This is a genomic window from Micromonospora sp. NPDC048986 (assembly GCF_040649335.1).
Classification (GTDB): Bacteria; Actinomycetota; Actinomycetes; order Mycobacteriales; family Micromonosporaceae; genus Micromonospora; species Micromonospora alfalfae.
The window spans coordinates 14,734-72,404 of the sequence record NZ_JBEZFJ010000006.1; the positions used below are offsets into that span (position 1 = coordinate 14,734).

The following is a 57,671-nucleotide window of genomic DNA, read 5'->3' on the forward strand; positions in this document are numbered from 1 at the left end:
CGCACCGCACCGCACCGCACCGCACCGCACCGCACCGCACCGCACCGCACCGCACCGCACCGCACCGCACCGCACCGCACCGCACCGCACCGCACCGCACCAGGGAGTGTGCCCCTGCTCCTTTGGAGCTGATGTCGTAAACGAATCAGGGCACGATTGACCCGCGCCGCGCCGCGCCGCGCCGGGCCGCGCCGCGCCGCGCCCAGCCGCGCCGAGCCGAGCCGAGCCGAGCGATTCGTTTACGACATCAACTCGATAGCGTCCCGGCCTCCTATGCCCACCCCTACGCCAGGCCGACCCCGCACGCGTCGATCATGGCGTTGTGGTGGGCGCAATAGACGTTTTCGCGACGTTTGCCCCCCACCACAACTCCTTGATCGACGCGGGCGGGGGTGGGGCGGGGCGGGGGTGGGGCAGGGTGGAGTCCGGCCCTGGGGTTAGGGGGTGCGGACTGCTTCCAGGGCCAGTAGGGCCACGTGTAGGGAGAGGCTGGCCTCTACCGAGTCCAGGTCCACGTCGAGGATGCGGGCGATGCGGGCCAGGCGTTCGTAGAAGGCCGGCCGGGACAGGTGGGCGGCGGCGGCGCCGGCGGACTTGTTGCGCCCCTGCTCCAGGTAGGCGCGCAGGGTGTCGAGCAGCCGTTCCCGGGGGTGCCGGGCGTCGTACTCCAGGAGCGCGCCGAGTTCGCGCTCCACGAACGTCTGTAGGCGGGGCTCGTCGCGCAGCAGGTGCAGCAGCCCGGCCAGACCGACGTGCGGCAGCCGGAAGATCGGCAGGTCACGCCGGTCCCGCCGGGCCGCCTCGGCGATCTGCCGCGCCTCGACCAGCGACCGTCGGGCTTCCCGCAGTGTGCCCACTCCGGAGCCGGCGGCCACGATCACGCCACCCTGGCCAGCTCCCCGGAACGGGTCGACACCGGCCCCCGACCGAGCGGCCTCGACACCGAACGCCGCGCGGGTCGGATCCACGCCGAAGCCCGTGCGGGCCGGATCGACGCCGACTGCCGCACGGGAAGCGTCGGCTGCGGAGCGGGACACGTCGACGCCGGAGGCGGCCCGCGCCGGTTCGACACCGGGTGCCGGTCGGCCGGTGCCGGCGTCGAGGCGTACCTGACGAAGGGCGCTGGCGAACGCGGACAGCGCGCGGTCCTCGGCGGCCGGGTCCGGCAGGGCCAGCAGCGCGCCCACCGAGTTGTCGTCGACGGCGCTGGTCAGCGCGGTCAGTTTCGCCTCCCGCAGGGCCTGGCCGACCGCCTCGGAGAGATCGCGTAGCCGGGCCTGGCTGGCCTCGGGGCCGACCTCCCCGGCGGGGTCGTCGGCGCGGTGCCGGACCATCACGCCGACCAGGTGCCGCCGGTCGAGCACCACGCCGAGCGCCTTTGCCCGCAGCCCCACCTCGTCCACCGGGCGGGAGTGGTCGAGCAGCGCGGTGAGCAGAGTGCGGTGGATCTGCCGCTCCAGGCCCTCGGCGTCGCGGCGGATCAGCCGGCCGAGCGCGAGAGTGGACGCGGCCCGCTCGATCAGGATGGTGAGCCGGGTGGGCGAGCCCGCCGTCGGTTCGACGGCCTGGGCGCCGGGCACGTCGCCGCTGGCCGGCCAGCGCAGCAGCAGCCGACCCCAGTCCTGCCCCCGGGCGCCGACGGTGGTCACCAGCCAGCCGCTGTCCGGGTCGTACGCGGTCCGCCCGGCCGGGCGGATCCGCCGGGAGTGCTGCTCCCAGCCGTCCAGCAGCAGCTCGGCGCTCTCGCCCGCCGGGTCGTACCCGAGCACCTGCCGGGACAGGTTCTCCAGCACCACTGGGCAACCGGACAGCTCGGCGGTCTGTCGGATCACCTCGGCGGCGTCGGCGCCCTCCACCGACAGGTCGTTGAACCGCTGGTGGATCTCCTCGGTGGCGCGCAGTTCGGTGAGCTGCGCGTCGACGATCAGCGCGTGCACCGCCTCGGTGATCCGGACGAACGGGGTGGCCCGGCGCAGCTCCACCAGGGGCAACCCACGCCGCTCGGCGGCGGCGGCCATCACCCGGGGCACCCCGCTGCCGTACCGGCGGCCCAGCTCGACGACGAGCCCGGAGACTCCGACGTCGGCGAGGTCACCGATGAACGCGCGCAACCCGGCGTCGTCAGCGGGCAGACCGATGCCGGTGGTGAGCACCAGTTCGCCACCGCCGAGCAGGGTGGCGATGTCCGGCACCTCGGCGACGTGCACCCAGCGGACGGGTCGGTCCAGCCCTTCGTCGCCGGCGACCACGCGGGGCGCGCCGTGGCGGACCGGGTCCAGGGCGAGGACCTCACGGACGGTAGGGAACACGGCCGACACGCTACCGTCCGTGACGCCGGAACTCGACTTGCCACCGGCGCGAGGGGTCAGTCGACGCCGAACTCCATAGCGGCGCGGTCGAGCGCCTCGTCCTCAGCCGAGGCGACGCCCCGGGAGGCGATGGCTTCCGCGCCGCCCTCGGGCATCGCGCCGATCAACCCGGTCGAGGCGGCCTGCGCCGCGCCGATCATCCGCTGCGGGTTCCCGCCGCCGACCAGGCCGAGGGAGGCGTACTGCTCCAGCTTCGACCGCGAGTCGGCGATGTCCAGGTTGCGCATGGTGAGCTGGCCGATCCGGTCCGACGGGCCGAACGCCGAGTCCTCGGTACGCTCCATCGACAGCTTGTCCGGGTGGTAGCTGAACGACGGGCCGGTGGTGTCCAGGATCGAGTAGTCCTCGCCCCGGCGCAGCCGCAGCGTCACCTCGCCGGTGACCGCCGTGCCGACCCACCGCTGCAACGACTCGCGCAGCATCAGCGCCTGCGGGTCCAGCCAGCGGCCCTCGTACATCAGCCGACCGAGGCGGCGACCCTCGTTGTGGTAGTTCGCCAGGGTGTCCTCGTTGTGGATGGCGTTGACCAGCCGCTCGTACGCGTAGTGCAGCAGCGCCATACCGGGCGCCTCGTAGATCCCCCGGCTCTTGGCCTCGATGATCCGGTTCTCGATCTGGTCGGACATGCCCAGGCCGTGCCGGCCGCCGATGGCGTTGGCCTCCAGCACCAGGTCGACGGCGCTGCCGAACTCCTTGCCGTTGATGGTGACCGGGCGACCCTGGTCGAAGCCGATGGTGACGTCCTCGGTCGGGATCTCCACCGACGGGTCCCAGAACCGGACGCCCATGATCGGGTTGACAGTCTCGATGCCGGTGTCGAGGTGCTCCAGGGTCTTCGCCTCGTGCGTGGCGCCCCAGATGTTGGCGTCGGTCGAGTACGCCTTCTCGGTGCTGTCCCGGTAGGGCAGGCCGCGCTCCAGCAGCCACTCGGACATCTCCTTACGCCCACCCAGCTCGGTGACGAAGGCGGTGTCGAGCCACGGCTTGTAGATGCGCAGCATCGGGTTGGCCAGCAGGCCGTAGCGGTAGAACCGCTCGATGTCGTTGCCCTTGAAGGTCGAGCCGTCGCCCCAGATCTGGACGTCGTCGGCGACCATCGCGCGTACCAGCAGGGTGCCGGTCACGGCGCGGCCCAGCGGGGTGGTGTTGAAGTAGGCCCGTCCGCCGGTGCGGATGTGGAAGGCCCCGCAGGTCAGCGCGGCCAGGCCCTCCTCGACCAGGGCGGCGCGGCAGTCGACCAGGCGGCCAAGCTCGGCGCCGTAGCTGAGCGCACGACCGGGCACCGAGGCGATGTCGGGCTCGTCGTACTGGCCGATGTCGGCGGTGTAGGCGCAGGGAATGGCGCCCTTGTCGCGCATCCACGCGACAGCGACCGAGGTGTCGAGGCCGCCGGAGAAGGCGATGCCGACACGTTCGCCGGTGGGCAGGGAGGTGAGAACCTTGGACACGGGGAAAATTATGCAATAGAACGCATGGCCATGCAAGCTGATGCGGTCTACTCGCCGCCAAACGGCGGGTCGTCGCGTCCCAGCTCCCAGAACGCCACCGCCGCCGCGGCGGCCACGTTCAACGAATCGACGCCGCGCCGCATCGGCAGCACCACCCGCACGTCGCTGGCGGCCTGGGCCGCCGCGGTGAGGCCGGGGCCCTCCGCGCCGAGCAGCAACGCCGCCCGCTCCCGCTGCGCCGGGGTCAACCGCTGGATCGGTACGGCGTCCGGCGCGGGCGTCATGGCGAGCACCGTGAAGCCGGCCTCCCGTACCTGGTCCAGGCCCTCGGGCCAGCTGTCGAGCTTCGCGTACGGCATCGCGAAGACCTCGCCCATGCTGACCCGGACACTGCGCCGGTAGAGCGGGTCGGCGCAGGTCGGCGAGAGCAGCACCGCGTCGACACCGAGCGCGGCGGCCCCCCGGAAGATCGCGCCCAGGTTGGTGTGGTTGTTCACGTCCTCCAGGACGACGACCCGGCGCGCGGTGGCGAGCACCTCGGCCGCCGTCGGCAGCGGCCGGCGGTGGAACGACGCCAGCACCCCCCGGTGTACGTGGAAGCCGGTGGCCCGTTGCAGCACGTCCTGGGTCGCGGCGTACACCGGAGCGTCGCCGGTGTCCAGGTCGGCGAGCTGGTCGACCCGCTTGGCGTCGACCAGGTACGACCGGGCCGGATAGCCCGCGCGCAACGCCCGGCGCAGCACCAGCTCCCCCTCGGCGATGAACAGGCCGTGCGGCGGTTCCCAGCGGGTGCGCAGCTCGACGTCGGTGAGCGCCCGGTAGTCGGCGATCCGGTCGTCGTCAGGGTCGGTGATCTGGTGTACGGGCACCGGACGATTCTGCCGGACGCCGGGCAGCGCGCTCCGACGCCCGCTCGACGATGTGTTTTGTCCGAATAAGAAGGGGAATGACCGGCGTAGCATCGGACGCGACGGGAAGGACCAACCAGGTGAGCGCAGACGACACCACGCCGGACGAAGCGGGCGCTCTGCCCCGGCGTCCGACCGTCGCCGACCACATCGTGTCGCGGCTGTTCAGCTGGGGTGTGCACCGCTACTTCGGCTACCCCGGCGACGGCATCAACGGCATGACCTCCGCCCTGCAACGCACCAACGGGCGGGCCCAGTTCATCCAGGTCCGCCACGAGGAGACCGCCGGGTTCGCCGCCTCCGCGCACGTCAAGTACGGCGGCGGGCCGCTGGGCTGCGCCCTGGTCACCAGCGGGCCGGGCGCGATCCACCTGCTCAACGGCCTGTACGACGCGAAGCTCGACCACCAACCGGTGATCGCCCTGGTCGGGCACACAGCGACCACCGCCGAGGGGGGCGGCTACTACCAGGAGGTGGACCTGCTCGCCCTCTACAAGGACGTGGCAGCGGCGTTCCTGGCCCAGCTCGACAATCCGGCGCAGGTCCGCCACCTGGTCGACAGGGCGTGCCGGACGGCGTTGGCCCGGCGTACCGTCACCGCCCTGGTCCTACCCCTGGACATCCAGGACGAGCCGGCCGTGCCGAACCCGCCGCACGCGCACGGCTACTACCAGACCAGCAACGCGCCGAGCAGCACACCGACAGTGCCACCGGAGGCCGACGTACGCCGGGCGGCCGAGGTCCTGCGCGGCGGGCAGCGGGTGGCCATGCTGGTCGGCCAGGGCGCCCTCGGCGCGCGCGACGAGGTCCGCGAGATCGCTGATCGGCTCGGGGCCGGCGTGGCCACCGCGCTGCTCGGCTTCACCGCCGTCGACCACCGCGAACCGTGGGTGACCGGCGCGATCGGACTGCTCGGCACCCGACCGAGCTGGCAGTTGATGAGCGGCTGCGACAGGCTGCTGATCGTGGGCAGCAACATGCCGTACTCGGAGTTCTACCCGCCGCCCGGGCAGGCCCGCGCGGTGCAGATCGACGTGGACGGCACCCAGCTCGGGCTGCGCTACCCGACCGAGGTGAACCTGACCGGCGACGCCCGCCCCACCCTGCGGGCGCTGCTGAACGAGCTGGGCCCCGGCCCCGCGCCGACCGCCTGGCGGGCGGAGGTCACCGAGGCCACCTCGGCGTGGCGTCGGGTGCAACACGACCTGGCCGAGCAGACCGCCGACCCGGTCAACCCGCAGTTGCTGTTCCACACGCTGAACGAACGGCTGCCCGACGACGTGCTGCTCGCCGTCGACTGCGGCACCACCACCGCCTGGTACGCCCGACACATCCAGGTACGCCCCAGCATGCTGGCCAGCCTCTCCGGCACGCTGCTGTCCATGGGCGGCGCCATGCCGTACGCGCTGAGCGCCAAGTTCGCCCACCCGGACCGGCCGCTGGTCGCGTTGATCGGCGACGGCGCCATGCAGATGAACGGCGTCAACGAGCTGATCACCGTGGCGAAGTACTGGCGCGGCTGGGCCGACCCACGCTTCGTGGTGCTGGTGCTCAACAACCGGGATCTGGCGTTCGTCAGCTGGGAACAGCGCTCCACCGAGGGGACACCGATGTTCCCGGACAGCCAGCAGTTGCCGGACATCGCCTACCACCAGTGGGCGGAGGTGCTCGGGCTGCACGGCGAGTTGATCGACTCACCGGATCAGGTACGCGACGTCTGGGACCGGGCGCTCACGGCCGACCGACCGGTGGTGATCAACGCCCTGGTCGACCCGGCGGAGCTGATGCTGCCACCGCACTTCACAGTCGAGCAGGCCCGTAAGACCGCCGCCGCGGTGCTACGCGGCGACACCGACTGGGCCGGAATCATCCGCCGCGGCATCCCCGCCACAGTGGCCAGCTACCGCCCCCGCCGCCGCCAACCCTGAAACCACGCCCCATCCCGCGCCCGCCCCGCCCCGCCCCGCTCCGCCCCGCTCCGCCCCCGCGATCTTGCACTTCCTGCACCGACAAGAGCCGCAAGAGGGTCCAATTCGGCGACCGAAAGTGCAAGATCGCGGGGGCGGGAGGGGTGAGGTCGGGGTGGGAGGGGCGGGGGTCAGCCTCGGCGATTCAGCCAGCGTTCCAGCGGGGAAAGGCGATCGTCGTCCCGGGCTCGCGGGCCTTGCGGGGCAGCGGGTGCCCGCTCCACCGGGCGGTGCGGGTCGCCGGCCAGCTCGTGGCTCGGTGCGGCGAACGCCTTCTCCGGTTGGCCCTTCACTGCGGTGGCGATGACCCGGGCGACCGCGTCGATCACCTTTGTCTGCACCGCCGAGCCCACCGAGTCGGCCGGGTCGTCCGGGTTGGCGGCGATACCGGCCACCGCGACCTGCGGGGTGAAGCCGACGAACGTCTCGGTGGAGTTCTGCTCCGAGCTACCCGTCTTACCAGCCACCGGTCGGCCGTCGAGGATGTCGTTCACACCGGTGGCGGTGCCACCGTTGCACTGCCCGAACGCCGACTGCTGACCCACCGGGCAGCGCGCCGCGTCGGTCGCGGCACGGGCGACGTCGGCGTCGAGCACCCGCTTGCAGGAGGGCTGCCCCACCGGCACCTTCGTGCCGTCCGGGCCGGTCACCGAGACCACCGGGACCGGCGTGCAGTAGGTGCCGTCGGCGGCCACCGTGGCGTACGCGTTGGCCAGGTCCAGCGGGGTGGTGGCCGCCACGCCCAGGGTGAACGAACCCCAGTTAGCGGCGTTGTTCTTGGCGAAGGCGGCGTCCGAGTCGGCGCGGAACGTGATGCCGAGCCGTTGCGCCATCTTGACCACCTTGTCCTGGCCGACCTGTTCGGCCAGCCAGACGAAGTAGGTGTTCACCGAGCGGCCGAAGCCGTCCCACATCATCCGGTACCCGTCCATCCAGTCCGGGTTGGCGTTCGCCGGGCACCAGTGGCCGTCACAGCTGCCCGGCCCCTCGGCGGCGTACCGGGTGGGCAGTTTGGCGGGCGCGTCGAAACCGGTGGAGAGGGTACGGCCCGACTCCAGCGCGGCGAGCATGGTGAACAGCTTGAACGTGGAACCCGCCTGGTACCCGTCGACGCTGGCTCCGCCGGAGATCAGCGGGTTGACGGTGTTCGGGTAGTTCGCCTGCCCGGCCGGGTTGTCGGCGAGGCTGTAGTGCCTGTTGACTGCCATCGCCAACACCCGCCCGGTGCCCGGCTGGACCGCCGCGATCGGCAGGGCGCGCTTGTTGTCGTAGGAGTAGACCTTGGTGGCCTGCTGCTGCCCGGTGGCCTGGATCTTCGGGTCCAGCGAAGTGACCACCGTGTAGCCGCCCGACCGCAGTGCCTGCTCGCGCTCCGCGACGGTGGCACCGAAGGCCGGCTGGGTCAGCCACCACTGGCGCAGGTAGTCACAGAAGAAACCCCAGTCGTCGTGGCCCTGGGAGACGGCGGTGCAGCCGTTGGGCTGGGCGGTGGGGTGCAGGGCCAGCGGCTCCGCCTTGGCCTGGGCGGCCTGCGCGGCGGTGATCGCGTTGGTGGCGACCATCGAGTCCAGCACGTACGACCGGCGGGCCAGCGCCTCGTCCTTGTCGCCGCTGATCGGGCTGTACGCGTCCGGGGACTGCACCAGACCGGCCAGCAGGGCCGACTCGGCGAGGGTCAGCTGCGCCGGAGGCTTGCCGAAGTACCGCTGGCTGGCCGCCGCGATGCCGTACGCCCCGGAGCCGAAGTAGGCGATGTTCAGGTACCTGTCGAGGATCTCGTCCTTGCCGAGGCTCTTGTCCAGCGCACTCGCGTACCGGATCTCCTGGATCTTGCGGCCCACGGTCGGATCGGTGGCGGCGGCGCGTTCCTCGGCGGTGCGGGTGGGATCGGTCTTGAGCACGTTACGGACGTACTGCATGGTCAGCGTCGAGCCGCCCTGCTCGGTGCCGCCACCCTTGACGTTGGCCACCAACGCCCGGGCCAGGCCGCGCAGGTCCGCGCCACCGTGGTCGTAGAAGCGCCGGTCCTCGGCCGCCACTATCGCCTGCCGCATGACCGGGGCGATCTCCGACAGGGGGACGTCGGTGCGGTTCACGTCGTAGAACGTGGTGATCAGCGTCTTGCCGTCGTTGGCGTAGAGGTACGAACGCTGCGGCGTGGCCGGGGTCTTCAGCGAGGCCGGCAACGCGGCGTACGACCCGAGCGCGGAGCGGGCGGTGAGCCCGAGCAGCAGGTTGCCCGGCAGCGCGGCGACTGCCAGGACGAGCCCGGCCAACACGCCGGCGAGCAGCACTGTGAACAGCCGCGACAGCGGCGAGCGGGGGGCGGCCATGCAACCCAGGATTGCCATGAAAGCCGCCAACCGACCACCCCCACCCCGCGATTGTCAGCAACTTCACGCCCACCCACCAGCCAACTCCCACCCCACCCCTCCGACCCGGCCGGGCGCGGACCCGGCGATTGACCCGCGTTGATCATGAAGTTATTGCCACGACACGCCGCAGCCGAGCGCAATAACTTCATGATCAACGGGCGCGAGGGGGGTGGGGTGGGTGGGGTGTGGGGGGTGGGGGTGGGTTAGGGGTTTGGGGTACTCAGGCTGGCGGTGGCGGCGTCTCTGGCGGTTTCGCGGGGCATCAGGCGGCCGGAGCGGTAGCCGATGCCGATGCCGGCGATCAGCACGAAGATCGCGCCGAAGGTCTGCAACGAGCCGATCAGAGCACCGCCGAGGCCGAGCAGCGGCGCAGCGATGATCAACATGACGCCGTCGCCGAGGCTGAAGGTGCCCGAGCGGGCCACCGCCCACCCGGTGAGGAACCAGCCCGCGCTGTAGAACGTCGCGCCGAGCAGGACCAGCGACCGCGCGGTGGTGCCGAAGACCGGCGTCTGCTCCTCGAACCCGGCGAACGGCAGCATCAGCACGGTGCCGGCGATGCTGACCAGCAGCCCGGCGGCGGCCACCCGGCGGCTGCGGGTCGCGGCCAGCAGCCCGGTGAGGGCCAGCAGCGCGAGCAGGCCGAGCCAGACCGCGGCCACCCAGCCGATCAGGTACACCGCCCGGCCGTTGGCCGGATAGGGGTCGTTGCCCACGCCTCCGTCGCTGGCCATCGCCACCGCGCCGTAGAGGATGGCGTACGCGGGCAGCAGCCAGACCGCCGCCCGCGCGAACCGGCGCACCGACCACGCCCAACTGGCGTTCGTGGCGGGAGCGCCCGGGGTCGGCTCACCGACGAAGGGCAGTACACCGAACCCGCCACCGCTGCGCCGCGAGCCCAGTGGGGCGACCGGGTCATGTGCGCCGGGCACCGGGGCCGAGGACCACATCCGATTCGCCGGATCCTTCATGCGTCACCTCGCTCGTCGTCGAGCGGTGCACCGACGCGCCGGGGCGCCCCGATTGCCTGGTCACCACCCGTCCTAGGACCGATCGTGGCAGGCGTCGGAGCGCCCCATGAGTCTTTCTCGTATTAACCCGTGATCAGCCGCGCTCAGGCTGGTCGGCCGGGTCCTCGACGAGGCTGGTCGGCGACACCGGCTCCGGTGCGGGCAGCCCCTGCCGCCCCTTGCCGCCGGTGGCCTGCGCCTCGGCGACGCGTACCTCGTCGTGGATCTGCTGGGCCGCGTCCGCCGCGGCCTGCGCCGCCTCCGCGGCCTCGCGCTCGACCTGGCTCGCCTGGTCCGCGGCCTCCGGTGCGGGCAGGTCCCCGACCATCTGGCTCAGCCCACCGAGCGCGCCACCCATCCCCTCCAGGGCCTTGGTCAGCTCGGCCGGGACGATCCAGACCTTGTTGGCGCTGCCCTGGGCGATCTGCGGCAGAGCCTGCAAGTACTGGTACGCGAGCACCTTCTGACTCGGGTTGGCCTGGTGGATCGCGTCGAAGACCGTACGGATCGCCTTCGCCTGACCCTCGGCCTGCAGGATCCGGGCCTGGCGGTCACCGTCGGCGCGCAGCACCGCCGACTGCTTGTCACCCTCGGCGGTGAGGATCACCGACTGCTTGTGACCCTCGGCGGTCAGGATCGCCGCGCGGCGGTCCCGCTCGGCGCGCATCTGCTTCTCCATCGAGTCGCGGATGCTGGCCGGCGGCTCGATCGCCTTGATCTCGACCCGGGTCACCTTGATGCCCCAGCGGCCGGTGGTCTCGTCCAGCACACCCGAGAGGTGCCGGTTGATCTCGTCCCGGCTGGTCAGCGCCCGCTCCAGATCGAGCGAACCGATCACGTTACGCAACGTGGTGACGGTCAGCTGCTCGATGGCCTGGAGGAAGCTGGAGATCTCGTAGGTCGCCCGGACCGAGTCGACCACCTTGAAGTAGAGGACAGTGTCGATCGAGACCACCAGGTTGTCCGAGGTGATCACCGGCTGCGGCGGGAAGCTGACCACCTGCTCCCGCATGTCGACCTTGGTACGGACCGCGTCGATGAACGGCACCAGCAGGTTGAGGCCGGGGCTGAGGGTGCGCTTGTACTTGCCGAGCCGTTCCACCACGTCCTGGCGCTGCTGCGGCACGATCCGTACCGCCTTGGCCAGCGTTATCACGGCGATCAACGCCACCGCGATCACCACCACCCCGATTAAGGTCATCCCGTTCACCCTCTCGATTCCGGCAGCTCGCCGGCGGAAGAAACATCGTCCTGCCACACCAGGGCTGTCGCGCCCCGGACCTTTATCACCCGAACCCGTTGACCGGGGTCGTAGACCTGTGTCGTGTCGTACGACCGGGCGCTCCACAACTCACCGTCGATCTTGACGAGACCCTGCTCGGCGTCCACCCGTTCCAGCACCAGCGCCGTGGAGCCCTCGATCGCCTCCACGCCGAACGGTTGCTCGCCACTCTCCAGCGCGGAGCGGCTGTGCCGCCGGATAACCGGTCGGACCACCACCAGGCTCAGCGCCGACACCACGGCGAAGACCAGCGCCTGCACGGCGACCGGCGCGCCCAGGGCGGCAGCACCGGCGGCGGCGAACGCACCGGCCCCGAACATGATCAGAAATAGCGTCGTCGTGAAAATCTCGGCGACGGCCAGCAGCACACCCAAAACGATCCACACCACGGCGTCCACCCCCCGATCGTGACACGCAAATGCACGCGCGGCCTCCTCGCGAAGATCAGTAGGCTCTGCGAGACCCTTTCCGGCCCGTCAGAACACGACGAATCGGCGGCCCGACCCGAGGAGACTCCGTTGACCCTGCTACCCGAGACCGCCCGACAGATCGACACCCGGGTCGCCCAGGCACAGGCCGACGGTCACACCCCGTCACTGGTGCTGGGCGTGGTCCGCGACGGCACGCTGGCGCATGTGGCGGTCGCCGGCGAACACCCCCGCCCGGATGTCGACCTGCAGTACCGGGTGGGCTCGATCAGCAAGACGATGACCGCCACCCTGATCATGCAGTTGCGCGACGCCGGCCAACTGGCAGTGGACGACCGGCTGGAGCAGCACCTGCCGGGCACCGGTGTGGGCACGCTCACAGTGCGCCAACTGCTCGGCCACGCCAGCGGCATCCAACGCGAACCCGAGGGCGACTGGTGGGAGCGGGCGGCGGGCGTCGATCTCAGCACACTGCTCGCCGGGGTCGACGCCGACAAGATCGCTTACCCGCCACACCGCGCGTACCACTACTCCAACCTGGCGTACGGGCTGCTCGGCGGGTTGCTCGAACGGCTCACCGGGAAACAGTGGGCCGACCTGCTCGACGAACGGATCCTCACCCCGCTGGGCCTGCGCCGCACCACCTACGCGGCCACCGAGCCGTACGCCCGTGGCTACGTCGTCCACCCCTGGCACGGCACCTTGCGCGAGGAACCCCGTACCGACACCGGCGCCATGGCCCCCGCCGGCCAACTCTGGTCGACGATCGAGGACCTGGGACGCTGGGCCGCGTTCCTGGCCGACCCCGACCCGGCGGTGCTGGCCGGCGAGACGCTGACCGAGATGTGTGCCCCCGTGGTGATCAGCGATCTCGACTCCTGGACCGGCGGGCACGGCCTGGGGCTGGAGCTCTACCGTGACGGCGAGCGTGTGTACGTCGGGCACGGCGGCTCGATGCCCGGGTACGTGGCCGCCCTCGTGGTGCACCGAGCCAGCCGCACCGCAGTGGTCGGCTTCGCCAACTCGTACGGCTTCCCGATCACCGGGCTCGGCCGCCAGCTACTCACCACGGTGCTGGACGCCGAACCGGCGTTCACGCAGCCGTGGCGACCGGCCACCGCCGCGCCGGGCGCCGAGTTGGCCGAGCTGACCGGCCGCTGGTGGTGGATGGGCACTTCGCTGGACCTGAGCTGGGACGCTGGTGACCTGCTGGCCCACGTACGCGGTGAGCGGGTGAGCCGGTTCATCGCCGAGGGGACGGACCGCTGGCGGGGACGTTCCGGCCCGGAGAACGGCGAGATCCTGTCGGTGCTGCGCGACGACAACGGACTGGCGCGGGCTGTCGACATCGCCACGTTCCTCTTCACCCGCAGCCCGGACGAGGTTCCCTGAACCGCCGCTGCGCGGATTCGGCGGACCAGGCGGTCAGGCCGGCTCGGTGACGAAGTCGATGAGGCGTTCCATGGCGTTGATCAGCGGGGTCTCCACGTCGGCGAAGCTGTTCACCCGGGACAGGATGTGCCGCCACATGTCGGTCGGCTCGGCCACCCCGAGGGCCGCGCAGACGCCCTCCTTCCACGGCCGCCCCGGCGGCACCACAGGCCAGGCCGCGATGCCCAACGCGGCCGGCTTGACCGCCTGCCACACGTCCACGTAGGGATGCCCGGTCACCAGCACGTGCGGCGAGTTCACCCGGGCGACGATCCGGCTCTCCTTGCTGCCCGGCACCAGGTGGTCGACGAGCACGCCGAGGCGTCGGGTCGGGCCGGGACCGAAGTCGCGTACCTCGGCGTCGAGGGCGTCGATGCCGTCCAACGGCTCGACCACCACGCCCTCGATCCGTAGGTCGTCGCCCCAGATCCGCTCGACCAGCGCGGCGTCGTGGATGCCCTCCACCCAGATTCGGCTGGCCTTCGCCACCTGGGCCCGGACGTTGTCCACGGCGACCGAGCCGGACGCGGTCCGCCGACGGGCCGCCGGCACCGCGGCGCGGGTCGGGCGGCGCAGCGTCACCGGACGACCGTCGAGCAGGAACGCCGCCGGCAGCAGCGGGAAGTTGCGCCGCCTACCGTGCCGGTCCTCCAACACCACAGCTCCGGCCTCGAAGCCCACCACCGCTCCGCAGAACCCGGAGTCGGCATCCTCGACCACGAGTTCCGGTTCGGCGTCCACCTCGGGGGTGACCTTGCGCCGTCGCCAGTCGCCCGCCAACACGTCCTCGCCGTATCGCCCCGCCATGTCGATCACGCTAAACCCAGCCCCCACTCACCTCGCCCCCGACACACCGCGCCACGCCCACAGCCGCCCCGCCACCCCATCCCCTCCGCCGATCATGCAGTTGTGGTGCCTCACAGAACACTCGCGATCGGGAGTTGTCCCCCACCACGACCCCATGATCGACCTGAGCCGCGGGTGGGCGGCGGGGTGATGGCGGGGGGTGGGCGCAGGTCAGGCAGGATGGGGCGAACAGGGCAGTTGGGGGCAGGCCGGGCGACCGGAGCGGCAGCCGAGACAGGGCCGGTCGTGACCACGTACCCTTTCGGCATGTCCACCCCCGCAACGGGCGCGGCCACGCTCGCGCCGCGCCGGTCCAGCCGGTTCGTTGCCTGGGTGCGCGCGTGGCGCGCCGGGTTGGTGCCCTACGACGAGGTCGCCGACGCCATCGCCGGCGACGAGGAACACCTCGTTGCGGACGCCCCGGGCACCTGGACCGACGTCCCGCTGGGCGCCGCGCTGCCCACCCTGGCCAAGCTCTCCCCGGACGAGATCCGCCTGGTGCTGCCCGCGCCGGGCGACCCCCGGGGTCTGCCCGGCCCCGGGGACTTCGCCGGTGCGGCGCTGGTCACGGGCGAGGCGGTCGTCGCCGGTGGGCTCGGGCTGATCCCCCAGGTGCGGCTGCACACCTCCGGCTCCGGAGACTGCTTCGAGACGGTGCTCTGGCGGGTCTACCCGCTGCCAGCCAACGCCCACGCCGCGTCACTCTCGTTGCCTGGCGCCGCCGAGGCGGAGGCCGAGTTGGCCGCCGCGCTGGCCGAGACGACCGCCGTGCTGACCCGCCTCGACGTCGCCCAGTGGCGGCCCGAGCTGGCCGGTGCGCTGGCTGCGCTCCGCCGCCCGGACGGCACCACCGACCTCCCACCGGGCTTCGACCCGCGGGCCCGCCGGCTCTTCGCCAGGGCCGCGGTGCTCGACCGGGTGCTGGCGTTGGCCGGGCACGCCGCCCCGGGTGGTGCGATCAACAACTACGAGGCGCAGCAACGGGACGCGGCACTTCGCCCCCTGACCGCTGCCTGCCGGCAGGCGCTGGTGGCCGCCTGCAACGCCCCCCTGCGCCCCTGATCAGCCCGTCCCACGAGCACCGCAACACCGCCGTCCGGACCGCGACGACCAACCGCGACGCGCGCCGGCACCGCCCCACCACACCCATGATCGTGCTCGATCCAGGATGTAGTGGCCTCCCACCGCAGGGTCACCACTAAATCCTGGTTCAAGCACGATCATCAGCGCTAGCGCACCGCGCGGGCGAGGAGGACCGGGGCAGGTCAGATCTCGTCGAGCAGGTCAGCGACCGAGTTGATGATCCGCGACGGGCGGTACGGGTAGCGCTCCGCCTCGGTGCGGCTGCTGATCCCGGTGAGCACCAGGATGGTCTCCAGCCCAGCCTCCAGGCCGCACAGGATGTCGGTGTCCATCCGGTCACCGATCATCGCGGTGCTCTCCGAGTGCGCGTTGATGGTGTTCAGCGCCGAGCGCATCATCATCGGGTTGGGTTTGCCCACGAAGTACGGCTCGACCCCGGTCGCCTTGGAGATCATGGCGGCGACCGAGCCGGCGGCGGGTAGCGCGCCTTCCACGGACGGGCCGGTCACGTCGGGGTTGGTGCAGATGAACCGGGCGCCGTCGTTGATCAGGCGGACGGCCTTGGTGATCGCCTCGAAGCTGTAGGTGCGGGTCTCGCCGAGCACCACGTAGTCGGGGGCGAAGTCGGTCAGCACGTAGCCGACGGCGTGCAGCGCCGTGGTCAGCCCGGCCTCACCGATGACGTACGCGGTGCCACCCGGCCGCTGGTCGGCGAGGAACTGGCCGGTGGCCAGGGCGGAGGACCAGATCGACTCCTCCGGCACGTCCAGCCCCATCCGGCTGAGCCGGGCCGTCAGGTCCCGTGGGGTGTAGATCGAGTTGTTGGTCAGCACCAGGAACGGCTTGCCGGAGGCGCGCATCCGGTTGATGAACTCCGGCGCGCCGGGCACCGGCTGGCCCTCGTGCACCAGCACGCCGTCCATGTCGGTCAGCCAACTCTGCACGGGCTTACGGTCATGCATGATGATCCTCAGAGGTCAGGGGCGACGGGTCGGCACGCAACAGACGGTGGGGCAGGTGTCCCACATGGGCAGCTCGCCCAGGCGGCGGCGTAGCTGCGCGCCGTCCGGGTCGGTCCGCTCGGTGACCAGCTCACGCACCATGGTCACGAAACGCGGGTCGGTGCCCGGCGTGCCGGCCCGGACGAAGTCCAGGCCGAGCTGCTTCGCCGTCTCCAGCGCCTCGGTGTCCAGGTCCCACACGACCTCCAGGTGATCGGAGACGAACCCGATCGGGCTGACCACCACCCCGGTGGTGCCGCCCTGCGCGAGGACGGCCAGGTGGTCGTTGATGTCCGGCTCCAGCCACGGCACCTGCGGTGGGCCGGAGCGGCTCTGCCAGACCAGGTCGTACCCCAGGTCGGGTGCGGCGGCAGCGGCGACGAGCCGGGCGGTCTCGTGCAGCTGGGCCTCGTACCGGCCGCCGTGCGGGCCGGCGTTGGCAGCCATCGAGTTGGGGATGGAGTGGGCGGTGAAGACCAGCCGGGTGGTGTCCCGCTTCGCCGGGTCGAGCTGGTCCAGCGCCGCCCGGACCGCGTCGACGTGCGGCTCGACGAAGCCGGGGTGGTCCCAGAACTGACGCAGCTTCTCGATCACCGGGGCGTCCGGGCCGACGGCGGCACGGGCGGCGGCGATGTCCTCCTGGTACTGCCGGCAGGACGAGTAGCCGCCGTAGGCGCTGGTGACGAAGGCCAACGCCCGGGTGACCCCGTCGTCGCGCATCTGGGTCACCGTGTCGGCGAGCATCGGGTCCCAGTTGCGGTTGCCCCAGTAGATGGGCAGGTCGAGACCGTGCGCGGCGAAGTCGGCGCGGACGGCGGACAGCAGGTCCCGGCACTGCTGGTTGATCGGGGACACCCCACCGAAGTGCTGGTAGTGCTCGGCGACCTCGACCAGTCGTTCGGGAGGCACACCCCGACCCCGGGTCACGTTCTGCAGAAACGGCATCACGTCCTCGGGCCGTTCGGGCCCACCGAAGGACACCAGCACCAGCGCGTCGTACGACATGGGGTCATTCTCGCCCCTCGGCCGGGACGTCCCGGCGACGCCCCCTGGTCCGGACGCGTAGATCACGCGGACGGTGACCAGGGAGCGTCACGGTGCGGCGTCAGGAACCGATGGCGTGGTAGCCGCCGTCGACGTGAACGATCTCGCCGGTGGTGGCCGGGAACCAGTCGGAGAGCAGCGCCAGGCAGGCCCGCGCGGCGGGCTCCTGGTCGGTGAGGCTCCAGCCCAGCGGGGCGCGCTCGGCCCAGGCTTCCTCGAACTGGTCGAAGCCGGGGATCGACTTCGCGGCGATGGTGCGCAGCGGCCCGGCGGCGACCAGGTTGCTGCGGATGCCCTGCTTGCCCAGGTGCAGCGCCAGGTAGCGGGACGCGGACTCCAGGCCGGCCTTGGCCACGCCCATCCAGTCGTAGACCGGCCACGCCTTCGTCGCGTCGAAGGTCAGGCCGACGACCGCGCCGCCGGGCGACATCAGCGGCAGCGCCGCCATCGCCAGGGACTTGTACGAGAAGGTGGACACGTGCAGGGCGGTCGCCACGTCCTCCCAGGGCGCGTCGAGGAATCCGCCGCCCAGGCAGCTCTGCGGGGCGAAGCCGATCGAGTGCACGACACCGTCGAGGCCGTCGACGTGTTCGCGTACCCGGTCGGCGAGGCCGGCCAGGTGTTCGGTGTTGGTGACGTCCACCTCGATGACCGGCGCCGGCTCGGGCAGCCGCTTGGCGATCCGCTCGACCAGGGAGAGCCGGCCGTAGCCGGTGAGCACGACCTGCGCGCCGTTCTCCTGAGCGAGCTTCGCCACCGAGAAGGCGATCGAGGCGTCGGTGATGACACCGGTGACGAGCAGTCGCTTACCGGCGAGCAGTCCGGACATCGCTGATTTCCTCCGTAGTCAAAAGGGTTAGTGGCCCATGCCGAGGCCGCCGTCGACCGGGATGACGGCGCCGGAGACGTACCCGGCGCTGTCGGAGGCCAGCCAGGTGACCACGGCGGCGACCTCGTCCGGGCTGGCCATCCGGCCGGCCGGGATGGACTTGAGGATCTCCGCCTTGCGGTCGCCGGAGAGGCCGGCGGTCATGTCGGTGTCGATGAAGCCGGGTGCCACCACGTTCGCGGTGATGTTGCGGCTGCCCAGCTCCCTGGTGATCGAGCGGGCGACGCCGACGAGGCCGGCCTTGCTGGCGGCGTAGTTGACCTGCCCGGCGCCGCCGGCGAGGCCGACCACCGAGGAGATGAAGATCATGCGGCCCCACTTGGCGCGGAGCATCTTGCCGGAGGCCCGCTTCGCGACCCGGAACGCGCCGGTGAGGTTGGTGTCCACCACGTCGGTGAATTGCTCCTCGGACATCCGCAGCAGCAGCGTGTCGGCGGTCATGCCGGCGTTGGCGACCAGCACCTCGACCGGGCCCAGCTCGGCCTCGATGGCGGCGAACGCGGCGTCGATCGAGGCGGCGTCGGTGACGTCGGCGCGGACGCCGAACAGCCCGTCGGGTGCGTCGCCGCTGCGGTGGGTGACCGCCACCCGGTCGCCCTGCTTGGCGAAGGCCTGCGCGATGGCCAGGCCGATTCCCCGGTTGCCCCCGGTCACCAGCACGGTACGGGCCACTGTTCCCCCTTGCGAATGGTCAGCACGGACGCGTCGGAGCCTAGGCGTTACCGGCAGGTAAGCGCTAACGGGAGTCGCGTCACACCGGGGTACGACACGGGGATCAACCCCTGGTGGCACGCCTCGTGGCGGGGTCGGCCCGTAGCCTCCGGGTGGTGAACCGGCATCCGATCGCGGTGGCCCTGCGGGCTCTGCGGCAGACAGTGCTCGGCCCGGACGCCCGGCCCGAACGGCCGTTGCTGGCCCGTTGGCCCGGGCCGGCCCGTTACGCCGCGCCGGTCGGTCTGCTCGCCGCGCTCGGCCTCTTCCTGATCACGTTGACCGTGGAGAGCGACTGGGGTCTGCCGCCGCCGATCGCGCTGCTGTTCGCGGCGATGACGGTGGCGCCGCTGCTGGCGCTGCCCCGGCGTCCGCTGCTGGCCTGGCGGCTGACGGTGCTGGCCCTGCTGATCTGCACCTTCAACGCCCCCGCCGACCAGGCCTGGCCGTGGACCCCGCCGCTGGCGCTCGGGTCGATCGCTGTGGTGGCGGTGGTCTTCGCACGGGTCGACCGGCCGGTGCTGGTCTGGGTGGTGGCGATCAGCACGGTGCCGGTGCTCACCCTGGTCCATCCCGACAACCGGGTCCCCGTCCTGCTGATGCTCGGCGCGCTGGCGATCGTGGGCGACCTGATCCGCCGCAACCGGCTGTCCCGGCACGCCCTGGCGGCGCAGGCCGAGCTGAGCGAACGGGAGCAGGAGCGCCGCGCGGTGCTGGAGGAACGCACCCGGATCGCCCGGGAGCTGCACGACGTGGTGGCCCACCACATGTCGTTGATCGCGGTGCAGGCGGAGACCGCCCCGTACCGGCTGACGGACGTACCGGCCCCGGCAGCCGCGGAGTTCGTCGCCATCGCCGCGTCGGCCCGTGACGCGCTGACCGACATGCGGCGGCTGTTGGGGGTGCTGCGCAGCGAGACGACCGGGCCGCAGACCGCCCCGCAGCCGGACCTCTCCGACCTGGGCGCGATGGTGGACGCGGCACGCCGGGCCGGGCTGCCGGTCACACTGGACGCCCAGCCGGTGGACGACGACCGGGTGCCCGCCCCGGTCGGGCTGGCCGCGTACCGCATCGTGCAGGAGGGCCTGGCCAACGCGGCCCGCCACGCGGCCGGCGCCGCGGTGCGGGTCACCGTCCGCGTCGGCCGGTCCGGTCTGGGGGTACGCGTCGAGAACTCCCCGGCCGACGTCCGACCGACAGCCGACGGCGGCTCCGGGCACGGGCTGACCGGCATGCGGGAGCGGGCCACCTCGCTGGGCGGTACGTTCACCGCCGGGCCGCTGCCCGACGGGGGTTACGCGGTGGCGGCCGAGTTGCCGTACGACGTGGAGGGCGGGGACCGATGATCCGGGTGCTGATCGCCGACGACCAGGCGATGGTCCGGCAGGGTTTCGGCGCGCTGCTCGCCGCCCAACCGGACCTGCTGGTCGTGGGGGACGCCGCCGACGGCGCGCAGGCGGTGGCCGCCGCCCGCCACCTCGACCCGGACGTGGTGCTGATGGACGTGCGGATGCCGGTCATGGACGGGCTGGAGGCCACCCGCAAGCTGCTCGGTGACCGGTCGACGCAGCGACCGCGGGTGCTCATCCTCACCACCTTCGACCTGGACGACTACGTGTACGAGGCGCTGCGCGCCGGGGCCAGCGGGTTCCTGCTCAAGGACGCTCCGGCGGCCGACCTGGTGCAGGCGGTGCGGGTGGTGGCGGCCGGCGACGCGCTGCTCGCCCCGGGGGTGACCCGCCGGTTGATCGCCGAGTTCGCGGCCCGCCCGGACCGCCGCCGCCCCCGCCCCACCGACCTGGCCGGGCTCACCCCCCGCGAGACCGAGGTGCTGCGGTTGATCGCCCGGGGCCGCAACAACGCGGAGATCGCGGGTGACCTGGTGGTGGCCGAGCAGACGGTGAAGACGCACGTCGGGCGGATCCTGGCCAAGCTGGGGCTGCGCGACCGGGCCCAGGCCGTGGTGCTGGCGTACGAGACGGGTCTGGTGGCCGCCGGCGAGTAGCCCTGTGGGGCCAGCCCGGGAACGGCTCCGCGGGACGACGACCGAGTCCCGCCCCTGGGCGCACTCTCCCCTTCGGACGACATTCCGGAGGGAGAACGTGATGCGACGACGAGGTGCCGGCGGGGTGGCGATGGCCGCGCTGCTCGGCGTGAACCTGGTTCTGCCGACCCGACCCGAGCCGGCCACTGCGGTGGGGTTCGTCGAGGCGTACCCGGTGACGGCGGCGGCGATGCGCGCGGCCGGCCCCCCGTACGCGGACTGGGCTGCCGACGGACGCCGGTTCCTGCTGTTCGACGAGCGCGGTGACGGTCGCGCGGTCGAGGTGTTCGGCGACCTCGCCGACGCGGACCGGATCGCGGTGCTGGTGCCGGGGGTCGGCAGCACCCTCGCCGACTTCGACACCGGGTTGGGCGGGGTGGCCCGGCGGGCGCCGGCGGTGCAGGCCGGGCAGCTCTACCGGGAGCTGCGGGCGAGCGAGCCGGCGGCGCGGGTAGCGGTGCTGGCCTGGCTCGGCTACGACCCGCCCGACGGGGTGTTGACCGCCGCCGGTGGTGTCAGCGCGCGGCGCGGCGCGGCCGGGTTGGCCGCACTGCTGCGGGAACTGGCCGGGCGGCGTCCGGGCGCGACGATCACGCTGGTCGGGCACAGCTACGGGGCGCTGGTGGTGGCGCTGGCGGCGGCGGACGCCCCGGCCCAGGTCACCGACGTGGTCAGCCTCGGCGGTGTCGGCGCTGGGGTGCAGCGCGCCGACGACCTGCCCGGTGGGCGGCGGTTCTGGGCGGCCGAGGCGCCGACCGACTGGATCCGCCGGGTACCGCCGGTGCGCCTGCCCGGCCTGGGTTTCGGCCGGCGGCCCGGCGATCCGGCGTTCGGTGCCCGGCCCCTGCCGGTGGGTGGGGTGGCGGGGCACGACGGCTACCTCGCGTCGGGCAGCGCCGCGCTGGGCGCGGTGGCGGCGGTAGTGCTGGGCGGCGTCGACGTCGACCGGATCGGGGACGCCCGGTGAGCCGGGACCGTGCCGTCGACGCGCTGCGGGCGTACGCCATCGGCGGGGTGGTGCTCGGGCACTGGCTGGTCACCGGCCTGGTGCTGGGCGGCGACGGCGGGCTGCACCAGGCCAGCCCGCTGACCGCCCTGCCCGACCTGGCCCCGGCGACCTGGGTGTTGCAGACGCTCGGGTTGTTCTTCTTCACCGCCGGGTTCGGCTCGACCCGGTCGCTTGCCCGCCACCCGGGCGGCGCGGGTGGTTGGCTGGCGGGGCGGCTGCGCCGGCTGCTGCTGCCCACTGTGGCGCTGCTCGGCGTGGGTGCCGCCGTGCTGCTCGCCGCCACCGTGGTCGGCACCTCGGACGACACGCTCGCCGTCGCGCTGCGGCTGGCGGTCAGCCCGCTGTGGTTCCTGCTACCGCTGGTGATCCTGGTCGCGGTGACCGGCCCGCTGCGCGTCGCCGTACGCCGGTGGGGGGTGGCGCGGTGCGGGGCGCCGGCGGTGGCCGTGGTGGCCGCTGTCGACCTGGCCGTCCGGCTGCTGCCGGCCGGCGCCGATCTGCCCCCGGTCACCGTGCTGGCGGCCTGGTCGGTGCCGTACCTGCTGGGTGTGGCGCACGCCGACGGGCGGCTGGACGGCCGGCGGGCGGGCGGCACGTTGGCCGCCGGTGGGGCGGTCGCGCTGGCGGCGCTGCTGGCGCTGGGCTACCCGGTGAGCGCTGTCGGCGTGCCCGGGGCCGGGGTGTCCAACCTGAACCCGCCGTCGCTGCTGGTCGTGGCGCTGGCGGTGACCCAGGTCGGGCTGGGGCTGTTGGCCCGGCCGGCGCTGCACCGGCTGCTGACCCGGCCGCTGCCGGGCCGGGCGGTGACCGAGGTGAACCGCTCCGCGGTCCGGATCTACCTGTGGCACCAGCCGGTGCTGGTGGCGGTGACCGCGCTCACCGCGCGCGGCGGGCTGGCGCTGCCCGGTCTGCACACCGCCCCGGACGGGCCGGGGTGGGTGCTGGCGCGCTGCTGCTGGCTGCCGTTGCTCGCCGTGGTGCTGGTCACCGTGGTGCGGGTGGGGCGGCCGAGGTCGCCCCACCAAGGCGTACGCGCTGGTGGCGGGCGGCGTCGCCAACCGGGCGGTGGAGGGGCCGCCGGCCGGTCGGCCGAGTGCGTTCCGCCGGTGCCGCAGGTGTACGATCATCGACGTTCCGGCCCGCCCGACTTGCAGGAGGTGATCGCTGTGCGAGATAGCGATCCTCCCAGTCGTGGCCGGGCCGATGGTCAGTCCCGCTGAGCCACGACTCAGTCTGGTGAGCTGACCCCGCTCCGCTCCCCACCACGTCGGCACCCGCCGAGGTGAGTGTGCCGCGCCGCCCGGTCCCGGGCGGTCGCCGGGAGCCGCCCGGTCACGACTTCGTGTGCGCGTCCCCACCCCCTGCGGTCCGCCCCCGCACGCGGACCGTCCAGCCGCCACCCGGAGCCGTCATGAGCCGCTACGTCGCCCCGCTGGGCTTCACCCTCGCCGCCGTCTGGGTGGCCATCGTCTTCGTGCTCGCCGGTGGCGGTCACTGACCACTCCGGATCGGCAGTGTCGCTGGCCGGCGCTGCCCCGCGCTGGCGCCGGCGGCGGTCCGTGACCGCCGCCGGCACGCCGGCTACAACATCCGGGACGACCAGAGCAGACTGAACGCGCCAGCGCAGAGCGCCAGCAGCAACGCCACCCCGGCGTACCACTGGGTCACCTCACGCGGCTCGGTGCGGAACCCGATCGAGCTGCCCATGTCCTGATAGACCTGCTTCAGCTCGCTCACCGAGGCCGCCTCGTAGAAGTAACCCTCGGTCGTCTCGGCCAACTCGGCGAGGGCCATCCGGTCCACCGGCACCCGCTGCAACTGCCCGCCGATGTCGACCTGGCCGGTGTCGGTGCCGAAGGCGATGGTGGAGACCGGAACGTTCGCGGCCTGCGCGGCCGCCGCCGCCTCCTCCACCGCCCGACCGGAGGTCCGGAAGCCGTCGGAGAGCAGCACGATCCGTGCTGGCGGGATGCCCTCCGCGCCGTCGGTCGGCACCGACCGGATCGCCTCCAGACAGGTGAACACCGCCTCGCCGGTGGCTGTCGCCTCGGCCAGCACCAGCCCGTCGATGGCGCTGGTCACCGCGTCCCGGTCCTTGCCCGGCGGCACCAGCACGTTGGCCGCCTTGGCGAACGACACGAGACCCAGGTTGTAGCTCTCCGGCAGCTCACTGACGAACTGCTTGGCCGCCTCCTGGGCCGCCTCCAGCCGGTTGGGCGCCACGTCGTCGGCCTGCATCGACAACGACACGTCGATGGCGAGCATCACTGTGGCCCGCTCCAGCGGCTCCTTGGTGTCCACAGCGGGACGGGCCAGCGCGGTGGCCAGCACCAGCAGGCAGAGCAGGAACGCGGTCGCCGGGACGTGCCGACGCCAGCCCAGCCCCTTCGGCGCGACGGTACGCAGCAGGTCCACATTGGTGAACCGCATCGCGTACGCCCGGCGGTGCAACTGCCGCCAGACGTAGAACGCGGCGAGGGCGAAGACCGGCAGCACAGCCAGCAGCCACCACGGTTGCAGAAAACGGATCATCGTGTCGTCCCCCGGGTACGCGCGTGCCGCTGCGCGGCCACGAATCGCACCATGTCCAGCAGCCAGTCTCGGTCGGTACGCAGACGCAGGTGGGCCGCGCCGGCGCCGCGCAGGGCGGCGGCGATCGTGGCCCGTTGGGCGGTGGCCGCCTCGGCGTAGCGCTGCCGCAACCGCGGGTCGGCGGTCTGCACCTCGTGCAGCTCGCCGCTCTCCGGGTCGACCACCGGCAACACGCCCACGTCGGGCAGCTCCAGCTCACGCGGGTCGACCACCTCGATCGCCAGCACGTCGTGGCGGACGCGCAGCTTGCGCATCGGCCGCGCCCACTGCTCGGCCGGCGCGAGGAAGTCCGAGACCACCACCGCCACACCGCGACGGCGGGGCGGACGGTTGAGCATCTCGATCAGGGCGCCGAGATCACCACGGCCGGGTTGGATGGCGGTGCCGGCGACGGCACGCAGCAGGCCCTGCGCCTCCTTGCGTCCGGAGCGCGCCGGCAGCCGGGTGAGCACCCCGGGCCCGGCCGGCGGTGGTCCGCCGCGCCAGCGTCGGGCCGGGGCGGACACCCCGCCACCGGTGCCGATCACGGCGCCGATCCGGTTACCCCCGCGCACCGTCAGGTGGGTGATGGCGGCCGCGGCGGCCACCACCACCTCCCGTTTGAGCCACTGCCCGGTCCCGAAGTCCAGGCTGGCGGAGAGGTCGAGCGCGAGCCAGGTCTCCAGTTCCCGGTCGGCGACCGTACGCCGCACGTGCGGTGTGGTGGTCCGGGCCGTGACCGGCCAGTCCATCCGGCGCACGTCGTCGCCGGGGCGGTACTCCCGGGACTCTCCCGCCTCACTGCCCGGTCCGGGCAGCAGGCCGGCGTAGTCGCCCTGGAGCAGACCGTCGAGCTTGCGGGTGACGAGCAGCTGAAGCCGGGACAGCACGGCCTCGCTACGGTCGGCGAGGGGGGCCGGACGAGGGGTGGCTGAGGTCACGGGCGCTGCCCGGGCCAGCCAGCGCCCGGTGGCGGCGCGATCGTCGGCGGGGTGGCCTGCTGCCGGGGAGCGACAGCGGGAAGCGGGATCGTCGACATCACCCGCTGCACGATGTGGTCGGCGGGTACGTCGTCGGCGAGCGCGTCGTAGCTGAGCACCAACCGGTGCCGCAGGATGTCCGGCGCGATGTCCTGCACGTCCTGTGGCAGCGCGTAGTCACGCCCGCGCAGCAGCGCCAGGGCGCGGGTGGCCCGGACCAGACCGAGCGAGGCGCGCGGGCTGGCCCCGTACTGGATCAGTTGCGCGACGTCGGGCATGCCGTGCTCGGCCGGGGCCCGGGTGGCCAGCACCAACCGGACCGCGTAGTCGACAAGGGCGTTGTGCACGAAGACCTGGTCCGCCTTGCGTTGCAGGGCGATCAGCTCCGGGGTGTCGAACACCGCCGTCGGCTCGGGCGCGGCCACGCCCATCCGGTAGACGATCTCCCGCTCCTCCGCGTCGGTCGGGTAGCCCACCACGATCTTCATGAGGAACCGGTCGCGCTGCGCCTCCGGCAGCGGGTAGACACCCTCCTGCTCGATCGGGTTCTGGGTGGCCATCACCAGGAACGGGTCCGGCACCCGGTGGCTCTCCCCACCGATGGACACCTGCCGCTCACTCATGACCTCCAGCAGCGCCGACTGCACCTTCGCCGGCGCCCGGTTGATCTCGTCGGCGAGCAGGAAGTTGACGAAGACCGGGCCCAACTCGACGTCGAACTTCTCGCTGGACTGCCGGTAGATCCGGGTGCCCATGATGTCGGCGGGCACCAGGTCCGGGGTGAACTGGACCCGGGCGAAGGACCCACCGACGACCTTGGCGAGGGTCTCCACAGCCAGGGTCTTGGCCACCCCGGGTACGCCTTCGAGCAGGCAGTGACCGCGGGCGAGCAACGCGACGAACATCCGCTCCACCATCCGGTCCTGCCCGACGATCACACGTTTGATCTCGAACAGGCCCTTCTCCAGCAGGCTGGCGTCCTGCGCGGGTGTGGTCACCGGGGCGGGTGCCGCTCCGTTCGGCGTCGGGGCGTCGGGCATGGTCGGCTGGGCCACCGGTCCTCCACAGCGTTTGTCGGTCGTCGCGGCTCGTGCGGTATCAAGACTCGCACGCCTTGCTGAGTGTCGAGGTGGGGAGAAGCCGATTATGGCCGCGTCGTCCCCACCGGCCGAATCGCGCATCGAGGGTGTGCACGGACCGGCCCACCGCGTGTACGATTCACCCCGTCGCCGGGCGGCTCCCCCCGTGGTCGCCCGGCGCTCAACCTCTCCGTCCCGCCGCCCTAGACTGGCCGGGATGAGCATCCCCTCCCCCGCCGGTGAGGCCCTGGTCTGTTCGGCCCGGGGCTGCCGGTCCGCCGCCGTCTGGGCGCTGGAGTGGAACAATCCCCGTCTGCACGACGCCGATCGGCGCAAGACCTGGTTGGCCTGCGCCGAGCACCGGGGCAGCCTCGGTGACTTCCTCGACGCTCGAGGCTTCCTGCGTGCCGTCACTCCGGTGCCCGGATCGCCTACGCTCGACCTGTGAGCGGCGACCCTCCGGCTTCCCCCGGCCCCACCTCCCCGTCCTGGCCGCCCACCCCGGCCACCGCACCACCCGGCGTCGACCCGCCGCCCGGCGCGTTCCCGGCGCCCGGCACGCTCGGCCCGGAGCCCACCGCGCCGGCCGCCTCAACGCCTGCCCCGCTGCCACCGGGCGCGCTGCCGCCCGGTCACCGGCCGGCACCCGCCGCCGACCAGCGCGCGCCCGACCTGCCGCCCCCGGGCCTCCTGCCGCCCGAGCCCGGCGCGCTGCTGACGGCCGCGCCGGGGGGTCGGGGTCCACTGGAGCCCTGGCCGGACACCGTCAACTGGCAGCCGATCTCGACCGACCTGATCTGGGTGGAGCTGATCCGGCTGGCGATCGTGGTCGCCATCGGGCTGGCGGTGACCGGGGTCGGCTGGGCGTTCAGCGGTCACTGGTTGTTCGGGCTCGCCGTGGCCGTCGTGCTGGTGCTCGGCGCGTGGCGGGCCGTCGCGATCGTCCGCGCGGTCCGGGCCTGGGGGTACGCCGAGCGGGAGAACGACCTGCTGGTGCGGCACGGGCTGCTGGTCCGCCGGCTCTCCATCGTGCCCTACTCGCGGATGCAGTTCGTCGACGTCAGCGCCGGGCCGTTGGAGCGCGCCTTCGACCTGGCCACTGTGCAGTTGCACACCGCGGCGGCGGCGAGCGACGCCCGGGTGCCCGGGCTGCGTCCGGCGGAGGCGTCGCGGCTGCGCGATCGACTCACCGCGCTCGGCGAGGACCGGGCGGAGGGGCTGTGAACCCCCGCGCGGGCAGCCGCCGACCGCGCCGAGGGCCGCGCCGATGAGCGACGGGTCCCCCGAGCCGCGCACCGTGCCACCCACCGGCCCGACGCCACCGGGGCCGGTGCTGCCCGCTGGCACGGCATCGTCTGGCACGGCATCGCCTGGGCCGGTGCCGCCCGGCGCGCCCGCGCCGTGGCCGGCACCAGCGGGCGGGGGCGAGGGCGAGCCCCGGCAGCGACTGCACCCGCTCAGCCCGGTGCTGCACGGCGCCAAGTCCCTGGTCGTGGTCATCGCCGGGCTGTCCTGGTCGACGCTGTCCCGGGTGGGCTTCGGCTGGTTCGCCGCCATGGTGGCGGTGCTGGCGCTCGGCGCGACGGTGCTGTCGGTGATCAGCTGGTACAACACCGGCTACCACGTCGTCGGCCGGGAACTACGGGTGTACGAGGGGCTGCTCTGGCGGCGTACCCGGGCCATCCCGTTGGAACGGTTGCAGGCCGTGGAGGTGGTCCGGCCGCTGCTCGCCCAGCTCACCGGCCTGGCCGAGCTGCGCCTGGAAGTGGTCGGCGGAGGCAAGACCGAGGCGCCACTGGCGTACCTCGGCGTCGCCGACGCGGCGGTGCTGCGCGAGCGTCTGCTGGCGCTGGCCGGGCGGGTGGCGCAGCAGCCCGCGCCCGGCGACGCGGCGGCCCCGGTGGCCCCGGGTGCGACGGCGCCACCGACGGCCGTACCGGGCCGGCCACTGCACGCGGTACGCAACCAGAACCTGCTGATCAGCCAACTGCTCACCCCGCAGGCGTTTCTGCTCCCGTTCGGTGTGGCCTTCGTCGTGGTGCAGTTCCTCACCGCCGGTTCGTGGTCGTTCGTCGCGGTGGCGAGCACACTGACCGCGATGGCGGGTGTCCTGCTGCAGCCGATCCGCCGGGTCCTCGACGACTGGAACTTCCGGCTGGCCCGCGACGGCGGCACGCTGCGGGTGCACAACGGCCTGCTGGAGACGCGGGCGCAGACCGTGCCGCTGGAGCGGGTGCAGACCGTGCGGGCCACCTGGCCGTTGCTGTGGCGGATGAAGGGCTGGCTGCGGCTGCGGCTGGAGGTGGCCGGTTACTCCGTCGCGGAGGCCGACGACCGCAACCGGCCCGACCGGCTGCTGCCGGTCGGCGACCTGCCGACGGCGACGATGATCGTCGCCGAGGTGCTTCCCGGGGTACGCCTCGACGCGCTCAACCTGAGCCCGCCGCCGCGGCGGACCCGTTGGCTGCACCCGCTGGGCCGTGCCGCGTTCGGCGCGGGGCTGTTCGAGCGGGTGTTCGCCACCCGGTCCGGGCGGCTCACCAGGCAGTTGGTGATCGTGCCGTACGCCCGGATCCAGAGCGTGCGAGTGGTCCAGGGGCCCATCCAGCGCCGTCTCGGGTTGGCCACCGTCCACGCCGACACCGCGGGCGGCTCCGGCGCCACAGCCCAGGACCGCGACCTGGCAGAGGCCTGGGCCCTGGCAGCGGACCTGACCACAAGAGCACATCAAGCCCGCAGCCAACTCTGACCCCGCCACGGCCCACGCCATTGCTATATATATCGCCGCACGATATATATAGACCATGGACATCAGTGAGCAGACGTTCCTGATCCTCTCCGCCCTCGCCGACCAACCCCGCCACGGCTACGCGTTGGTGACAGAGGTCGACGAGATGACCAACGGCAGGATCCGGCTACGCGCCGGCACCCTCTACGGGGCCCTCGACCGCCTCGTCACCCAGGGGCTCATCGCTCCCGACCACGACGAGGTGGAGAAGGGCCGGCTGCGTCGTTTCTACACATTGACCGACGCGGGGGCAGACGCCATCCGCGCCGAGAGCCAACGGATGGTGACCGCGGTCCGGCTCGCCGAGGAACGCCTCAACAAGCGTGCCGCCCGCAACGCCCCGCGCCTCGGGACCATCGGATGAGCCCGGACATGAGCCCCCTGGAACGACGATATCGGCGGCTGCTGCGGCTGCTGCCAGCCACGCACCGCAGCGCCCGCGGCGAGGAACTGCTCGGACTGCTGCTCGACCTCGACGACGGCCGCCGGCACCCCAGCTGGCACGAGACACTGAACATCATCGCCCTGGCGATCCGGCTGCGACTCACCACGCCCGTCACCACCACGGCCCTGACCACCGGGCTCACCGCCCTGCTCGTCGCCGCCGGCACCCAGCCCGCCGGTCACACCCTGGACCTGTTCACCGGCGCCGTCCTCGCCACCGACATGTCGGCCATCATCGCCAGCTGGCCGCAGCTGGCCGCTCTCGGCCTGCTGCCCCTCGCGCCACTGATCGCCTGGCTGTGCGGCGCGACCCGGACCGCCCTCACCCTGCAGGCGATATTCCTGACGGTCACCGTAGGTTGGTTCGTCATCGACGTGCTCGGCGGCACCGGCCTGGGAATCAACCCCGGCCAACAACTCTTCGCGTACGCCCCACCGGCCCTGACCCTCGCCCTGCTCGCGGTCGCCGCCCGCGAGCGGTGGGCCGCGCCCCGGCCGCGCCCGTTCTGGTGGGCCCTCGTCCCGCTCGGGATCCTCGCCTGGAAGGGCACCGGAGAGTGGGGACGCCACGGCGTCTACGTTCCCGACGCCGTGCCGACGGCCATCGGGGTCCTCACCGCCGCCACAGTCGCTGTCGGAGCCGCCTTCGCGCTCCGCCGCCACCGGCCCGCCGTCATCGTCGGCGTCGGGCTCACCGGCTTCGTCGCCGGATGGCTCATCCCCGACCCGCTGCTCTCCAACACGGCGATGCGGCACTTCGACGGTCAACCGCTGCCACTGGCGATCCTCATCATGATGATCGCCGCCACCGTGGCCGGCATCAGTCGGCTCACTCGTCGCCTCAAGCCCGAGGCGCGAGCGCTGCTACCCGATGAACCAGTGCTGCCCTGAACACCAGCTTCGGCTCGGAACGACCGACCCTGACGGGACCAGGGCGTGTGTCAAAGCCTCGGTCGAGCCGAGGCGGAGTCCAGGCGACGACGGGCGGCCAGGGGCTTTGACACACGCCCTAACGGTCGGCGGGGATCGCGGGGTGGGTGGTGGTGTCCGGTTCCCGTGGGGCGGGCGGCTCGGGCTCGCCGGGCGGAGGATCGGTGGGCTGCTGCGTGGGCAGTGCCGCCGTGGCGCTCGGGTGGCGGGCCCGCCAGGCCGCCCAGCCGCGCTCCGCCAGACCGACCACCAGGAAGGTCAGCCCCACGTAGGCCCAGCCGACCAACACGTCGATCACGTAGTGCTCACCCGAGTAGACCAGGGTGAAGGTCATCGCCAGCGGGTACGCGAGCAGCAGCGGCCACCAGCGACGACGGGTGGCGGTCAGGAAGAACAGCACCACGAACAACGCCCACGCGGTGTGCAGCGAGGGCATCGCGGCGACCGGGTTGGAGGCGATCTGACCGGCGTTGAGGACGTTGCCGGCGCCGTGCATGCCGAACGCCTTCCAACCCCGGGTCGAGATCCGGGCGACCTCGGTGAGCAGGCCGTTCTGCGCCGCCCACCAGGGCGGCGCGGCCGGGTAGATGAAGTAGGTGACCAGACCGGCCGCGCAGAGGAAGCCCCAGCGCCGCATGTACGCGGCCCAGCGGTGCCGGTCGCGCAACCAGAGCACCGCGGCGGCGGCCAGCGCCACCACGAAGTGGGAGAAGTACACCCAGCTCGCGGCGACATCCCACCAGTGCACCTGCGGGTGGTAGAGGTGCTGCTGCAACCAGACGGTGGGCACCTCACCGCCGGTGGCCCAGCCGAACATGAACCGGTCGGCGACGATCAGCTCCATCGCGTGCGGCGTGGCCCCGTTGTCGGCGAACCCGCGCGAGAGGTTGTAGATCACGAACAGCAGCACCACCGGCACCCAGTCCCGGGCGAAACGCAGGTGGCTGCGCCACGGCCGTTCGCTGTTCCAGGCGATGGTCGCGAGCCAGATCCAGACGAAGGCGTACGCCGGGTCGGTGGGCAGCCCGATGGCCAGCCACGCGGCGACGAAGGCGACCGCCCAGACGGTCATCGCGACGACGCGCCGACGACCCCCGTCCGGGGACGCGGGCGGGTCGGTCCGGGCGGGGGGCTGGGGGTCAGTCACGACGGCCATCGGGGTCAAGGTTAACGACGGGTACGGCATCGACCGACGGGGACCACCCGTTGCACGTCGGGGTGGTGGCGCCCGGATCGTCGGGCGCGTGCTCGACGCGTCCGGCGAGCACCTAGGCTGACGACCATGCAGGAGCAGCCCGAGCCGGCCTTCGCGCCGGGCCTGACCGCCCAGGTCGAGTTGACGGTCACCGACGCGGACACCGCGCAGGCGGTCGGTTCCGGGGACGTACCGGTGCTGGGCACTCCCCGGGTGCTGGCGCTGGCCGAGGCGGCCACCGTCGCGGCCACGGCGACCGGGATGCCAGCCGGTTCGACGACAGTCGGCACCCGTGTCGAGTTGGAGCACCTGGCACCGACAGTGGTCGGCCGGACGGTCCGCGCGCAGGCGCTGCTGGCGACCGTCGACGGTCGCCGCCTGTCGTTCGAGGTCACTGTCAGTGACGGTGACCAGACGGTGGCCCGGGGCCGGGTGGACCGGGTCCTGGTCGACCGGGAACGCTTCGTCGAACGGGCCGGGCGGGCGTCGTGAACGCCGCTTTCGTCGAGGTCGCCGACCGGGTGCACGTGCTGGCCGAACCGCTGCTGCGGGTCAACGTCACGCTGGTCGTCGGCGACGACGAGGCGCTACTGGTGGACACGCTCTCCTCGGCCGCCCAGGCCACCGAGCTGGCCGAGGCAGTCCGGGCGGTCACCGACCGCCCGCTGACGCTCGTCAACACCCACCACCACTACGACCACTGCTTCGGCAACGCCGTCCTGGCCGGCGACCCACCCCGCCCGGTGTACGCGCACGAACTGGCCGCCACCGCCCTGCGCGAGGAGCCTGAGCGGCTGCGCCGGGAGGCGTACGAGGAGTTGCGCGCGGAGCACCCGGGGCTCGCCGCCGAACTGGCCGACACCCCGCTGCTCGCCCCCACGCACACCGTGCACGTCGAGACGGTCCTCGACCTCGGCGGTCGACGGGTGCTGCTGCGCCACCCGGGGCGGGGGCACACCGAGGCCGACCTTGTGGTGCACGTGCCGGACGCCGACGTGTTGGTGGCCGGGGACCTGGTGGAGCAGAGCGGCCCGCCCGCCTTCGAGGACTCGTACCCGTTGCAGTGGCCGGACGCGGTCGCGGACCTGCTGCGACTCACCACCGCGCGCACCGTGGTGATCCCGGGCCACGGCGACCCGGTGGACGTCGACTTCGTCCGGGCGCAGCACGCGGAGCTGGCGAAACTGGCCTGGCTGATCCGGGCCGCGCACACCGGCAGCGCCCCGCCGGAGCGGGTGGCGGCCGAGGCCCCTTTCGGGGCCCGCCCGGCCCTGGTCGCCGCCCACCGCGGCTACCTCCAGCTGAACGGTGACGCCTGACCCGCCTACGCCGAGGCACGTCGCCACTGCTGGTGGGTGCCGGTGCCACACGTCCACTGGGCGAGGCGGGCACCGTCGGTGGCGGCGGCGTTGGGCACCTCCAGGCACTTGCCGCTGTGCCGGGCGACGAGCTGCACGTACCCCGAGCCGAGATCCTGCACGCGCCACTGCTGGTTGGTGCCGCCGTTGCAGCTCCACTGGATCACGCGGACCCCGTCGCCGGTTGCTGTCGCGCCGCCGGACACGTCGAGGCACTTGCCGCTGTGCACGCTGACCACCGCCTGGTAACCGCCACCCGCGTCCTGGAAGCGCCACCGCTGGTTGGGCTGACCGTTCGCAGCCCACTGCACGATCTCCGCACCGTCGGTGGTCGCGTTGTTGTAGACGTCCAGCAGCTTGCCGCTGTGTCGCGCGGTGAGGGTGTACGTGCTCGGCACCGGCACCGTGGTGTCCGGAGTCAGCCGGTACAGCCCGGCTCCGTGGGCCGGTAGCGACCGGGTGAGGGTGCCGGTCACCGTGCCGAGGGCCGCGCCGGACCACAGGTCGGTCACGGCGGCCGACCCGATCCCGAGGTCGGCGAGATTCACCGACACCTGCGCCGCGCTGCTGTCCCGGTTGAACAGGGCGACGTACCGATCGGTGCTGCCCGGCACGTCGGCGACCCACACCTGCCGGCTGCCACCGTAGAGCTGACGGTTGTTGGTGCTGTTCTGGTTGACTCCCAGAACCGCGGCGTTGGTCATCAGCGCCAGCTCCGCGGCGCGGTTCTCGACCAGGTTGCCGCCCCACATCAACGGCGCCCGGTTGATCGCCCAGAGTGACATCAGGGTGCGCTGCTCGTCGGCTGTCAGATTGGAGTATCGCGGCGAGCCAACCGGCCCGTACTTGGAGAGCCGGCCGATCGGGATCATGTCGGCGTCGGGCCACGCCCCGGTGGCGCGGTACGGGGTCCAGTTGCGCAGTTGATCGAAGAGCGCATCCACTGACGACCAGTTGTCCCACAGATCGTTGACGATCCGCCACATGTGCGCGTTGGCCTGGACGTGCGCGCCGCTGGCCAGCGAGGTCGGGCCGGGTGACAGGCTCAACACCATCGGGCGGCCGCTGCGCTGGATGGCCAGTCGGTACCCCTCGACCTCCGACTGCCGGTACGTCGGGGCGGCGATGTCGTCCACCTTCACGTAGTCGACCCCCCAGGACGCCAGCAACTGGAACATCGAGTCCAGGTAGGTCTGCGCGCAGGGGTTGGACATGTTCAGGCCCCACATCAGGTTGAGCCAGGCCGCGGTGGTGGTGTTGTTGATCTGGTTGGCGCGGCAGGTGGTCCCGAGGATCGGCACGTTGTCGGCGACCGCCTGGCGGGGAATGCCTCGCATCAGGTGGACGCCGAACTTCAGCCCCTGCGCGTGGACGTAGTCGGCGAGCGGCTTGAACCCGTTCTCACCGGCGGCAGAGGGAAACCGGGTGGTGTCCGGCAGCAGCCGTCCGTTTGCGTCCATCCGGAGCCGGGGTTGCAGGTTCGCGTCCTGGTTGGGGCTGTTGTTGTGCCGACCGGGGTAGTACCAGGCCCAGTCGATCACCACGTACTCCCAGCCGAACTGACGCAGGTTGGCGCCCATGTAGTCGGCGTTGGCCCGGACGTCGGCCTCGGTGACGCTCCAGTTGAACGAGTCGTAGCTGTTCCACCCCATCGGCGGGGTGTCGGCCACCCCGTTGTCCCACGCCTTCGCCCGCTCGGGCCGGTCGGCGACCACCATCCCGGCAGCCACGAGCAGCATGACCAGCAGGGCCGCGACGCGGCGAAACAACAGAGGCACCAAAACCACCCGCATCAGAACCTCCCCGACGACGCCCACGTTTCCATCGTGCATCGTCGATGTTAACGCTCACAAATTCCCGAGGTCAACCCCCTCCCCCACCCCCGCCAGCACCCCCCGACGCCACCCCGCCCACCCCCTCCCCCCGCCCTGCCCGCCCCGCGTTGCCCGCGTTGCCCCACCCCCGTCCCCGTCGATCATGGAGTTGTGGTGGGTCGTAAAAGCCGCAAATATTCGGCATTCGGGCACCACAAGTCCATGATCGACTGGGCGGGGCAGTGCGGGGCGAGGGCAGCGCGGGGTGGGGTTAGGGGTTGAAGCGGTTTTGGACGGCGGTGCGGGTGGGCATGGCGGTGGCGCCGCCCGGGGATTCGCAGACCAGGCCGGCGACCCGCAGCGCGAAGGCGACCCGGTCGACCCAACCCGACGGGCTCTCCGGTTCGCCGTCGACGAGCAGGTCGGCGATCAGCGCGGCCATCACGGAGTCACCCGCGCCGGTGGCGTCGATGGCGTCGACGGTGGGGGCCGGCACCCGGACCGGGTCGGCTTCGGCGGCGGCCAGCACCGCACCGGCCGCGCCGAGCGTCACGACCACAGTGCCCGCCCCCAACTCACGCAGGTACGCCGCCACCCCCTCGACCGGCTCGCCGGGATAGAGCAGCACCGCGTCGGCGGCGCTCAGCTTGACCAGGTGCGCGCCGGCGGCGAACTCGGCGACCACCTCGCGCAGCCCGTCCAGCGCGGCTGGCCCGTTCAGCAGGCGGGGACGTACGTTCGGGTCGAAGACCCGCAGGCCGGCGGCGAGCGACCAGGCACGGCGGGCGGCGGCCAGCGTGTCGGGTTGGAGCAGCACGATCGAGCCGCAGTAGAGCACGTCGGCGCCCTCCAGCAGCGCCAGGTCCAGATCGTCGGGGCCGAGCAGTCCGTAGGAGGCCGGCTCGCCGTAGAAACGGAAGTCCGGCTCCGGCCCGGCGTACGTGACCACCGCGAGCGTGGTCGGTGCCGGGACCGTGATCGCACCTGCCACCCCGACGTCGGCCGCGGTGAGGAAGTCGCGGATCCTGCCGCCCAGCGCGTCGTCACCGAGCGAGCCGACGAACTGTGCCGCACCGCCGAGTCGGGCCACGCCGACGGCGACGTTGAGTGGCCCGCCGCCGATGGCCTGCCGATAGACCCGTTCCCCGTCGATTTCGCTGTCGAGCAGGTCGACGAGCGCTTCGCCGAGCACCACCGCGTACCCCATGCCGATCCTCTCGTCGTCGCCACCGGCTGCCGCTCGCCGAGCCGATCTCCGTGGCACCAGGCTGGCACAACGCACGGCCCGATGGGCGCCGAAGGCCACGCACCGACGTGCGCGCTACCCCGGCCGGTGGATCGGCCCGTCGACAGCCGCGAGGGGGTGGCCGGTGCCACCCCACCGGGCCGCGACGATCTGCGCGGCCACACTCACTGCGGTCTCCTCCGGGGTACGACCACCGAGGTCCAACCCGATCGGGGAGGCGAGCCGGGCGAGCTGCGCCGGGCTGAGCCCCGCCTCACTCAGCAGCTTGTGTCGCTCGTCGTGGGTGCGCCGTGAACCCATCGCGCCGACGTACGCCAGCGGGTGGCGCAGCGCCAGCTCCAGCAACGGCACGTCGAACCTGGGGTCGTGGGTGAGCACGCACAGCACTGTCCGCTCGTCGAGCCGACCGGCCGCCAACTCGGTACGCAGGTAGCGGTGCGGCCACTGCACCACCACCTCGTCCGCTTCGGGAAAGCGCCGCGCGGTGGCGAAGACCGGCCGGGCGTCGCAGACGGTGACCCGGTAGCCGAGGAACGCGCCGATCCGGGCCACCGCGGCGGCGAAGTCGATCGCACCGAAGACGATCATCCGGGGCGGGTTGGCGTACGCGGTCACGAAGAGGCCGATGCCGCCGCCCCGGCGCTGCCCGTGGTACCCGTACCGGAGCATTGCGCTGCGTCCGGCGGCGAGCAGCCCGAGGGCGTCGGCGCTGGCCGCGTCGTCGAGCCGGTCGTCGCCGAGCGAGCCGACGGACCCCTCGTCGGTCAGCACCAGCCGCCGGCCGAGCCGCCGGGCCGGGTCGGCCGATCCGCCGTCCGAAGAATTGCCGGCGTCGGCGGCCACGCAGGTGACGATCGCCGCCGGGTGGCCGCCACGGCGGGCGGCGGCGACCGCCTCCAGCACCGGCAGGGCGCTCGTGTCGACGCGCTCCACGAACACGTCGAGGATGCCGCCGCAGGTCAGGCCCACTGTGTACGCGTCGTCGTCGCTGATCCCGTAGCGGCACAACTCGGGTTCGCCGGTGTCGAGCACCAGGCGGGCGCGTTCGTAGAGATCGGCCTCGACGCAGCCGCCGGAGACGCTGCCGGTGACCGTGCCGTCGGTCGCGACCACCATGGCGGCGCCGGGTGGCTGCGGGGCGGAGTGCCAGGTGGCCACCACCGTGGCCAGCGCGACAGGCTCGCCGTCGCGGCACCGGCGGTGCACCTCGTCGAACACGTCCGGCACCGGCTGCCGCCTCTCCGTTCCCGCTCCCCGTAGGCAGGATATGGCGTCCAGCGGCGACCGACGGGACTTCTCATGCATCGAGGAACGACTATTGCGCTCGGCCGCCGCGGCGTGGTGGGATGACGCGTACCGGGCGGTGCGAGGGCTGCGGCGCCGCCGGTTGCCGGGTTGGTTAGACGCGAGGGCACCGGTCCAGGACAGGACCGTCGACGGCGCACGTCCACCGGCTGTTTCCCGCCGGGGCGCGTCGCCGTGATCGTCGCACCGCTCACGACAGCGGGGCGATCACGCCACATCCCACCCGATTGCGGCGGGGCGGCTCGGACAAGCGCCCCTCGCGAGTCAGGAGAACCCGTGAACCGTTCCCGTATGGCCGCCTTGCTCACCGCGGCCATGACTCTCGCGCTGGGCGCTGTCGCCCTGGCGTCCAATCCTCAGCCGGCCGCCGCGCACGGCGCGGCGATGACGCCGGGCAGCCGCACCTACCTGTGCTGGCAGGACGGCCGCAGCCAGACCGGTGAGATCAGGCCGAACAACCCCGCGTGCTCCGCCGCCGTGGCGCAGAGCGGGGCGAACTCGCTGTACAACTGGTTCAGCGTGCTGCGCTCCGACGCTGGCGGCCGGACCACCGGCTTCATCCCGGACGGGCAGCTGTGCAGCGGCGGCAACACCGGTTTCCGCGGCTACGACCTGCCCCGCACCGACTGGCCGCTGACCCACCTGACCGCCGGGGCGCGGTTGGACTTCAAGTACAGCAACTGGGCGCACCACCCGGGCACGTTCTACTTCTACGTCACCAAGAACAGCTGGAGCCCGACCCGGGCGCTGGCCTGGAGTGACCTGGAGGAGCCGTTCCTGACGGTGACCAACCCGCCGCAGCGCGGCTCGGTCGGCAGCAACGACGGGCACTACTACTTCAGCGGCAACCTGCCGTCGGGTAAGAGTGGCCGGCACATCATCTACTCCCGCTGGGTCCGCTCGGATTCGCAGGAGAACTTCTTCGGCTGCTCCGACGTGACCTTCGACGGCGGCAGCGGCCAGGTCACCGGCGTGGGTCCGGGTGGCACGCCGACCGACCCGACCGACCCGCCGACCGACCCGACGGATCCGCCGACCGACCCGACGGACCCGCCGACCGACCCGACCACCCCACCGCCGTCCGGCGGTGACTGCATGGCCACCTACAAGGTGAGCAGCTCCTGGCAGGGCGGCTTCCAGGGCGAGGTCACGATCATGAACCACGGCAGTACGCCGTTCGCTGGTTGGACGGCGAGCTGGAGCTGGCCCAACGGGCAGGCCATCAGTCAGATCTGGGGTGCCACCCAGACATCGTCCGGCTCGACGGTGACGGCGACGAACGTCGCCTACAACGGCACAGTCGCACCGGAGGGCACCACCACGTTCGGCTTCCTGGCCAGCTCCACAGGCACCAACGGGCTCCCCACTGTCACCTGCGCCCGCCGCTAACCACCACCACCGCAGTGAAATGATCAAGAGGTTTGCGTCACCGGAACCGCTCCGGATGACGCAAACCTCTTGATCAACGGGGTGGGGCCGGGGTCAGCGGACCATGGAGCCGACCACCGGCTTCGTGAGCAGGGCGGACTGGTTGCGCTGGATACCCGGGTCGAGGGTCTTGGCCACGAAGATCGCGTGCCAGATGCAGAAGATCAGCACCGTCCACACCTTGCGGGAGTGGTCGGCCTCCTCCCGCTTGTGCTCGTCGAGCAGCCGCAGCGCGTACGACAGGTCCAGCAGGTCACCCGCTCCCGAGGTGCTGAGCACGTGCCGGGCCCACTCGTACATCTCGCCGCGCAGCCAGACCCGGGTGGGAGTCGGGAAGCCCAACTTCTTGCGGTTGACGATGGCCGGCGGCACGACACCCTGCAACGCCTGACGCATCGCGTACTTGGTGGCGTCGGAGCGCGGCGGCAACTTCAGGTCGACCGGGATCTTCGCCGCGACGTCGAAGACCTCACGGTCGAGGAACGGCACCCGCACCTCCAGCGAGTGCGACATCGAGATCCGGTCGGCCTTGACCAGGATGTCGCCGCGCAGCCAGGTGTAGAGGTCGACGTACTGCATCTTGGTGACGTCGTCGAGCTCCGTGCACTCGGCGTAGATCGGGGCGGTGACATCCGTGTAGCGCACCGAGGGGTCGTAGCGGCGCATCAGGTGCTGCTTCTCCTCCTCGGTGAACATCCGGGCGTTGCCGTAGTAGCGCTCCTCGATCGGGGTGGTGCCGCGCTCCAGGAAGCTCTTGCCCTTGACCCCCTGCGGGATCGCCTTGGAGACCGCCCGCAGCCCCTTCTGCACACCGCCGGGCAGACCGTTGACGGTGCCCAGCGACAACGGCTCCCGGTAGATCGTGTAACCGCCGAAGAACTCGTCCGCGCCCTCACCGGAGAGCACCACTGTGACGTGCTCGGCGGCCTTCTTCGCCACGAAGTAGAGCGGTACCAGCGCCGGGTCGGCCACCGGGTCGTCAAGGTGCCAGACGATCTTCGGCAGCGCGTCGATCATGTCCTGCGGACCGATCTTGGTGGGGATCGTCGTGACGTCGAGGTGCCGGGCCGAATCCTGCGCGACGTCGATCTCCGAGTAACCCGGCACGTCGTAGCCGACGGTGAAGGTGAGGATGTTCGGGTTGAACTCCCGCGCCAGCGCCACCACCGCCGTGGAGTCGATGCCACTGGACAGGAACGAGCCGACCGGCACGTCGGAGCGCATGTGCATGCGCACGCTCTCCCGCAGCGTCTCGCGGATCTCGTGGTAGAGCCGCTGCTCGTCGTCGACAGGCGCCGGCCGGAACACCGGCCGGTACCACCGGCGTACGTCGATCCGGCCACCCGGCGTCCAGTTCAGGTACTCCCCGGAGCCGATCCGGCTGATGCCCTTGTGCAGGGTGCCGGGCTCGGGGACGTACTGCAGGGTCAGGTAGTGGCTCAGGTTCGCCGTGTCGACGCCAGCGTCGCCCTGGTAGTTGCTGTGCGCGAACGGCAGCAGCGCCTTCTTCTCCGAGGCCAGGTAGAGGCCGTCGGCGGTCTCCAGGTAGTGCATCGGCTTGATGCCGAAATAGTCGCGGGCACCGAACGCCCGGCGTTCCTGCCGGTCCCAGATGACGAAGGCGAACATGCCCCGCAGCCGGGTGAGCACCTGCTCACCCCAGAAGTGGTAGCCCGCGACGATCACCTCGCCGTCACCGGCGGTGGCGAACTGGGCACCGAAGTTTCTGATCAACTCCTCGCGCAGCTCGATGTAGTTGTAGATCTCGCCGTTGAAGGTCAGCAGGTAACGGCCGTTCGCGTAGGGCAGTGGCTCGTGGCTCGACGCGACGTCGATGATGGCCAGCCGCTTGTGGGCGAACACGCCGTCCGCGTACCGGCCGGAGGCGTCGCCGACCACCTCGACCCCTGTCTCGTCGGGGCCGCGGTGGTGCAGGCATTCCAACGCTCCGGCGATGTGGTCGCGATGCGCGGCGGCGTTGCCGTTCGCGCTGAAGAAGGCCAGAAGTCCGCACATGGTGGCCATCTTTCCACGCGCGCTGTCGGCCCTTGCAGCCGTCCGTCGATCCACCCGACTCCCAGGGGGCGTTACCGCCAACCGGACGCGCGGTACCGTCGGGACCAGCAACGAAGCGGAGGGAGCGGCGCAATGACCGAGGGACAGACCGACGGTACGCCGACGGACGGTACGGAATCGCACGATCCGGACTTCCCGGAGGCGTTCCTGTCCTTCATGCGGCAGGGCTGGAGCGACACCGCGCTCCCCGTGACGCCCCGCCCGGAGACGCCCAACTACGCCAAGCGACGGGCAGCCCTCTCGGCGGCCTTCCCCGGCGAGACGCTGGTGATCCCCACCGGCACCGAGAAGGTCCGGGCCAACGACACCGACCACCCGTTCCGGCCGGGCAGCGACTTCGCCTACCTGACCGGCGACCACGACGCCGACAGCGTCCTGGTGCTGCGCCCGAACGGCTCGGGGCACGACGCGACGCTGTACATGCGGCCCCGATCCTCCCGGGAGACCGACGAGTTCTTCCGCAGCCGCAACGGCGAGCTGTGGGTGGGCCGGCGGCACACCCTCGGCGAGAAGTCGACCGAGCTGGGCCTGCCCACCGCCGACCTGACCGGCCTGGAGGCGACGCTCGCCGACCTGGCTCCGGGGCGTACCCGGGTGTTGCGCGGTTTCGACGCCCAGGTGGACGCGGCCGTCCGGCCCTACGACGGGCCCCGCACGGAGGGCCAGCCGGCCCGAGACCGTGAGCTGGCCATCGCCATCTCGGAGATGAAGCTGGTCAAGGACGAGTGGGAGATCGGCCAACTCCAGGACGCGATCGACGCCACCGTCCGCGGCTTCGAGGATGTCGCCCGGATCCTGCCGGCCGACCGGGCGGTCTCCGAGCGACTGCTGGAGGGCGTCTTCGCGCTGCGGGCCCGCCACGACGGCAACGACGTCGGGTACAGCTCGATCGTCGGTGCCGGCGAGCACGCCACGATCCTGCACTGGGTGCACAACCACGGTGCCACCCGACCGGGTGACCTGCTGCTGATGGACATGGGTGTCGAGGGCCGCAACCTCTACACCGCCGACGTCACCCGGGTGCTGCCGGTGAACGGCCGGTTCACCGCGCTACAGCGCCAGGTCTACGACATCGTGTACGCCTCGCAGCAGGCCGGCATCGAGGCGATCCGCCCCGGGGTGAAGTTCAAGGACGTCCACCTGACCTGCATGCGGGTGCTCGCCGAGGGCCTGTCCGAGCTGGGTCTGCTGCCGGTGAGCGTGGACGAGGCGATGGACGAGAAGTCGACGGTCTACCGGCGGTGGACGCTGCACGGCTTCGGCCACATGCTCGGCATCGACGTGCACGACTGCTCCAACGCCCGCAAGGAGACCTACCGCGACGGCGCGCTGGGCGAGGGCTACGTGCTCACCGTCGAGCCCGGTCTGTACTTCCAGCCGGAGGACGAGCTGGTCCCCGCCGAGCTGCGCGGTATGGGCATTCGGATCGAGGACGACGTGCTGGTCACCGCGACCGGCGCGGTCAACCTGTCGGCCGGGCTGCCCCGCACCTCCGACGAGGTGGAGACCTGGCTGGCCGAGCAGCGCGAAGCCGGCCCCCGCCTGCCCAGCTGAGCCTGCTGGCAGCCGAGACTGGCGGATCAAGCCCGCCCCTGGCCTGCCCGCCCCTGGCCGCCCGCCCCTGGCCTGCCCGCCCCTTCTTGAGGGCTGGCGGCCAGGGGCCTCGGTCGTGATCCACTCGGCTTCTTGACATCGCGCTATCCCCGTCGCTCGGATACCGCACGCCGTTAGCAAACAACGCCTTTTCCGCCCGGCCTCAGCGCCTCCGGGCCACGCCCCGCCCGTCGCCGCCGCCTCTGGCCCGGCCCTGCCCTAAGCCCGGCCAAGCCCCGGCCGGCCAAGCCGCCTCTCTGGCCCGGCCCAGGCCCGCGGCAGCCCGCGCGCCCCCTCACTGAGGGCTGGCAACCAGGTGCCCGGGGCCGTGATCCACTCGGCTTCCTTGACGTCGCGCTGTCCCGGCCGCTCGGATGCCGCGTTTCCAAGAAAGCCGAGAGCCAGCAACGGTCGGTGTATGCGCGCTCGGGTCCTTTCCACCGGCCCCGGACCGGTTGGCCGCCCTCACCCGACCTGCGCCCAATGCGTGGTTATCTCGGATACGTCCGCATCGCGAAGATGGTTCTCATACGGTGAGGATCAGAGGCTACAACCCATTTGTAGCTGGTCGTGGCGCCTCGGGCGGTGCGATCCCGTCTGGTAGCAGGAAAGGGCGGAAGGCTCTGATGTCCAACGACGTAACGAGTACCGACGGCGGGGCCTCGGCAGCTCCGCCGACACGGCGAAGGCGGGCGCTCTGGGTCGCCGGCGTGGCCGGGCTGACCGGCGTCGTCGGGCTGGCGGCCCTCGGCGGCGTCGCCGCTCGAAACGACAAGCCAAAGGCCGACCAGGTGTCCGACGCGCAGCCGTCGACCAACCGGCAGAACGTCAGCGACGACGGCGGCGCGGACAAGGGCGGCGCCAGGGACGACGGCGGTCAGGACGACGAGTGGAGCGGCGACGACTGGAGCGGCTTCGACGACCAGTCCGGCAAGGATGCCAAGGAGCGCAAGGACGGCAAGGACGGCGAGCACGACGAGAAGGACCGCACCAGGCAGGTCCCGTGCGACTCCGACAAGCTGATCCAGGCGATAACGTTCGCCAACAACGAGGACGGCGGCGTACTGGAGCTGGCCAGGGGCTGCACCTACACCCTGACCCGCAACCAGGACGGCAACGGCCTCCCGGTGATCACCGAGCGCATCACCCTCAAGGGTGAGCACACCACCATCGGCCGCGAGGCCACAGCCGACTACTTCCGCATCCTCAACGTCGGCGCGGGCGGGCACCTCACTGTCAAGGGCCTGAGCATCAGGGGTGGCCAGACCCTTCAGCCCCCGATGGCCTTCGAGCCGGCGACGGTCTGGGCGCCGTACTCGGCCCAGGTCCGCTCGACGGCGGCCGTGCCGGCGTCAGCAGCGACGCCCGCCGGGAAGCCGACGGCCACGGCCGCGCCGGGCGCCAAGCCAGCGGCAGCGAAGCCGGCAGCAACCGCCGCCAAGCCGGCCGCCAAGTCAGCGCCCGCCAAGGCCACCGCCAAGTCAGCGCCCGCCAAGGCCACCGCCAAGGCAGCGCCCGCGAAGACCACCGCGGCCACCGCGAAGGCGGCGGCGAAAGCAGCGCCAGCCAAGCCCGCAGCGGCAGCAACCAAGGCCGCTCCGACTGCCAGCAAGGCCGCCCCGGCCAAGCCGGCAGCCGCTGCGGCGAAGCCGGTGGGGGCCGGCACGGCGGTGGTGCCGCTGGTCGAGCAGCCTGGGTTCACCGACGGGGCCGGGGTGCTGGTGCAGCCCGGTGGCCGCGCGGAGATCCTGGACAGCGAGTTGCTCTACAACCAGTCCGGCGGCAACGGCGGCGGGTTGGCCAACTTCGGCAGCGCCAGGCTCAGCAAGACGACTGTGGCGCACAACACCGCCTTCTTCTTCGGCGGCGGCATCTTCAACGCCGGCGTACTCCAGGTCGACGAGTCGAAGATCACTGACAACACCGGGATCATCGGCGGCGGCGGCATCTCCAACGGCGCTGCCGACATCTTCACCGAGGACGTCGACGGCGGCTCGGTCTGGGTCTACAAGAGCGAGGTCACCGACAACGAGACGCTCGGCTTCGGCGGCGGCGTCCTGGACGTCGAGGGCACCACGACGTTGCACCAGACGAGGGTCAGTGACAACACCGCGGTGCTCGACGGTGGTGGAGTCGCGGTGGCCGACAGCCAGCTCACCCTCAAGGACGCCACGGTGGTCAGGAACAGCGCCGCTCGCTCGGGTGGCGGTGTGGCCGCCTTCGACAGCGTTGCGACCATCGAGAACAGCAGGATCAACGACAACACGGCGGGCTTCTCCGGCGCCGGCCTCTTCAACGAGGTGAGCGTCACCACGCTGCGCGACAGCGAGGTGTCGGGCAACCGGGCGGTCGGTCCGTTCGCCCGTGGCGGCGGCATCCTCAACACCGAGGGCGGCGAGGTCACGCTCCACCGGACGAAGGTGGCGCACAACTTCTCCACCCTTGAGCCGGGGGGCATCTTCAACAGCCTCGGCGGCACGGTGACGCTGGACGACGAGTCCGCGGTCACTGCCAACCGCCCGACCAACTGCTTCAACGTTTTGGACTGCTTCGCCTGATCGGGTGGGGCCGAAACACATAGAGGGCGCGCCCCTTCGAGCCGTACCGGCTCGGAGGGGCGTACCCATTTGGGCAGGTCAGGCGCTTGCAGGCCGGCTTGGGTGGCGGTGTGTCGGTCCGGACCCCGGTGGGGGCAACATGAACCGAATGTGGGCTTCTCTCGGATAAGCCCGCGAGGCGAGGAACCTTCTCATACGGTGGTTTTGGGAGCTACAACCGATTTGTAGCAGGGGACGCCCGTCTGACGGCGGCGACCCTGTCTGGTACGAGGAGAGGGCAGAGAGCTCCGATGTCCAACTACCTAACGAACAACGAAGCCTCCGGGCGGGCGACGGCCAAGAGCCGCCGCAAGCTCTGGCTCGCCAGTGGCGTGGCCGGTTTGACGGGCGTGATCAGTCTCGCGGCGGTGGGCGTCGCGGGCAGCGCCGGAGCGGTCGGCTTGAACTGGAACACCACGCAGGTCAGCAAGGACGGCGACCAACGGGGTGACGAGGCGCGCGACTGGGACAAGGACAAGGACAAGAACCGGGACGACAAGAACCGGGACGACAAGGACCGGGACAAGGACCACGAGCGCGGGAAGGAGGTGCCCTGCGACACCGACAAGCTGATTCAGGCGATCGTGTTCGCCAACAACAAGCACGGCGGTGTGCTGGAGCTGGCCAAGGGCTGCACCTACAACCTGACCCGCAACGACTACGAGGGCAACGGCCTGCCGGTCATCACCGAGCGGATCACGCTCAAGGGCGAGCACACCACGATCTCTCGGGAAGCCACGGCGGACTACTTCCGCATCCTCAACGTCGGCGCCGGTGGTCACCTCACCATCAAGGGCCTGACCATCAAGGGTGGCCAGACCCTCGAACTGGAGAACGGCGTCGAGCCGGCCGCGGTCTGGGCGGCCTACTCGGACTCCGAGGCGCTCGCCGCGCAGGTGAAGGCGGGCACCCCGTTGGCCCAGGCGCTCACCGCGCGGCAGGCCAACCCGAAGGCGGGCCTGAAGGCCGCGCCGAAGGTCACCCCGAAGGTCACGCCGGGCGTCGTCACGCCGCTCGTCGAGCAGCCGGAGGAGAACGACGGCGCCGGAATCCTGGTTCAGCCGGGTGGCACCGCCGAGATCCTGGAGTCCGAGGTCGTCCTGAACCAGTCGGGCGGCAACGGTGGTGGTGTGGCCAACTTCGGCACCACGAAGATCTGGCACAGCACCGTCACCCGTAACACCGCCTTCTTCTTCGGTGGTGGCGTCTTCAACGCCGGGCTGCTCAAGGTCGAGGAGTCGAAGATCAAGGACAACACGGCGGTCATCGGTGGTGGCGGTATCTCCAACGGCGCCGCGGAGATCTTCACCGAGGACGTCGACGGCGGAACTGTCGAGCTCAAGAAGACCGAGATCACCGACAACGAGACGCTCGGCTTCGGTGGTGGCTACCTCGACATCGAGGGCAACACCACCGCGTACGAGACCAAGTTCGTCTCGAACACGGCGGTTCTCGCCGGTGGCGGTCTCGCCGCTGCGGACAGCCAGCTGAACCTGCACAACGTCACCATCGAGAAGAACAGCACCGCCGGTGTCGGTGGCGGTGCGGCCATCGCCTTCGACAGCGTGGCCACCTTCGAGAAGAGCAGCATCAAGGACAACACCGCCGGCTTCTTCGGCGGCGGGCTCTTCAACGCCGGCAGCGTCACCACGCTGCGCGACAGCGAGGTTGCCGGCAACCGGGCCGTGGGCCCGATCGGGGTCGGCGGCGGCATCTTCAACATCTTCGGCGAGGTCAACCTGTCGAAGACGAAGGTCGCCCACAACTTCTCCACCTTCGAGCCGGGCGGTGTCTTCAGCTTCTTCGGAGACGTGAACGTGGACGACAAGTCCGCCATCACCGCGAACCGTCCGACCAACTGCCTGGCCATCCCGGGCGGCACTATCGACAACTGCTTCGCCTGATCGATCACCCTCGGGTGACGACGACTCAGCACCCTCGGGTGACGACGGCGTAGCGCCACACAACGGACCGGCCCCCTTCCGCGAGACGCGGAAGGGGGCCGGTTCGCGTCACTTCTGGACGAAGACCGCCACGCTGCGCGCCGGTACGGTGAACGTGCCGGCCGCCCTGTCGAACGAGGCGGTACGCAGCACCGGGTCGGCCGAGTCGACAAGCACCGGGTGCAGTGCCACGTCGGCTCCGCGCAGTCCGGTCACCGTCTGGTCGACCGCCGACGGGGTGCTGTTGAAGACGACGGTCAGCGACTTCCACGGCCCGCCCAGCCCACCGGCGTCCAGGGTCATGGTCAGCACCCCCGGCGTCTCCTGCGCGCCGGACAGCGGGAAAGCCACCCGCCGCTGTACCTGCTCGGCGGTGGCCAGCCCGAACACCGGCGACGACGCCCGGATGCGCAGCAACTCGGCGTACCTGGCGTCGGTGGTGTTGATCGCCGCGCAGTCCGGCACCAGCGTCGGGTCGGCCAGCAGCGGCCTCGCGTACGACCACTTGTCCTCGTTGTCGGGCGCGGGCGGCAGACCGGCGCCGAACCCGTTGCCGCGCTCGCAGCCCCACCGGATCTGGTTGAACCAGTCACCGGAGTTGTACGAGTTGCGGTCCAACGACTTCGACCGCAGCCGCTCGGTGCCGGCGGTGACGAACCCGGTGCCCTGTCCCAGCACCACTGTGCCGAGCGCCAGCACCTGCATCCGTGAGCGGTCCGCCGCCGTCGTGGCCTGCGGGAGCTTGTACGCCAACGCGTCGTACAGGATCTCGTTGTCGTGCGCGTCGGCGTAGGTGACGGCCTCCCCCGGCGCGGCGGTGTAGCCGGCCGGGGAGCCGTTGTAGTCCACCTGCGCCCCGGTGACCTCACGCCCGGCGGTGTCGGTGAACCGGTAGCCGCGCAGGTTGCCGGTGAGCCCCACCTTGATCAGGTCGTGGGCGTGCAGCAGTCGGGCCTTCTGCTCGGCCGGTGACCCGTTGGCCGCGTCGCCGTTCGGGTCGGTGTAGAGCCCGGAGGCGAAGCCCTGCACCCGGGGGTTGGCGTCGAACGGCCCGCCGCCGCGCACCGCGTCGCGCAGCCGGTCGTTGAAGGTGCCGATGCCGGTGCCGGCCATGTTGGCCTGGGTGGCCTGGACGAAACGGGCGTCGTTGGCGACCTCGCCGAAGTTCCAGCCCTCGCCGTAGAGCATGATCGCCCTGCCGTCCACGCCGTGGCGGGCGACGGTGAGCCGGTCCAGTGCCGCCCGGACGGCGAGGATGTTCGCCTTCGGGTGGTGGCCCATCAGGTCGAAGCGGAAACCGTCCACCTTGTACTGCCGGGCCCAGGTGACCAGCGAGTCGACCACCAGCTTGCCCATCATGGCGTGCTCGGGGGCGGTGTTGGCACAACAGGTGGAGTTGGCCACACTGCCGTCCTCCAGCAGCCGGTGGTAGTAGCCGGGCACGATCTGGTCGAGCACCGACTTCGCGTCGGTGCCGGCCGCCGACGTGTGGTTGTAGACCACGTCCATGACCACCCGCAGCCCGGCGTCGTTCACCCCGGCGACCATCCGCCGGAACTCGGTGGTCCGTGCCGCGCCGACCGGGTCGACGGCGTAGCCGCCCTCGGGCACCGTGTAGTGCAGCGGGTCGTACCCCCAGTTGTAGCCGTCGGTTTCGGCGACCGCCGCCACGCACTTCTGCTGCTCGGCGGAGTCCGGCGGCAGCGCCGCCAGGTCGCAGGCCGGCTCGCGCTGGTCGGCCCGCTTCTCGGGGATCGTCGCGAAGTCGAACGCCGGCAGCAGGTGCAGGTGGGTGACCCCGGCGTCGCCGAGCGCCCGCAGGTGGGTCATGCCGGCGGTCTTCGGGTCGGTGAACGCGAGGAAGGTCCCCCGCCGCTGGGCCGGCACTGTGTCGTCGGCGACGGAGAAGTCCCGCACCGACAGTTCGGTGATCTGCGCCTTCGCGGCCGGCACCGGCGCCGGTTTACGCAGCGTGCGCCACCCGGAAGGGGCCAGCGCCGGGTCGTTCAGGTCGACCAGTTGGCTGTGCGTGGAGTCCGCGGCGAGGGCCACCGCGTACGGGTCGGTCACCGACGCGGTGACCATCCGCTGCGCCGCCGGCTGCCACGCCCGCACCTCGTACCGGTAGAACGTGCCGGTCCAGGTGTGGTCGCCGCGCACCGACCAGACGCCGGTGCGGTCGTCGCGGCGCATCGGCACCGTCGTGGGTGCGGCGGTGGGCGAGTCGAACAGCTGCAGGCGCACGTTGTGGGCGGTCGGCGCCCACAGCGCGAGGCTCGGCGTCCGGCCCGCGAAGGTGGGCCCGAGGGTGGCGTCGGTCGCCCGGGAGTACACGTCGTCGAGCACGCCGGGGATCTGCACGCCGGTCGCGGCGAGCAGCGCACCGTCGGCGTCGCGTTCGGTGACCAGCAGCTGCCCCCGCAGCGCCGCCGGGACCTTGGCCAGGTCCGCCCGGTCCAGGGCGAAGCTACGGTACGACCACAGGTGCGGGAACCTGTCGCGTTGGGCCTCGGTGAGCCCGTTGCGCTGCGCCCGCAGCGGCAACGTGGTGTACGTGCCGGTCAGCTCGCCGTCGACCACGCCGACCCCGCCGGTGGGCGCGGTGACCAGCGCGTACGTCTTGCCGTCGGTCGGCGGGGTCTGCCAGGCCACTGTGGACCTGTCGATCCAGTGGGCCTTCTGCTTGCTGATGTCGGTGTCTCCGCTGGCGGTGGTGGCCGCCGACGGCAGTAGGCGGCCCGGCGTGGCGGCGAGCAGCCACACCTCCCGACCGGCGCTGGCGAAGTCGAGCCGCTGGTCGTCGGGCAGGTCCTTGGTGTCGCCCTGGTGGATGATGTAGTTCAGGCCGGTGGCGCCGGCCGCGAGCGGCACCCGGAACACCGCCCCGAACGCGTCGACGGAGGTCGGCCGCAGCGGGGCGGACCACTCGGTCGGGTTGGCCGCGCCGTCCCACAGGTGCAGGCCCCAACCGTCGTAGTTGCCGTCGGCCCGCCGGTAGTGCAGCACCGCGGTGCCCTCCTCGACCGGCGGCTCCGGTTCACCGGCGGCCGCCTGCCTGCTCGGGTAGATCGCCGGGTCGCCCTGCTTGAGCCAGATCTCGCCGGTCCGGGTGACGTCGATGCTGCGGTCCTGGGCGACGTCCTTCGTACCAGCCTTGTCGACGACCAGGAAGTTCACCGACGTCGCGCCCGGCTTGAGTTTCACCCAGGCGAACCGGCCGTAGGAGTCCTCCCCGGCGAACGGCTGTCCCTTCGGCCACTCGGTGACGTACGCCGGGTCGATGTCCCCCCAGGCGTAGAGCCCCCAGTCGTCGTACCCTCCGGCCGGGCGTTGGTAGTGCACCACCGCCCACTCCCGGGAGCTGCCCTGCGGCGGGGTCCCCACGACGGCTGTGGACCTGGCGGTGGCGGTACGGCCCCGGCCATCGCGGACCACCGCCTTGTACTCGACCCGGGTGCCGCCGGCCAGGCCGGTCAGGTCGTGCTGCACCGTGTACGGGGCGTGGTCGGCGCTGCCCAGTAGCGTCCACCGACCGCCGGCCACCCGGGCCGCGACGGTGACTGTGGCCAGGGGATCGCCTGTCACCCGGGCGGTGACCGCCGCCCGGGTGGCGACCGGCGCGTCCGGAACCGGGCTGGTGATGGTGATGGTCGGCTTGTCGGCGGCCGGTGCGATAGGGCTGCCGGTCCGGTACACCGCCGCCGACAGTGGCGGCACCGTGATGGTCAGCTCGCCGTCACCGCTGGCTGGCACCGCGCCCGAGCCGCCGTAGATGCCGGTGAAGGTGGCGCCGGCCGACCAGGTGTCCACCGTTACAGTCTGCGCGGTGTCGGCGTTGTTCACTGCCACCACGTACTCGGTGCGGTCTGCCGGGGCGATCCGGGAGGCGGCGAAGACGCCCGGACCGTCGGCCGCGTACCGGGTGACCTGCACGCCGTCGCGCAGCGCCGGGTGGGCCTGGCGCAGCCGGCCCAGGTCGGCGATGGTCCGGTACAGCGGGTGGGCCGGGTCGAACTGGTCGGCGGTGTGGGTGCGGTCGGTGCCGAGCAGGTCGTCGTCGAGGTAGTCGGCGACCTTCGACGCGAACATGTCCTGGCGGGCGTCCTTGTCCCCGCCTGGGCCGGTGAAGCCCTGTTCGTCGCCGGAGTAGACCACCGGCTGGCCCCGGGTCAGGAACATCAACTGGTGCGCGAGCTGGTCGCGACGCAGGTGGCTGGCCGGGTCGGTGCCGCCACCGGCGATGAACGAGCCGATCCGGCCCATGTCGTGGTTGCCGAGGAAGGTGGTCAACCGGCCGGCGTCGGTGTCCCGGGCCGCGTAGAGGTCGTCGCGGGCGTACACGTCGGCGAGCGCCTTCGCCGAGCCGGCGCCGGCGGTGAAGCCCCGTGCGGCCTCCTGGAAGGCGAAGTCGAGGGTGGCCGGCAGGCCACCCTGGCGGACGTAGCTGGAGCCGATCTCCGGGTCGGCGCTGTACACCTCGCCGAACATGAAGAAGTCCTTCTTGCCGGCCTTCTCCGCGGCCCGCTCGATGCCCTGGCTGAACTGCGGCCAGAAGTCCATGTTGACGTGCTTCACGGTGTCCAGCCGGAAGCCGTCGACGCCGGTCGCGCCGATCCAGTCCCCGTACGCCTTGGTCAGGCCGCGGACCACCTCGGGACGCTCGGTCCACAGGTCGTCGAGACCGAAGAAGTCGCCGTACTCGCTGTTCTCGCCGGCGAAGGTGGAGTCACCCCGGTTGTGGTACATGGTGGCGTCGTTCAGCCAGGCCGGGACCTTGACGCTCGCGTCCTTCGCCTCGGCGAACGTCGGCGTGTACGGGAAGGACTCCTTGTTGACCGGCGGGAACGCCCGGGAGCCGTCGGCGTAGTTGCGGTCCTCGAACGCCCGGCCCTGCGCGTCGGTGTACGGCGAGGTCGCCTTGTCCACGTACGCGTACTTGTCCTCGGCGTACTTGATGACGTCGGCGGTGTGGTTGACGATCACGTCGAGATAGATCTTGATGCCGCGCTGGTGGGCGAGCTTGACCAGCCGCTTCATCTCTTCCATCGTGCCGAAGTGTGGGTCCACCTGGGTGAAGTCGGTGATCCAGTAGCCGTGGTAGCCGGCCGAGATGTCGTTGCCGGCGCCCTGCACCGGCCGGTTCTTGAAGATCGGCGCGAGCCAGATGGCGGTGGTGCCCATCCCCTGGATGTAGTCCAACCTGTCGATGACGCCAGCGAGGTCGCCGCCGTGGTAGAAGCCCTTGTCGGTCGGGTCGAGGCCGGTCCGCAGCCGGTCGCCGGTGAGGCCACCGGTGTCGTTGCGGGGGTCTCCGTTGGCGAACCGGTCCGGCAGGACGAAGTAGAACTGCTCGGCTCGGGCGGAGTTGTTGCCGCCAGCCTTCAGCAGCGCCTCGGCGGTGGGTTCGGCAGGCCACTGGGTCGCGCCGCCAAGCGCGAGTGGCGCGCCGTCGGCCGGCCGGGGGCCCGCGGCGGCGGGGTGCACGGCGACCGGAGCGCCGACGAGCGTGACGGTGAGCAGGGAGGCAAGGGCCAGCAGGGCGGTGCGCGGTATCGGCGGGGGTTTCATCGACGCCTTCCTCTGGTCGCTGATTGGCCGCACGCTAACCCTTGCCGAAACATTCTGCAATACCTTGCAAACATGGTCGCAACAAAGCAGCATCCTTGCGGAAGCGCTGCTCAGAGGCCGTTACAGCGGATGCCGTCCACCGTGCACTCGCGGGGCGTCTGCGACGCCCGCTCGATGTGGAACCGCAACGACACCGAACCGCCGGGCGACACGTCGACGCCGCTGACGTAGGTGAAGCCGTCGTCGGACCGGCGGATCGTCCCCTGTGGTACGCCCTCCACCCAGGCGGTCACCAGCCGCCCACCGGAGAACTCCAACCGCACCGTCCAACCACGGCTCCGGGTGGACGTGTTGACCATCGCCACCTCGCCGATGAAACCCCCGTCGAAGCTCTGCACCACCCGGTACCGCCCGGTCATCGCCGGCTGCCCCGGCGCGGCCCGGCTCGGCGACCGCGTCGCCGACGGCTTCACGATCGGACCGGCCGTCGGATCGGCCGTCGGTGAACCGGACCCGGCTGCGGCGCTCGGCGGCAGCCCGCTCGCACGGCCGGATATCCCCGGCAGCACCGGCGCCGGAGACGGCACCGAGGTGGGCACGCTCGGAGCCACCACCACCGCAGACGGCACCGGCAGTGCCGGCGGTTGCGCGCCGTCCGGCGCGGGGCTACGTCCCCGGTACGCGCCCAGGGCCACGATGAGCAGGACCACCATCACGACGACTCCGGCGCCGACCACGATCCAGGGTGACGTGGCGATCGCCACCGGACCGTGTGGCGGGCGCGGAACACGGCGCATGCCGGACATGTACCTCCTTCAGCGGACCGTCCGCGCAGCGTAGCGATCGACGGCCCGGCCCGGAAAGCCTCGGCGGTGCGACGGTGCGACGGTGCGGCGGTGCGGCGGTGCGGCGGCGGCGCTGGCTCAGCCGATCCGGCAGTCGACCCCGTTGATCGTGCACTTGACCGGTCGCTGCCCCGAGTCACCCCAACCGACGCGCAGCCGCAGCCTCCGAGAGTCACCCGCGTCCAGCGAACGGGTGCCGCGCAACACGAACTCCCCGTGCCCGCTGCCCCGCACCGAGACGCCCGAGTCATCACCCACTCGCAGCGTCCAGGTGTCATCGTCGAACACCAACTCCACCTGCCAGTCCGCCGACCGATCCGACTCGTTGGCGATCGCCAGCACCGCCGCGTCCCCGTCCCAGCCGTTCGAACCGACCTCGTACCGGGCGCTGACCGTCTGGTCCGCCGACGGCGCCAACAGGACGCTCGTCCGCCCCGGAGTCGGCGAGCCGGTGACGGAGGCCCGCGGTGACGGCGTCCGACTACTGCGTGACGGTCGCGGCGACACCGAGCGCCGCTCCACAGCGGCCGGAGTCGGCCCACCGGTGGCCGACGCGGCGGCCGGCACGGTCGGCAGGAACGCCGGAGGCGCTGCCTGCTGCGGCGCGTCCCGCTCCCTGGTCCGAAACGACAACAGCGCGATCACCAGGAGCACCACCAGCGCGCACACACCGAGCAGCACCACGATCCACGGCACCGACACCAACACCCGCGCCGCACGCGAATCTGCCGCACCGTCCGGCCGCACCGCCATCAGGTCTCCCCTCGTCCCCCACCGACGCGACAGCGTAGCCAGCGCCGCGCGGACCGGAAACCAGGCGGGTACGGATCGAGCCGACCGGCCCCCGTCGGTCAGCCCGTCCGGACGACAGTGCAGATCAGTGGTCCGTCATCCGAGATACGCAACAGGTAGCGGTACCGTTCCCCCGGCACCGCCTGCCCCCGACTGTCCAGGAACTCCCACTCCACCGCCACCATCGTCAACAGCGCGGACACCGGCTGCACGTCCTCTATCCGGGCGTGGGCCGCTATCAACTCCCGGTCCTGGTAGTCGGGTGCGGCGCCCACGAAGGACAGCGCCACCGCCGCGGCGGACGTGAACGAGAAGCTGTAGGTGTCGGCCACCACCAGCCCCGGCAGGGCGTAGCAGCCGGCGATGGCCGGCAGGTCACCTGAGGTCAACGCCACGCCGTACCGGTCGAAGAAGTCGGCCAACGTGGCAAGATCCGTGGAGGCGTTCACGGTCACAGCAATTGCCGGTCACCGCCCAGGTCAAACCTCAGCGCGGCGGTACCTGCACCTCGATCTCGGAACCCAACCGGGCGTCGGCGGCCAGACCCAGGTCGTCCCCGCTCCAGAACCGCCCCGGGTCATACCAGTTCGGACGCCGACCCGCCGGCAGCAACCCCATTGCCTCATAGGTCACCGCCACCACCTCGGCGCAGTACGCCGTCTCCAACGCCCGGTCCCGCTCCCCCGCCGATCGGGCGCGGTCGGCCGGGTTGGCACGATCGGCCGGGTTGGCGCGATCGGCCGGGTTGGCGCGGGGTGTCGGCTGGCCGAGGCGTGACAGGGCCGACAGCCGGCCGAGGTGCGGCAGCGCGGGAAGCCGGTCCGGGCGCGGCAGCGCCGGCACCCGACCCCGCACCCAGCGCCACGCCAACTGGGCGGTCGACGGGAACGGCGTGCCGTCCAACCGCGCGATCGTCCGCAGCACAGCCCGCTCCATCTCCGCGTCGGCCGGCGGGTCGAGCTGCCGCAGCCAGGCCCGTTGGCCGTACCGGTTCGCCCAGACGCAGACCGCGTCCCGCAGGTCGTGCAGCTGGACACCGCGTTGGTGGCTGCCCGACCACAGGTCCGGCAACGACCTGCCCAACTCCGCGTGCCACATCAGCGGTGGCATGTCGTCCAGCACCACCGCCATCCCGACGTGGTTCACCGGGCTGTTGGTGGTGAACTGGATCGCCCGGTCCGGCACGCTGCGACCTCGGAACACCCACACGTCACCGGTGCGGGTCAACTCGACGGCCTCATCCAGGCTGATGCTCATGAGGGTCTAGCCTAGGCCGATGCGGCAACGAATGCGGTGGTGGAAGGTTCTCGGGCTGGCCGGGCTCGCCGGCGTCGCGGCCTCCGGTGTGGTCATCGCGCGGGCCGAACGGCGTCGGCGCGCGTACACCCCAGAGGAGATCCGGCAGCGGCTGCTGGAGCGGCATGCCCAGGCCAGCGATGCCGCGAAACCCGGCGACCCGAGCTGACCACAGTCCTCTGTGGATTGTGGCGGGGCAGCCGGGCAGGTCGATGATCGGTACGATCAGGCCATGACGACGCCCGTCGCACAACGGTCCTTCGTCCTGTCCATCCCGGCCGCGCCGGTCGAACGACACGGCAACGTCGACCTGCACCTGCCCACCCACACCGGTCCCGCGCCCGCCGTCGTGGTGGTGCACGGCGCTCCGCTGCCACCCGACGCGGCCGACCCCCGCGACTGGTTGCTGTACCGCGGCTACGGTGCGCTGCTCGCCGCGAGCGGGGTGCTCACCGCGCTGGTCAGCTACCAGGTGTCCGACCTGTCGGCGCTGCCGGTCGCAGCCGACGACATCGCCGCGATGATCGAGCAGGTCCGCGCCGATCCGCGGGTCGACCCCGAGCGGGTGGTGCTGTGGTTCTTCTCCGGCGGCGGCCTCTTCGCTGCCGACTGGCTGCGCGACCCACCGCCGTGGCTACGCGGGATCGCACTGACGTACCCGCTGCTCGTCCCGTTCCCCGGCTGGGAGGTCGACGATCGGTTCCTGCCGGTCGAAGCCCTCAGCTCCGGCACGGGTGTGCCTCTGGTGCTGACCCGCGCCGGCCAGGACATCCCGCCGGTCCTGGCCGGCATCGACGCGTTCCTCCCCGCAGCGACCGCCCAGGGCTGGCCGATGCAGGTGATCGAGGTGCCGGACGGCCAGCACTCCTTCGACATCCTCAACCACGGCCCGCAATCCGAGGCGGCCGTCCTGGCCGCCCGCGACGCCGTCCTGGAGCTGCTCGACGCGACCTGACCCCCTCCGCCGGTCGAATACCCCTCCGCGACGGATGCGCGGGCTTCCGTCGGTGCCGCATCAGATTGGGGATCTCTCGCACCCGACGTTCGCCGTCGTACGACGATCGTCAGAGAGCCGATCGATGGTGGGGGGTGAGAGGTGCGCAGCAGACGTCGGGGTGCCCGACCGGCGGAGAGTGCGCTGCGCGAGGGCCGCGAGGCCTATGAACGGCTTCGCACCTACCTCATCCTCGCGGTGCAGGCAGGGGTGGCCGCCGGGTTGGCCTGGTTTGTCGCCAGCGACGTGCTGCACAACCCGCAGCCGCTGTTCGCGCCCGCCGCCGCGGTCGGCACCATCGCGGCGGCCATCGGTAACCGCGCCCGTCGAACTCTCGAACTTCTCGCCGGGGTGTTCCTGGGGGTGCTGGTCGGAAACGGGATCATACGGTTCATCGGGGCGGGACCAATACAGACCGGTGTGGTCGTGGCACTGGCCATTTCGGCGGCAGCCGTCTTTCGTGGCACGGGAGCCGTCATGGTGCAGGCGGGAAGCACCGCCGTCCTGCTCGGCACAGTGTCTCCGGAACGGCCGGACCTTGCCGTCCCACGGACGGCGAATGCGCTGGTCGGTGTTCTGGTGGCCATCGTGGTGGCCTTGCTGATTCTGCCGCTCAATCCGGTGCGGATCGTGCACCGCGCCGCTGGTCCGACAGTCGATGCCATCGCCCGGGAGATGACAGCCATCTCCAACGCGTTGGCTCACCGCGACGTGCGGCAGGCCGAGGATGCCCTACAGCGGCTGCGAGCGGCGGAGGCGTCACGGCGAAACACGGCCGACGTGGTCGCCGCAGCATGCGAAGTCGCGATTCTCTCACCGTGGCGGAGGAGGCGGCTGGGCATCATGCGTCGGTACGCGCGGGCGGCCGAACACCTTGAACTCGCCTACACCAGCAGCCGCGAGATGGTGCAGTGGGCGGTGTCGGCACTACACGCCCGGGAGACGCTGCCGGCCGGCATCTCCACGGCGATCGAGCATTTCGGC

The 57,671-nt window shown here is 71.8% G+C and carries 47 protein-coding genes (1 of these 47 running past the window's edge); 22 read left to right on the plus strand and 25 right to left on the minus strand.

Annotated elements, in window-relative coordinates; genetic code table 11:
* Positions 1–437 precede the first annotated feature (437 nt).
* The 3 genes from AB0B94_RS14100 to AB0B94_RS14110 are packed head-to-tail and all read right to left on the minus strand — an operon-like array spanning position 438 to position 4,779.
* Complete coding sequence (locus AB0B94_RS14100; RefSeq protein ID WP_357277177.1) at positions 438–2,309, minus strand: PucR family transcriptional regulator ligand-binding domain-containing protein; 1,872 nt, start codon at positions 2,307–2,309, stop codon at positions 438–440.
* A gap of 56 nt (positions 2,310–2,365) precedes the next feature.
* Positions 2,366–3,817, minus strand: a complete 1,452-nt coding sequence (argG, locus tag AB0B94_RS14105) for an argininosuccinate synthase (protein ID WP_238672652.1) — start codon at positions 3,815–3,817, stop codon at positions 2,366–2,368.
* Between the two features lie 47 nt (positions 3,818–3,864).
* The gene (locus AB0B94_RS14110) at positions 3,865–4,779 is read right to left on the minus strand and encodes an RNA methyltransferase (protein WP_357277194.1); all 915 of its coding nucleotides are present in this window, start codon (positions 4,777–4,779) and stop codon (positions 3,865–3,867) included.
* 26 nt (positions 4,780–4,805) lie between these two features.
* Here AB0B94_RS14110 and AB0B94_RS14115 point away from each other — a divergent pair, with 26 nt between their 5' ends.
* Positions 4,806–6,653 carry a thiamine pyrophosphate-requiring protein gene (locus AB0B94_RS14115; RefSeq protein WP_357277199.1) on the plus strand — a complete coding sequence of 616 codons (1,848 nt, stop codon included), beginning with the start codon at positions 4,806–4,808 and terminating at the stop codon, positions 6,651–6,653.
* Positions 6,654–6,823: 170 nt separating this feature from the next.
* On the opposite strand, the gene AB0B94_RS14120 is transcribed toward AB0B94_RS14115, so the two are convergent.
* The 4 genes from AB0B94_RS14120 to AB0B94_RS14135 form a co-directional block, all read right to left on the minus strand.
* Positions 6,824–9,025, minus strand: coding sequence for a transglycosylase domain-containing protein (locus AB0B94_RS14120; RefSeq protein WP_357277207.1), 2,202 nt, complete (start codon positions 9,023–9,025; stop codon positions 6,824–6,826).
* Between the two features lie 245 nt (positions 9,026–9,270).
* Positions 9,271–10,038, minus strand: a complete 768-nt coding sequence (locus tag AB0B94_RS14125; protein WP_357277214.1) for a hypothetical protein — start codon at positions 10,036–10,038, stop codon at positions 9,271–9,273.
* 133 nt (positions 10,039–10,171) lie between these two features.
* Positions 10,172–11,278 carry an SPFH domain-containing protein gene (locus AB0B94_RS14130; protein WP_357277220.1) on the minus strand — a complete coding sequence of 369 codons (1,107 nt, stop codon included), beginning with the start codon at positions 11,276–11,278 and terminating at the stop codon, positions 10,172–10,174.
* Positions 11,279–11,283: 5 nt separating this feature from the next.
* A complete protein-coding gene (locus AB0B94_RS14135; protein ID WP_091403880.1) occupies positions 11,284–11,757 on the minus strand; it encodes an NfeD family protein in 474 nt (157 codons plus the stop codon).
* Between the two features lie 120 nt (positions 11,758–11,877).
* Between AB0B94_RS14135 and AB0B94_RS14140 the strand changes: the two genes are divergently transcribed.
* Complete coding sequence (locus tag AB0B94_RS14140; protein WP_357277228.1) at positions 11,878–13,179, plus strand: serine hydrolase domain-containing protein; 1,302 nt, start codon at positions 11,878–11,880, stop codon at positions 13,177–13,179.
* A 33-nt stretch (positions 13,180–13,212) separates the two neighbouring features.
* Here the strand turns inward: AB0B94_RS14140 and AB0B94_RS14145 are convergent, their stop codons facing one another.
* On the minus strand, positions 13,213–14,025 hold the full coding sequence (locus tag AB0B94_RS14145) for a DUF3097 domain-containing protein (RefSeq protein WP_357277233.1): 813 nt from the start codon (positions 14,023–14,025) through the stop codon (positions 13,213–13,215).
* A 306-nt stretch (positions 14,026–14,331) separates the two neighbouring features.
* Here AB0B94_RS14145 and AB0B94_RS14150 point away from each other — a divergent pair, with 306 nt between their 5' ends.
* Positions 14,332–15,126, plus strand: a complete 795-nt coding sequence (locus AB0B94_RS14150) for a hypothetical protein (RefSeq protein WP_238672671.1) — start codon at positions 14,332–14,334, stop codon at positions 15,124–15,126.
* Positions 15,127–15,329: 203 nt separating this feature from the next.
* Here AB0B94_RS14150 and AB0B94_RS14155 read toward each other — a convergent pair whose 3' ends face one another.
* The 4 genes from AB0B94_RS14155 to fabG form a co-directional block, all read right to left on the minus strand.
* Complete coding sequence (locus tag AB0B94_RS14155) at positions 15,330–16,109, minus strand: HAD-IIA family hydrolase (RefSeq protein WP_091403868.1); 780 nt, start codon at positions 16,107–16,109, stop codon at positions 15,330–15,332.
* Positions 16,110–16,124: 15 nt separating this feature from the next.
* Positions 16,125–17,153 (minus strand): ferrochelatase, encoded by a 1,029-nt coding sequence (locus AB0B94_RS14160; protein ID WP_357277240.1) that lies wholly within the window; start codon positions 17,151–17,153, stop codon positions 16,125–16,127.
* Positions 17,154–17,253: 100 nt separating this feature from the next.
* Positions 17,254–18,021, minus strand: a complete 768-nt coding sequence (gene fabI / locus AB0B94_RS14165; protein WP_210786387.1) for an enoyl-ACP reductase FabI — start codon at positions 18,019–18,021, stop codon at positions 17,254–17,256.
* Between the two features lie 27 nt (positions 18,022–18,048).
* Positions 18,049–18,753 (minus strand): 3-oxoacyl-ACP reductase FabG, encoded by a 705-nt coding sequence (gene fabG / locus AB0B94_RS14170; RefSeq protein ID WP_357277250.1) that lies wholly within the window; start codon positions 18,751–18,753, stop codon positions 18,049–18,051.
* A gap of 155 nt (positions 18,754–18,908) precedes the next feature.
* On the opposite strand from fabG, the gene AB0B94_RS14175 reads away from it, so the two are divergent.
* The 5 genes from AB0B94_RS14175 to AB0B94_RS14195 all read left to right on the plus strand — a co-directional run bounded on the left by AB0B94_RS14175 (position 18,909) and on the right by AB0B94_RS14195 (position 23,343).
* Entirely contained in the window at positions 18,909–20,138 is a 1,230-nt protein-coding gene (locus AB0B94_RS14175) for a histidine kinase (RefSeq protein ID WP_357277256.1), read from the plus strand.
* Positions 20,135–20,797, plus strand: coding sequence for a response regulator transcription factor (locus AB0B94_RS14180; RefSeq protein WP_091403852.1), 663 nt, complete (start codon positions 20,135–20,137; stop codon positions 20,795–20,797). The genes AB0B94_RS14175 and AB0B94_RS14180 overlap by 4 nt, the downstream gene beginning before the upstream one ends.
* A gap of 100 nt (positions 20,798–20,897) precedes the next feature.
* Entirely contained in the window at positions 20,898–21,803 is a 906-nt protein-coding gene (locus tag AB0B94_RS14185) for an alpha/beta hydrolase (protein ID WP_357277269.1), read from the plus strand.
* A complete protein-coding gene (locus AB0B94_RS14190; protein ID WP_357277274.1) occupies positions 21,800–23,065 on the plus strand; it encodes an acyltransferase in 1,266 nt (421 codons plus the stop codon). Before AB0B94_RS14185 ends, AB0B94_RS14190 begins: the two co-directional genes overlap by 4 nt.
* A 68-nt stretch (positions 23,066–23,133) precedes the next feature.
* Positions 23,134–23,343 (plus strand): hypothetical protein, encoded by a 210-nt coding sequence (locus tag AB0B94_RS14195; RefSeq protein WP_357277279.1) that lies wholly within the window; start codon positions 23,134–23,136, stop codon positions 23,341–23,343.
* Between the two features lie 83 nt (positions 23,344–23,426).
* On the opposite strand, the gene AB0B94_RS14200 is transcribed toward AB0B94_RS14195, so the two are convergent.
* Genes AB0B94_RS14200 through AB0B94_RS14210 form a run of 3 tightly spaced genes read right to left on the minus strand, consistent with a single transcriptional unit; the run spans position 23,427 to position 26,451 of the window.
* Positions 23,427–24,377, minus strand: coding sequence for a VWA domain-containing protein (locus AB0B94_RS14200; protein WP_238672682.1), 951 nt, complete (start codon positions 24,375–24,377; stop codon positions 23,427–23,429).
* Complete coding sequence (locus AB0B94_RS14205) at positions 24,374–25,375, minus strand: DUF58 domain-containing protein (protein ID WP_357278419.1); 1,002 nt, start codon at positions 25,373–25,375, stop codon at positions 24,374–24,376. Before AB0B94_RS14205 ends, AB0B94_RS14200 begins: the two co-directional genes overlap by 4 nt.
* Positions 25,354–26,451, minus strand: a complete 1,098-nt coding sequence (locus AB0B94_RS14210; protein ID WP_357277287.1) for a MoxR family ATPase — start codon at positions 26,449–26,451, stop codon at positions 25,354–25,356. Before AB0B94_RS14210 ends, AB0B94_RS14205 begins: the two co-directional genes overlap by 22 nt.
* Before the next feature lie 241 nt (positions 26,452–26,692).
* On the opposite strand from AB0B94_RS14210, the gene AB0B94_RS14215 reads away from it, so the two are divergent.
* The 5 genes from AB0B94_RS14215 (at position 26,693) to AB0B94_RS14235 (ending at position 30,598) form a co-directional block, all read left to right on the plus strand.
* Positions 26,693–26,923, plus strand: a complete 231-nt coding sequence (locus AB0B94_RS14215; RefSeq protein ID WP_357277293.1) for a hypothetical protein — start codon at positions 26,693–26,695, stop codon at positions 26,921–26,923.
* Between the two features lie 242 nt (positions 26,924–27,165).
* Positions 27,166–27,699, plus strand: a complete 534-nt coding sequence (locus AB0B94_RS14220) for a PH domain-containing protein (RefSeq protein ID WP_238672716.1) — start codon at positions 27,166–27,168, stop codon at positions 27,697–27,699.
* A 43-nt stretch (positions 27,700–27,742) separates the two neighbouring features.
* Positions 27,743–29,224: a PH domain-containing protein gene (locus AB0B94_RS14225; protein ID WP_357277304.1), complete on the plus strand. Its 1,482-nt coding sequence runs from the start codon at positions 27,743–27,745 to the stop codon at positions 29,222–29,224.
* A 55-nt stretch (positions 29,225–29,279) separates the two neighbouring features.
* Positions 29,280–29,627: a PadR family transcriptional regulator gene (locus AB0B94_RS14230; protein WP_357277316.1), complete on the plus strand. Its 348-nt coding sequence runs from the start codon at positions 29,280–29,282 to the stop codon at positions 29,625–29,627.
* An 8-nt stretch (positions 29,628–29,635) separates the two neighbouring features.
* Positions 29,636–30,598, plus strand: coding sequence for a hypothetical protein (locus AB0B94_RS14235; protein ID WP_357277320.1), 963 nt, complete (start codon positions 29,636–29,638; stop codon positions 30,596–30,598).
* A 118-nt stretch (positions 30,599–30,716) separates the two neighbouring features.
* Here the strand turns inward: AB0B94_RS14235 and AB0B94_RS14240 are convergent, their stop codons facing one another.
* Positions 30,717–31,793 carry a phosphatase PAP2 family protein gene (locus tag AB0B94_RS14240; RefSeq protein WP_357277327.1) on the minus strand — a complete coding sequence of 359 codons (1,077 nt, stop codon included), beginning with the start codon at positions 31,791–31,793 and terminating at the stop codon, positions 30,717–30,719.
* A gap of 126 nt (positions 31,794–31,919) precedes the next feature.
* On the opposite strand from AB0B94_RS14240, the gene AB0B94_RS14245 reads away from it, so the two are divergent.
* Both AB0B94_RS14245 and AB0B94_RS14250 read left to right on the plus strand, forming a co-directional pair.
* Positions 31,920–32,324 (plus strand): hotdog domain-containing protein, encoded by a 405-nt coding sequence (locus AB0B94_RS14245; protein WP_357277334.1) that lies wholly within the window; start codon positions 31,920–31,922, stop codon positions 32,322–32,324.
* A complete protein-coding gene (locus AB0B94_RS14250; RefSeq protein ID WP_357277339.1) occupies positions 32,321–33,151 on the plus strand; it encodes an MBL fold metallo-hydrolase in 831 nt (276 codons plus the stop codon). Before AB0B94_RS14245 ends, AB0B94_RS14250 begins: the two co-directional genes overlap by 4 nt.
* Before the next feature lie 5 nt (positions 33,152–33,156).
* Here the strand turns inward: AB0B94_RS14250 and AB0B94_RS14255 are convergent, their stop codons facing one another.
* The 3 genes from AB0B94_RS14255 to AB0B94_RS14265 all read right to left on the minus strand — a co-directional run bounded on the left by AB0B94_RS14255 (position 33,157) and on the right by AB0B94_RS14265 (position 37,477).
* On the minus strand, positions 33,157–34,983 hold the full coding sequence (locus tag AB0B94_RS14255; RefSeq protein WP_357277344.1) for an RICIN domain-containing protein: 1,827 nt from the start codon (positions 34,981–34,983) through the stop codon (positions 33,157–33,159).
* Positions 34,984–35,275: 292 nt separating this feature from the next.
* Positions 35,276–36,211, minus strand: a complete 936-nt coding sequence (locus tag AB0B94_RS14260; RefSeq protein ID WP_357277350.1) for a PfkB family carbohydrate kinase — start codon at positions 36,209–36,211, stop codon at positions 35,276–35,278.
* Between the two features lie 114 nt (positions 36,212–36,325).
* Entirely contained in the window at positions 36,326–37,477 is a 1,152-nt protein-coding gene (locus AB0B94_RS14265; protein ID WP_357277355.1) for an XdhC/CoxI family protein, read from the minus strand.
* Positions 37,478–37,846: 369 nt separating this feature from the next.
* On the opposite strand from AB0B94_RS14265, the gene AB0B94_RS14270 reads away from it, so the two are divergent.
* Positions 37,847–38,944: a lytic polysaccharide monooxygenase gene (locus AB0B94_RS14270; RefSeq protein WP_357278428.1), complete on the plus strand. Its 1,098-nt coding sequence runs from the start codon at positions 37,847–37,849 to the stop codon at positions 38,942–38,944.
* A 93-nt stretch (positions 38,945–39,037) separates the two neighbouring features.
* Here the strand turns inward: AB0B94_RS14270 and asnB are convergent, their stop codons facing one another.
* Positions 39,038–40,999 (minus strand): asparagine synthase (glutamine-hydrolyzing), encoded by a 1,962-nt coding sequence (gene asnB / locus AB0B94_RS14275; protein WP_238672693.1) that lies wholly within the window; start codon positions 40,997–40,999, stop codon positions 39,038–39,040.
* Positions 41,000–41,131: 132 nt separating this feature from the next.
* On the opposite strand from asnB, the gene AB0B94_RS14280 reads away from it, so the two are divergent.
* The 3 genes from AB0B94_RS14280 to AB0B94_RS14290 all read left to right on the plus strand — a co-directional run bounded on the left by AB0B94_RS14280 (position 41,132) and on the right by AB0B94_RS14290 (position 47,153).
* Positions 41,132–42,613 carry an aminopeptidase P family protein gene (locus AB0B94_RS14280; protein WP_357277364.1) on the plus strand — a complete coding sequence of 494 codons (1,482 nt, stop codon included), beginning with the start codon at positions 41,132–41,134 and terminating at the stop codon, positions 42,611–42,613.
* Between the two features lie 665 nt (positions 42,614–43,278).
* On the plus strand, positions 43,279–45,210 hold the full coding sequence (locus AB0B94_RS14285) for a hypothetical protein (RefSeq protein WP_357277367.1): 1,932 nt from the start codon (positions 43,279–43,281) through the stop codon (positions 45,208–45,210).
* Between the two features lie 290 nt (positions 45,211–45,500).
* Positions 45,501–47,153 carry a hypothetical protein gene (locus tag AB0B94_RS14290; protein ID WP_357277370.1) on the plus strand — a complete coding sequence of 551 codons (1,653 nt, stop codon included), beginning with the start codon at positions 45,501–45,503 and terminating at the stop codon, positions 47,151–47,153.
* 108 nt (positions 47,154–47,261) lie between these two features.
* On the opposite strand, the gene pulA is transcribed toward AB0B94_RS14290, so the two are convergent.
* The 5 genes from pulA to AB0B94_RS14315 all read right to left on the minus strand — a co-directional run bounded on the left by pulA (position 47,262) and on the right by AB0B94_RS14315 (position 55,654).
* Positions 47,262–52,760, minus strand: coding sequence for a pullulanase-type alpha-1,6-glucosidase (gene pulA / locus AB0B94_RS14295; protein ID WP_357277373.1), 5,499 nt, complete (start codon positions 52,758–52,760; stop codon positions 47,262–47,264).
* A 110-nt stretch (positions 52,761–52,870) separates the two neighbouring features.
* Positions 52,871–53,566, minus strand: coding sequence for a cellulose binding domain-containing protein (locus tag AB0B94_RS14300; protein ID WP_357277379.1), 696 nt, complete (start codon positions 53,564–53,566; stop codon positions 52,871–52,873).
* 117 nt (positions 53,567–53,683) lie between these two features.
* Positions 53,684–54,358, minus strand: a complete 675-nt coding sequence (locus tag AB0B94_RS14305; RefSeq protein ID WP_357277382.1) for a hypothetical protein — start codon at positions 54,356–54,358, stop codon at positions 53,684–53,686.
* A 98-nt stretch (positions 54,359–54,456) separates the two neighbouring features.
* A complete protein-coding gene (locus AB0B94_RS14310) occupies positions 54,457–54,846 on the minus strand; it encodes a hypothetical protein (RefSeq protein WP_357277385.1) in 390 nt (129 codons plus the stop codon).
* Between the two features lie 37 nt (positions 54,847–54,883).
* A complete protein-coding gene (locus tag AB0B94_RS14315; RefSeq protein WP_357277390.1) occupies positions 54,884–55,654 on the minus strand; it encodes a hypothetical protein in 771 nt (256 codons plus the stop codon).
* A 19-nt stretch (positions 55,655–55,673) separates the two neighbouring features.
* Between AB0B94_RS14315 and AB0B94_RS14320 the strand changes: the two genes are divergently transcribed.
* The 3 genes from AB0B94_RS14320 to AB0B94_RS14330 form a co-directional block, all read left to right on the plus strand.
* A complete protein-coding gene (locus AB0B94_RS14320; RefSeq protein ID WP_357278536.1) occupies positions 55,674–55,862 on the plus strand; it encodes a hypothetical protein in 189 nt (62 codons plus the stop codon).
* Between the two features lie 63 nt (positions 55,863–55,925).
* Positions 55,926–56,648, plus strand: a complete 723-nt coding sequence (locus tag AB0B94_RS14325) for a hypothetical protein (protein ID WP_357277395.1) — start codon at positions 55,926–55,928, stop codon at positions 56,646–56,648.
* 237 nt (positions 56,649–56,885) lie between these two features.
* Positions 56,886–57,671, plus strand: the 5' portion of a protein-coding gene (locus AB0B94_RS14330; protein ID WP_357277400.1) for an FUSC family protein. The gene runs 234 nt beyond the window's last position; the window shows 786 of its 1,020 coding nt (coding positions 1–786); it begins with the start codon at positions 56,886–56,888; its stop codon lies off the right edge, out of view.

Excerpts from the sequence above, each read along its gene's own strand:
- AB0B94_RS14110 (WP_357277194.1), bottom strand. The coding sequence starts at position 4,779 with ATGCTACGCCGGTCATTCCCCTTCTTATTCGGACAAAACACATCGTCG.
- AB0B94_RS14120 (WP_357277207.1), bottom strand. The coding sequence starts at position 9,025 with ATGGCCGCCCCCCGCTCGCCGCTGTCGCGGCTGTTCACAGTGCTGCTC.
- AB0B94_RS14125 (WP_357277214.1), bottom strand. The coding sequence starts at position 10,038 with ATGAAGGATCCGGCGAATCGGATGTGGTCCTCGGCCCCGGTGCCCGGC.
- AB0B94_RS14130 (WP_357277220.1), bottom strand. The coding sequence starts at position 11,278 with ATGACCTTAATCGGGGTGGTGGTGATCGCGGTGGCGTTGATCGCCGTG.
- AB0B94_RS14145 (WP_357277233.1), bottom strand. The coding sequence starts at position 14,025 with ATGGCGGGGCGATACGGCGAGGACGTGTTGGCGGGCGACTGGCGACGG.
- AB0B94_RS14150 (WP_238672671.1), top strand. The coding sequence starts at position 14,332 with ATGTCCACCCCCGCAACGGGCGCGGCCACGCTCGCGCCGCGCCGGTCC.
- AB0B94_RS14155 (WP_091403868.1), bottom strand. The coding sequence starts at position 16,109 with ATGCATGACCGTAAGCCCGTGCAGAGTTGGCTGACCGACATGGACGGC.
- AB0B94_RS14160 (WP_357277240.1), bottom strand. The coding sequence starts at position 17,153 with ATGTCGTACGACGCGCTGGTGCTGGTGTCCTTCGGTGGGCCCGAACGG.
- fabI (WP_210786387.1), bottom strand. The coding sequence starts at position 18,021 with ATGTCCGGACTGCTCGCCGGTAAGCGACTGCTCGTCACCGGTGTCATC.
- AB0B94_RS14180 (WP_091403852.1), top strand. The coding sequence starts at position 20,135 with ATGATCCGGGTGCTGATCGCCGACGACCAGGCGATGGTCCGGCAGGGT.
- AB0B94_RS14185 (WP_357277269.1), top strand. The coding sequence starts at position 20,898 with ATGCGACGACGAGGTGCCGGCGGGGTGGCGATGGCCGCGCTGCTCGGC.
- AB0B94_RS14200 (WP_238672682.1), bottom strand. The coding sequence starts at position 24,377 with ATGATCCGTTTTCTGCAACCGTGGTGGCTGCTGGCTGTGCTGCCGGTC.
- AB0B94_RS14215 (WP_357277293.1), top strand. The coding sequence starts at position 26,693 with ATGAGCATCCCCTCCCCCGCCGGTGAGGCCCTGGTCTGTTCGGCCCGG.
- AB0B94_RS14225 (WP_357277304.1), top strand. The coding sequence starts at position 27,743 with ATGAGCGACGGGTCCCCCGAGCCGCGCACCGTGCCACCCACCGGCCCG.
- AB0B94_RS14230 (WP_357277316.1), top strand. The coding sequence starts at position 29,280 with ATGGACATCAGTGAGCAGACGTTCCTGATCCTCTCCGCCCTCGCCGAC.
- AB0B94_RS14235 (WP_357277320.1), top strand. The coding sequence starts at position 29,636 with ATGAGCCCCCTGGAACGACGATATCGGCGGCTGCTGCGGCTGCTGCCA.
- AB0B94_RS14240 (WP_357277327.1), bottom strand. The coding sequence starts at position 31,793 with ATGGCCGTCGTGACTGACCCCCAGCCCCCCGCCCGGACCGACCCGCCC.
- AB0B94_RS14245 (WP_357277334.1), top strand. The coding sequence starts at position 31,920 with ATGCAGGAGCAGCCCGAGCCGGCCTTCGCGCCGGGCCTGACCGCCCAG.
- AB0B94_RS14255 (WP_357277344.1), bottom strand. The coding sequence starts at position 34,983 with ATGCGGGTGGTTTTGGTGCCTCTGTTGTTTCGCCGCGTCGCGGCCCTG.
- AB0B94_RS14260 (WP_357277350.1), bottom strand. The coding sequence starts at position 36,211 with ATGGGGTACGCGGTGGTGCTCGGCGAAGCGCTCGTCGACCTGCTCGAC.
- AB0B94_RS14270 (WP_357278428.1), top strand. The coding sequence starts at position 37,847 with ATGGCCGCCTTGCTCACCGCGGCCATGACTCTCGCGCTGGGCGCTGTC.
- asnB (WP_238672693.1), bottom strand. The coding sequence starts at position 40,999 with ATGTGCGGACTTCTGGCCTTCTTCAGCGCGAACGGCAACGCCGCCGCG.
- AB0B94_RS14280 (WP_357277364.1), top strand. The coding sequence starts at position 41,132 with ATGACCGAGGGACAGACCGACGGTACGCCGACGGACGGTACGGAATCG.
- AB0B94_RS14285 (WP_357277367.1), top strand. The coding sequence starts at position 43,279 with ATGTCCAACGACGTAACGAGTACCGACGGCGGGGCCTCGGCAGCTCCG.
- AB0B94_RS14290 (WP_357277370.1), top strand. The coding sequence starts at position 45,501 with ATGTCCAACTACCTAACGAACAACGAAGCCTCCGGGCGGGCGACGGCC.
- pulA (WP_357277373.1), bottom strand. The coding sequence starts at position 52,760 with ATGAAACCCCCGCCGATACCGCGCACCGCCCTGCTGGCCCTTGCCTCC.
- AB0B94_RS14300 (WP_357277379.1), bottom strand. The coding sequence starts at position 53,566 with ATGTCCGGCATGCGCCGTGTTCCGCGCCCGCCACACGGTCCGGTGGCG.
- AB0B94_RS14305 (WP_357277382.1), bottom strand. The coding sequence starts at position 54,358 with ATGGCGGTGCGGCCGGACGGTGCGGCAGATTCGCGTGCGGCGCGGGTG.
- AB0B94_RS14315 (WP_357277390.1), bottom strand. The coding sequence starts at position 55,654 with ATGAGCATCAGCCTGGATGAGGCCGTCGAGTTGACCCGCACCGGTGAC.
- AB0B94_RS14320 (WP_357278536.1), top strand. The coding sequence starts at position 55,674 with ATGCGGCAACGAATGCGGTGGTGGAAGGTTCTCGGGCTGGCCGGGCTC.
- AB0B94_RS14325 (WP_357277395.1), top strand. The coding sequence starts at position 55,926 with ATGACGACGCCCGTCGCACAACGGTCCTTCGTCCTGTCCATCCCGGCC.